Origin of the sequence: Microcella indica, assembly GCF_013414345.1 — a bacterium.
Lineage (GTDB): Bacteria > Actinomycetota > Actinomycetes > Actinomycetales > Microbacteriaceae > Microcella > Microcella indica.
Window position 1 is genome coordinate 1071511 of record NZ_CP058670.1, and the last position, 55759, is coordinate 1127269.

Consider the following 55759-nt stretch of genomic DNA (forward strand, 5'->3'; position numbering starts at 1 on the left):
TCGCCGACTTGCGGTTCGCGGCCTGGTTCTCGTGGATGACGCCCTTGCTCGCGGCCTTGTCGAGCTTCTTCGTCGCGACGACGAGTGCCTCGGAAGCGGCGGCCTTGTCGCCGGAGGCGATCGCGGTGTGCGTGCGACGGATCGCCGTCTTGAGCTCGCTCTTGATGGCGCGGTTGCGCTCCTGAGCCTTGAGGTTGGTCTTGATGCGCTTGATCTGCGACTTGATGTTCGCCATGTATCGACTTTCTGCGTAAGAGGATCGGTGTGAGTGAGCGGCCGGGGTGGGGGTTGCGCAGAGCTCGAGCGCGTGGTGCGCGCCGTGTGCTCCGTGACGAACTGTCCCAGCCGCGTTCCGTGTCGAAAGAGAGAGGGCTTTCTGACACGCAAGCCAACAGGCAACATTACCAGGGCACGACGCCGGGCGACAATCGCACGGTCTGTGAGGGGCCGTCCTGCATGGGAGAATGGCAGACAATGTCTCCTCGAGCCTCCACGTCCCTCGCCCCTGCCGCGACCGATCCGACGCTGATTCGCAATTTCTGCATCATCGCGCACATCGACCACGGCAAGTCGACGCTCGCCGACCGCATGCTCGGCATCACGGGCATCGTGAGCGACCGCCAGGCGCGCGAGCAGTACCTGGACCGCATGGACATCGAGCGCGAGCGCGGCATCACGATCAAATCGCAGGCGGTGCGGATGCCCTGGGCCCTGTCGCCCGCCGAGGGCGAGAAGCCCATCACCTACGCGCTGAACATGATCGACACTCCCGGTCACGTCGACTTCACGTACGAGGTGAGCCGCAGTCTGGCGGCCTGCGAGGGCGCGATCCTGCTCGTGGATGCCGCGCAGGGCATCGAGGCGCAGACGCTCGCGAACCTCTACCTCGCGCTCGAGAACGACCTCACGATCATCCCCGTGCTCAACAAGATCGATCTGCCCGCGGCCGACCCCGACAAGTATGCGCGCGAGCTCGCGAGCCTCATCGGCGGCTCACCAGACGACGTGCTGCGCGTGAGCGGCAAGACCGGCCAGGGCGTCGACGAGCTGCTCGACCGCGTCGTCGAGCTCATCCCGCCGCCGACGGGCGACGCCGAGGCTCCCGCGCGCGCGATGATCTTCGACTCGGTGTACGACGCGTACCGCGGCGTCATCACCTATGTGCGCATGGTCGACGGGCATCTGAGCCCTCGGGAGCGCATCCAGATGATGTCGACGCGCGCGACGCACGAGCTGCTGGAGATCGGCGTGAGCTCTCCCGAGCCGATGCCGAGCAAGGGCCTCGGCGTGGGCGAGGTCGGCTACCTCATCACGGGCGTGAAGGACGTGCGGCTGTCGAAGGTCGGCGACACGATCACGAACGCGCAGAAGCCGGCGACGCAGGCGCTGCCGGGCTACACCGACCCCAAGCCGATGGTGTTCTCGGGCCTGTACCCGATCGACGGCAGCGACTACCCCGTCTTGCGGGAGGCGCTCGACAAGCTCAAGCTCTCCGACGCGAGCCTCAACTACGAGCCGGAGACGTCGGTGGCGCTCGGCTTCGGGTTCCGCTGCGGGTTCCTCGGCCTCCTGCACTTGGAGATCATTACCGAGCGCCTCGAGCGCGAGTTCGGCATCGACCTCATCTCGACGGCGCCGAGCGTGACCTACGAGGTGGTCACGGAGGACGGCAAGGAGTACACGGTCACGAACCCGAGCGAGTTCCCGACGGGGGCGAAGATCGCGAGCGTGACCGAGCCGATGGTCGCGGCGGGCATCCTCGCGCCGAAGGACTACGTGGGCACGATCATGGAGCTGTGCCAGAGCCGCCGCGGCTCGCTCATCGGCATGGAGTTCCTCGGCGAGGACCGCGTCGAGATCAAGTACACGATGCCGCTCGGCGAGATCGTGTTCGACTTCTTCGACCACTTGAAGAGCAAGACCGCTGGCTACGCGAGCCTCGACTACGAGCCGAGCGGCGATCAGGAGGCCGACCTCGTGAAGGTCGACATCCTCCTGCAGGGCGAGGCGGTCGACGCGTTCAGCGCGATCGTGCACCGCGAGAAGGCGTACGCCTACGGCGTGCTCATGACCGAGCGTCTCAAGAAGCTCATCCCTCGCCAGCAGTTCGAGGTGCCCATCCAGGCCGCGATCGGCGCCCGCATCATCGCGCGCGAGTCGATCAGCGCGATGCGCAAGGACGTGCTCGCCAAGTGCTACGGCGGTGACATCACCCGCAAGCGCAAGCTGCTCGAGAAGCAGAAGGAGGGCAAGAAGCGCATGAAGATGGTGGGTCGCGTCGAGGTTCCCCAGGAGGCCTTCATCGCGGCGCTATCCGGCGACGTGGAGAGCAAGAAGGACAAGAAGTAGCCATGAGCTCGCGGGATGCGGCCCGGGCCGAGCAGGCGGTCACCTACGCGGCCGTCGGCGCGAGCCAGGCCCCCGACCTCCTGCGCTACCCGCCGACCGGCTACCGCCCGCTCGAGATGCGCGGCCGAGTCGGCCACGGCGACGAGCGCTGGGAGTGGGCGGTCGACGCTCTGCTCACCGGCGGGGTGTATCGCGGCGCCGGCATGGGCGTGCGCATGCGTGCGGTCGACGCGGGGGAGGCCGAGCGGGTCTACCAGCCCGTGGAGTTCGACGACAGCGGCGAGCCTGTCGAGCCTGCCGAGGTGGGAGCCGTCGAAGAGGTCTACACGGCGGACGGCACGAGGCACCTGCGCCCCGGCGACATCATCATCGTCGGCCTCGCCGTGGGGGAACGGCTGTGGCTGCCGCTGCCGGGTCGCGTCGTGCTGCTCGAGCAGCAGGAGGCCCGCGTCATGTACGCCGTCGGCACGCTGCCGGGCCACGCCTTCTCGGGTGAGGAGTCGTTCACGCTCGAACGCGAGGAGAACGGCTCGGTGTGGCTCACGGTGCGCAGCTTCGCCCGCCCGGCCGCCTGGTGGGGCTGGCCCCTGCTGCCCGGGCTCCTGCTGGCCCGCACCCTCATCGCCCGACGGTTCCTGCGTGCCCTCACGGTGCCGCTCGCCACTCAGGATCGCTGACATACTCTGAACGAGATGAGCAGTGAAACCCGTGCCGTGCAGGCTGAGCCGCGGCCCACGAGCAGCGGCGCCGGTCGCGTGCTCGTCGCCGTCTACGCCATCCTCGCCCTCGCCGCGCTCGGCCGCTCGAGCTACCAGATCGCCACCAAGTTCGGCGAGGCGCCCCTCGCGTACAGCCTCTCCGGGCTCGCCGCGGTCGTCTACGTGCTCGCCACGGTCGCCCTCATCGCCCGGGGCCGCCGCTGGTTCCTCGTCGCCGTCGTCGCGATCACCGTGGAGCTCGCCGGTGTGCTCATCGTCGGCGTCGTGAGCCTCCTCGCCCCCGAGGTCTTCCCCGACGACACCGTGTGGTCGGTCTTCGGCCGGGGCTACGCGTTCATCCCGCTCCTCCTGCCCGTGCTGGGCCTGCTCTGGCTGCGGCGCATCGCCGCCGTGCGGCGCGCCGAGGTGGCCTCGTGAGCCGCCCCGCCCAGGGACTCGTCGCGCGCGGGCTCGACGCGCTGCCCCAGCCGCCCGTGCCGTCGATCGTCACGATCGGCAAGTTCGACGGCGTGCACCGCGGGCACCGCGCCATTCTCGACAGCCTGCGGGATGCCTCTGCCGGCCGCCGCACGGTCGTCGTCACCTTCGATCGGCACCCGCTCGCCGTTCTTCGGCCCGAGTCGGCGCCGACGCCTCTGCTGAGCGTCGACCAGAAGACCGAGGCGCTGCTCGCCGCCGGTATGGATCTCGTCGTCGTCCTCGACTTCACCCCCGAGTTCGCGGCCCTCAGTCCCGAGCAGTTCGTGCAGCGCGTCCTCGTCGACGGGCTCGGCGCCACCGAGGTGCTCGTCGGCGCCGACTTCCGCTACGGCGCGCGCGGCGCGGGCACGGTCGACACTCTGCGGCAGGCGGGGGAGCGCGACGGCTTCACGGTGAGCCTCGTCGACGACGTGTGCGAGGCGGACGGCCGCCGCGTGTCGTCCACGGGCATCCGCGCCGCGCTCGAGGCCGGCCATGTCGCGGAGGCGACGGAGGCTCTGGGGCGCGCCCCGCGCATCCGGTCCCTCGTCGTGCCCGGCCATCAGCGCGGCCGCGACCTCGGCTACCCGACCGCGAACCTCGCCCCCGGAGCCGAGGGCTATATTCCGGCCGACGGCGTGTACGCGTGCTGGCTGCGCGTCGACGGAGAGCGCTACGGGGCCGCCGTCTCGGTCGGCAACAACCCGACCTTCGGCGACGTGCTCGAGAAGACGGTGGAGGCGCACGCGATCGACGCGACGCTCGACCTGTACGGCTCGATCGTCGAGCTCGAGTTCGTCGAGTACATCCGGCCCATGCGCAAGTTCGAGTCGGGTGACGCCCTCGCCGTGCAGATGGGGCTCGACGAGCTGCGCATTCGCGAGGTGCTCGGCCTCGCCACCGAACCCGCGTAGCGCCCGGCGCCGCGCGCCTGCGTGACGCCGCCTACTTGTCGGCGATGAGCGACTTCAGCGGAACCTTCGCGCCGTTCTTGATGTTGTCGATGACCTCGTCGGGAACGTCCTTCACGAGCGGCACGTCGAGGTCTTTCGCCCAGGTGCCGATCGTGTCGAGAATCTGGTCGGTGTCGAGGCCCGCGAGGGTCGGCTGAATCTGCTCCCAGAGGCCCTGCAGGGCATCCGGGTCGAAGCCCTTGCCGCTCACGAGGTCTCCGACGACCTCGCCGATGTCACCGAGGTCGAATCCGTTGTTCTGAGCCATGGCGTGTTCCTGCCTTCTCGGGAGCCCGGCGGGCTCGATGCTCATGAGCCTAAGGCTCGTCGACGCGCGGCGGAATACCTCCGCGACCGGCGAGGAAGAGCACGATCGAGGATGCCGTGGCCGGCAGAGCCGGCCCCGTGCCCACCTGCCACTCGCTGTCGACCGCGACGAGGGTGCGCGCCGAGAGGACGCTGCGGCGAGGCGTAGGCGCGCGCACGGCGAGGTCGAGGGCGACCGCGCCGCTCGCGAAGGGGTCGACGCCGAGATCCACCTCGAGCGCGGTGCCGAGGTCGAGGGCGGCGACGAGAATCTCGCCGAACTCGCGCACCGAGCATCGCGCCGTCGCGCCCGAGAGGGTCATAGCTTCCTCGCGCAGCGCGGGGGCGAGACGGTCGGCGTCGAGAGCGGCGACCTCGGGGCTGGGAACCTCGTGAGCGCCGAGGCGCGACGCGAACCGCTGCCACCCGCTCCACCGTCGCAGCGTGAGCAGCTCGCGCACGGCGTCGTCGACGCTCACGCCGGGTCGCAGCGTCTCGCGGGTGAGCGACTCGGGGCGCGTCTCGAGGAGGTTCGCGAGCGACAGCAGGAGCCCGCTCGCGGGTCGCGCCCAGTTGCGCGTGACCTCTCCGTCGTCGCCGCGCGGTCGGTTGCTCAGGGGCAGGAAGCGGCTCCAGTCGGTCACGGCACCACTGTACGGGGCCCCGTGACCGACATCGAGGTGACCGGCATCTAGGATTGTGCGGTGCCCTCCGACCCCGCAATCTCCCGTCGCGGGGCATCCCTCCTCGGCATCGCGGGCATCCTCCTCATCGCGGCGACGCTGCGACTGCCGGTCGGGGCGCTGTCGCCTCTCGCCGACCAGATCTCCGTCGACATCCCGCTCTCCGCCGCCGCGCTCGGGGTGCTCGGCATGATGCCGCCCATCGGCTTCGCGCTCTCCGGCCTCATCGCGCCCCTCGTCGCGCGCCGCGTCGGGCTCGAGACGACGCTGCTCCTCGCGGTCGTCATCATGATCCTCGGGCACGTCGCCCGCGCGCTCGCCGGCGGCTACCTCGTGCTCGTGCTCGGCAGCTTCATCGTGCTGCTCGGGGCGGGCTTCGGCAACGTGCTCATGCCGAGCGCCGTCAAGCGCTTCGCCCCCCACGCACTCGGGCCCATGACGGCTGCCTACGCCATGATCATGGCCGTCGGCTCGGCGGTGCCGCCGACCCTCGCTGTCCCGCTCGCCGAGGAGACCGACTGGCGCTTCTCGCTCGGCTCGTGGGCGATTCTCGTCACCGCGGCGCTCGTGCCGTGGGTGCTTCTCGCGGTGCGCGGCGCGCGGCGCCGAGCGCGTGATCGTGCCGCCGACCCCGATGCCGCGATCCTCGAGCCCGACCCGCACCGCTTCGCGACCCTCGCCCGCTCGCGCACCGTGTGGGGCATCACGATCCCCTTCACCATCTCGAGCATCTCTGCCTACGTGACCTTCGCGCTGCTGCCGGTGATCCTGCAGGACGTCGCGGGGGTCACGGCGACGGAGGCGGGCTCGCTCCTCGCAGTGTTCGCGATCACGGGACTGCCGCTCGCGTTCCTCGCGCCCGTGCTGACGGCCCGGCTGCGCACGCCCACGGTGATCCTCGCGGCCTCGATGGGGCTCTTCCTCGTCGGCTACGGCGGCCTCCTGCTCGCCCCGCAGCCTCTCGTGCTGCTGTGGGTCGTGCTCATCGGCCTCGGCCAGATCACCTTCCCGATGTGCCTGACCCTCATGTCGCTCCGCACGCGCTCGTCGCAGTCGGCCGCGAGTGTCAGCGGGTTCGTGCAGACCATCGGCTACGCAGTCGCCGCGGTCGCCCCGCTCGCGCTCGGCGCGCTGCACGAGATCACCGGTTCGTGGGCACCGAGCCTCACGATCCTCGTCGTGCTCGCCGCGCTCACCGTCGTCGCGATGCCGATGCTCGCGGCGCGCGGCATCGTGGAGGACGAGGTCAGGGCACGAGCTCGCTGAGGTGCACGAGGGCTGCGGCACCGACGAGCGGCCCTTCGCCGCTGAGCGATGAGGCCACGACGCGCGTTTTCGTGACGAAACCGAAGTCGCTGTGCTCGGCAACGGTGCGCCCGACGAGCGGAATGTACTGCTCGCTCACGTGACTGAAGCCCCCGCCGATCGCGACGATGTCGAGGTCGACGAGCGCGCTGGCGGAGGCGATGGCCCGGCCCACGGCCGTGGCCGACCGCTCGACCGCGGCGAGCGCGATCGGGTCATCCGTGCGCGCCGAGGCCGCGAGCTCCTCGCCCGTCGACCCGACCCAGCCCTGCTCGGTCGCCCACCGCACCGAGCGCGGGCCCGAGGCGATGCCCTCGAGGCAGCCGCGCGCGCCGCACGCGCACACGTCGTCGAACCCGCTCACGGCGACGTGCCCGATATGGCCGGCGTTGCCCGTGGGCCCCGCGATGACGCGCCCTCCGAGCATGAGCCCGCCGCCCACGCCGGTCGAAACGATCATGCCCATGACGTTCGTCTCGCCCTGCGCTGCACCCTTCCAGACCTCGGCGAGGGTGATGCAGATGCCGTCCATGCGCAGCGTCACCGGGATGCCCGGCACGAGCTGCTCGACGAGTCCGCCGAGGGGATAGTCACGCCAGGCCGGGAGGTTGAGCGGCGAGACGTCACCGCTCGTACCCGCGATCGGCCCCGCCGAGCCGATGCCCGCGCCGACGAGCGTGTCGCTCGACGAGCGAGCCGCGAGCGTCGCCGTGACGGACTCGGTCACGGCGGTGGCGAGCTGCTCGGCAGTGGACGCGGAGCCGGTCGGTCGGCGATGACGCGACCCGTCGACGATAGTGCCGTCGGCCGCGACGAGCGCGGACTCGACTTTCGTGCCGCCGAGATCGATGGCGAGGGCGAGGTCGGTCATGGTGCTGCTTTCACGAGGAGGGGGAAGGGACTTCTCAGCGTATCGAGATCACGGCGCGTGCCAGGGTCTGCTCATCTGAGCACAGACCGCAACAATTGTTGTCCATCCCCGCTGCCCGTCCTACGCTGAAGGGGTTCTTCGTGCCTCGTGCACGCCGGCACCGCGACACAGGGGGGAGGCTCCATGGCAGCCACCGACACCGTCGCCGCCAACGAGCTGCTCGCCGTGCGCGCCGCCGAGCTGTACTACGAGGAGAACAAGACGCAGGACGAGATCGGCGCGATCCTGCGTGTCACGCGCTGGAAGGTCGGCCGTCTCCTCCAGCAGGCGCGCGATCGCGGCATCATCCGCATCGAGATCGTCCACCCGCGCGCCCGGCGGCTCTCGCTCGAGCGCGAGCTCACCGCACGATTCGGCCTGCGCGACGCGATCGTCGTGCCCGGGCCGCCCGATGACCGCGAGCTGCAGGCCCGCGTGGCCGAGGCGGCCGCCGACTTCCTCGTGAGCGTCCGCCCCATCCCTCGTCTCCTCGGCGTGAGCTGGGGCCGCACGCTGCACCAGGTCGCCGAGTGCCTGCCCGAAGGCTGGTCGACGGGCGTCAACGTCGTGCAGATCAACGGCGGCGTCAGCCTCTCCAAGCGCCCCGGCACGGCGGCGTCAGCCTCTCCAAGCGCCCCGGCACGGCGGCGAGCACCGCCGTCATGATTGCCCAGAAGGCCGGCGGGGAGGCGACCCTGCTGCCGACCCCGGCCATCCTCGAACGACTCGAGACGAAGCGCGCGATCGAGGGCGACCGCACCGTGAGCGGCGTCGTGCAGCGGGCCCGCGGCGCTGCCGCGTACCTGTACAGCGCGGGAGTCGCCGACACGAGCTCGGTGCACGTCGACAGCGGGTACCTCACCCCCGACGACATGCGCAGCCTCGTCGAGAAGGGCGCCGTCGGCGACGTCATCGGCCGGTACATCACGGCGGAGGGCACGATCGCCGACCCCGAACTGGATGCTCGTACCCTCGGCCTCGGGCTCGACGAGTTGCGCGACGCGGCCATGAGCATCCTCGTCATCGGCGGTGAGGCCAAGCATCCCATCGCCCACGCCATCGTGCAGCACGGGCTCTGCTCCGTGCTCGTGACCGACGAGCACACCGCCCGCTCCCTCCTGGATGCGGCCCCCGACTCGACCACCTCTGGAGAGGACCCCTCATGACGCTCGACCACCCGGTCGCCCTCGCTCCCGCCGATCGCGCGGTGCAGCTGCTCGGCGGCGACCTCACCGAGAAGGCCCTGCGGCTGCATCTCGACGGCCTCAGCGGTGTCGACGCCGTCGGCCTCGAGCAGCGCGCCGCGAGCCTCTCGACGCGCTCCATCAAGACGAGCTCGAAGGCGTGGGCACTCGACACGATCATCCGAACGTGCGACCTCACCACGCTCGAGGGCGCCGACACTCCTGGCACGATCCGCTCGCTCGTCGCGAAGGCCGTGACGCCCGACGCGACCGACCCCGAGACGCCGCGCGTCGCCGCCGTGTGCGTCTACGGCGACATGGTGCCCTACGCGATCGAGGCGCTCGGAAGCCTGCACGCGGCAGGAGGCGAGTCGGGCATCCAGGTCGCGGCGGTCGCGACGGCATTCCCCTCGGGGCGCGCGAGCCTCGCCATCAAGCTCGCCGACACGCGTGAGGCAGTCGCGGCGGGTGCCGACGAGATCGACATGGTCATCGACCGCGGGGCCTTCCTCTCCGGGAGCTTCGGAGTCGTCTTCGACCAGATCGTCGCCGTCAAGGAGGCCTGCCGGCGCACCGACGGCACCTACGCCCACCTCAAGGTGATCCTCGAGACGGGCGAGCTGCAGACCTACGACAACGTCAAGCGCGCCTCGTGGCTCGCGATCCTCGCCGGCGCCGACTTCATCAAGACGTCGACCGGCAAGGTGAGCCCCGCTGCGACCCTGCCGGTGACACTCCTCATGCTCGAGGTCATCCGCGACTGGCACCGCCTCACGGGCGAGAAGATCGGTATGAAGCCCGCCGGCGGCATCCGCGCGTCCAAGGACGCCGTGCGCTACCTCGTGACCGTCGCCGAGACCGTCGGCGAGGACTGGCTCACCCCGCAGCTGTGGCGCTTCGGCGCCTCGAGCCTGCTCAACGACGTGCTCCTGCAGCGTCAGAAGCTCCGAACCGGTCACTACAGTGGCCCCGACTACGTGACGGTGAACTAGATCATGGGTTTCCTCGAATACGCACCCGCCCCCGAGTCGGCGGCGATCCTCAACCTCAAGGCCGAGTACGGGCTCTTCATCGACGGCGAGTTCGTCGACGGCCACGGCGAGGTCTTCGACACGATCTCGCCAGCGACCGAGAAGGTCATCGCGCGTATCGCGCAGGCCGACGAGAAGGACGTGGATCGCGCTGTCGCGGCTGCCCGCCGCTCCTACGAGAAGGTCTGGTCGCGCATGAGCGGCAGCGACCGCGGCAAGTACCTCTTCCGCATCGCGCGTCTCGTCCAGGAGCGCAGCCGCGAGCTCGCCGTCGCCGAGGCGCTCGACAACGGCAAGCCGATCCGCGAGACGCGCGACGTCGACGTGCCGCTCGTCGCCGCCTGGTTCTTCTACTACGCGGGCTGGGCCGACAAGCTCGAGTACGCCGGACTCGGGCCGAACCCGCGCGCTCTCGGCGTCGCCGCGCAGGTGATCCCGTGGAACTTCCCGCTGCTCATGCTCGCGTGGAAGATCGCGCCAGCCCTCGCCGCGGGCAACACCGTCGTCATCAAGCCGGCCGAGACGACGTCGCTCACGGCCATGCTGTTCGCCGAGATCCTCCAGCAGGCCGAGCTGCCCGCCGGTGTCGTCAACATCGTCACGGGCCCCGGCTCCACCGGTCAGGCTCTCGTCACGCACGACGACGTCAACAAGGTCGCCTTCACGGGGTCGACGGGCGTCGGGCGGATGATCGCGCGCTCGGTCGCCGGAACCGACAAGAAGCTCACGCTCGAGCTCGGCGGCAAGGCCGCCAACATCGTCTTCGACGACGCGCCCATGGACCAGGCGATCGAGGGCATCGTCAACGGCATCTTCTTCAACCAGGGCCACGTGTGCTGCGCCGGTTCGCGCCTGCTCGTGCAGGAGAACGTGCACGACGAGGTCATCGACCGGCTCAAGCAGCGCCTGTCGACGCTGCGCATGGGCGACCCGCTCGACAAGAACACCGACATCGGCGCGATCAACTCGGCCGCGCAGCTCGAGCGCATCCGCACGCTCAGCGACGTCGGCGAGGAGGAGGGCGCCGAGCGCTGGACCGCCGACTGCGTGATCCCCGACACGGGCTTCTGGTTCGCGCCGACGATCTTCACCCAGGTCTCGCCCGCGCACCGCATCGCGCGCGAAGAGATCTTCGGCCCCGTGCTCTCGGTCATCACCTTCCGCACGCCGGCGGAGGCGATCGCGAAGGCCAACAACACCCCATACGGCCTCTCGGCCGGCATCTGGACGGAGAAGGGCAGCCGCATGCTCGCCCTCGCCGACCAGCTGCGCGCTGGCGTCATCTGGGCCAACACCTTCAACCGCTTCGACCCGAGCTCGCCCTTCGGCGGCTACAAGGAGTCGGGCTACGGCCGCGAGGGAGGCCGGCACGGCCTCGCCGCGTACCTGGTCTCGACGGGGTGGGAGGCATCGGGCTCGAGCTCAGCATCCCGGCCCGTCACGAAAGACCGCAAGACGACCAAGAAGGCGGTGGCGAAGTGAGTCGGCTCACCGTGCCCAAGACGTACAAGCTCTACGTGGGCGGCAAGTTTCCGCGCAGTGAGAGCGGCCGCACCTACGAGGTGACGACGCCGAAGGGCGCGTTCCTCGCCAACGCCGCGCAGGCCTCGCGCAAGGACGCCCGCGATGCGGTCGTCGCCGCGCGCAGCGCGGTGGGCGGCTGGGCCGGAGCGACCGGGTACAACCGCGGACAGGTGCTCTACCGCATCGCCGAGCTGCTCGAGGGGCGTCACGCCCAGTTCGTCGACGAGATCGTGCAGTCGGAGGGCGTCTCGGCGGCCGCCGCGGGCGCGCAGGTCGACGCGGCGATCGATGTCTGGGTCTGGTACGCGGGCTGGGCCGACAAGTACGCGCAGGTCGCGGGCAACGCCAACCCCGTCGCCGGCCCGTACTTCAACATCTCGGTGCCCGAACCGACCGGTGTCGTCGCGATCATCGCGCCGCAGCAGGCTACGGGAGCCTCGCTCCTCGGCCTCGCCGCGGTCGTCGCTCCCGCGATCCTCACGGGCAACACGGTCGTCGTCGTCGCCCACGAGCGCGCGCCGCTCTCGGCGATCTCGCTCGGGGAGGTGCTCGCGACCTCCGACGTTCCCGGGGGAGTCGTCAACATCCTCACCGGGTCGCCTGCCGAGATCGCGCCGTGGCTCGCGGCGCACGCCGACGTCAACGCGCTCGACCTGGCCGGTGCGGGCGACCTCGAGTGGGTCGACCTGCAGATCGCCGCGGCGGAGACGCTCACGCGCGTGCTGCAGCCCGAGCCGGGCATCCCGGCGCCGTCGCTCGACCGTATCGGCGCCTTCGTCGAGATCAAGACGGTCTGGCACACGAAGGCGATGCGCTAGCTAGCCGCGCCACCCGCCTGCGCCACCCGCCCCTCACCCGGTTCGTCTCCACAATTCAGGAGTCGGCGCCGGCTGAGGGGCCGTTCGGGGTCAGGTACGGCGTGTCGGAAAGCTTCTGCCGCACGATCTCCTGAGTTGTGGAGGCGCGAGCTGCTCAAGGCAGGCGCCCGCTCCGCCGGGAGGCGGAGAAGCCGCTCCGTCGGGCGGGGGACGTCGGTCGGCGCCCCCGTCGATAGCGTGGGAGCGATACTCGAATCGACCCACCGAGAAGGATGCGCATGCTCGCCGACCTGCAGGACAACACCGCCACCGTCGCCCCGATCTGGCAGTGGCTCGTGATCATGCCCGCGGCGGCCGTGCCGTTCATCGAGTCGTACTTCGCGGCGCCGATCGGCATCCTCGCCGGTGCGTCGCCCCTCGTGGCGATCCCCGCAGCGATCCTCGGCAATGTGATCTCGATGGTGCTCGTCGTGCTGCTCGCCGGCCGAGTGCGGGGAGCGGCGGGAGCCCACGAGCAGCCGCTCTCACCGCGGCGGGAGCGTTTCAAGCGGCGCTTCGATGCGTGGGGCGTGCCCGGGGTGAGCCTGCTCGGCCAGACCCTGCTGCCGAGCCAGATCACGTCGGGCCTCATGGTCGGCTTCGGGGCGTCGCGCCAGCGCGTCATCCTGTGGCAGATCGTGTCGATCACGCTGTGGGGCCTCGGCTTCGGGCTGCTCGGACTCGGCTTCGTGGCGGCCGTCGTCGGTTGATCGCCCGCTAGTCCTGAGCCGGTGACGCGGAGAGCCGGGCGAGAACGGCGGCGGGGTCGAGGAACTCGCCCGTGCGCTCGACCTCGTGCACGAGCTCGACCATGAGCGCGTTCACGGGCGTCGCGACGCCGCCCTCGGCCCCGGCAGCCACGACGACACCGTTGAGGGCGTCGATCTCGGTGGCGCGCCCCCGACGGATGCTCTGCAACGTCGATGCCGGATTCGGCACGTCCCCCATCCTGGCGGCGAGAGCCCGCGGCACCGCCTCGCCCGCGGCAGGGTCGTCGCTCAACAGCAGCGCGACCTCGTCCGGCCCGACGGCTCCGATGCGTGCCAGGTGCAGACCCTTCGCCCGCGCGACGGTCGCCGTCTCCCGCATGCCGCGCGTGAGAACCGCGCGCAGTCCGTCGTGCGCGACGACCTCCTGCACGCTCAGCCGGGTGACCGCCGGCAGGGCGTTGACCTGGTTGACGAGCAGCTTCGTCCACTGCGCGCCCACGATGTCGTCGACCACGCTGACCTCTGCGGGGAGAGCCGAGCGCAGCGCGGGCAGCGCGACGGCGACCGCGGCAGGGTCACCACCCAGCACGAGCGGGTTCGGGCCCGTCACGTCGACGCGCCCTGGCTCGAGGAGGCTCGCGGCGAAGAGCGCCAGGCCGATCGCGACGGGGGAGTGCGGCAGAGCATCCCGCACCGCGGCCTCGCCCCCGAGGCCGTTCTGCACGACGAGCGCGGGCGTGCCGTCCAGGCGCGCCGCGGCCGCGAGAGCCGCCGTCGTGTCGTGCACCTTCGTCGTGACGACCAGGAGGTCGAGCGGGGCCGCGAGAGCCTCCACGACCCGAATACGGGCCAGGTGGTCGCCCCAGCCGCCGGTGAGCAGCAGCCCGTCGCGCGCGAGAGAGGCGCCGTGCTCGCCGCGCGCTGTCACGACCACGTCGTGCCCCGCGCGGTGGAGGAGCGCCGCGAGGGTGCCGCCGACGGCCCCGGCTCCGAGAACGGCGATGCGCATGCTCGGCATCCTACGCACTGCGCGCCGAGCGGTAGCGTGGATGCCGTGACTGCCGGGATGCTCTTCGTCGACAAGCCGCAGGGCCTCACGAGCCACGACGTCGTCGCCCGCGCGCGCCGTGCCCTCGACACGCGCAAGGTCGGGCACGCCGGCACCCTCGACCCGATGGCGACCGGTCTGCTGACGCTCGGCGTCGGCCCGGCTACGCGCCTGCTCACCTACCTCGTGGGCCTCGACAAGACGTACGAGACGACCATGAGGCTCGGGGTGGCGACGACGACCGACGACGCCGAGGGTGAGCCGATCGGTGCTGCCGACCCGGCGGCGCTCGAGGCGGTCACGCTGGAGAGGCTCGAGCAGGGCATCCGGAGCCTGACCGGCCAGATCGAGCAGGTGCCGAGCGCGGTGAGCGCCATCAAGGTCGACGGTCGGCGCGCCTACGATCGCGTGCGCGCCGGCGAGGAGGTCGAGCTCGCAGCGCGACGCGTGACGGTGAGCGCCTTCGAGGTGCTGGCCGTGCGTCGGCAGGCCGACGGCATCGAGGTGGATGCTCGCATCGACTGCTCGTCGGGCACCTACATTCGCGCGCTCGCGCGCGACCTCGGCGCCGATCTGGGTGTCGGCGGGCACCTCACGGCGCTCCGCCGCACGCGCGTGGGCCCGTTCGCCACGTCACGCGCCGTCGCGGTCGACGACATCACACCGGAGGTTCTCGTGTCGCCCGCCGAGGTGGCCGCACAGCTCTTCCCGGTCCTGACCGTGAGCGGCGACCAGGCGCGCGATCTCGGCCACGGCAAGACGCTCGCCCTGCCCGACGCGGCCGACGCCGAGCCCATGGCCGCGGTCGACGCGCGGGGGCGGCTCATCGCCCTCGTCGCCGTGCGGGCGGGCGTCGGCCGTACGCTGGTGGGATTCCCTCAGGAGGCAGCCGAATGATCGAGTGGTTCACCATCGCACAGATCGTCGTCGCGCTGCTCGTCGGGCTCGTGTGCCTCGTGCTCGGCGGCATCGGCACGCGCCCCAACGACGTCTCCGTGCTCGGCTCGGCGCTCGTCGCGGTGCTGCTGCTCGCCCAGATCGTCGTCTCCATCGTCGCGCCGTTCGCGGGCAACGCGCCCACGGGAGACCCGGTCGAGTACTGGATCTATCTCGTCACGGCGCTCCTGCTGCCGGTGCTCGCCATCATCTGGGCGCTCATCGACCGCTCCCGATGGGCGACCGTCATCCTCGGGGTCGCCGCGATCACGGTGGCGGTCATGCTCTACCGCATGCAGCAGATCTGGTTCGTGCAGATCTACACGCCCGTCGTGTAGGCGCGGCGGCGGTCGGGCGGCGTGTCAGGCGCGACCGTCAGGCGGCGTTGCGGGGCGTGGGCAGCGCGGCGATGGTGGCGAGCACCTCGTCGAGCCCGGCCACGAGATCGGGCACGACGAGAATCGCCTCGGTGCGCCGCAGCTCGTCGACCGTGAACGCCCCCGTCGCGACGGCGATGAACGGGATGCCCGCGGCCCGAGCCGCCTCGTCGTCGCGCGGGGTGTCGCCGATGATGACGAGGGTGTCGTCGGGGAGGGCCGCGCGGGCTGCCGCGGTGATCTCGCTGCGGTCGCGCGCCGTCGCGCCGAAGTACGAGCGCTCCCAGTCGAACGCCGCATCGCCGAGCGCCGCGGCGGTGAGCCCGGCGCCCTCGAGCTTGACCCGCGAGCGCGTGAGCGAGTTGCCCGTGAGGAGGGCGTTGCGCCACCCGCGGGCGGCGCACGCGCGCAGAGCATCCTCGACTCCCGGTGCGGTCTCGCGACGGTCGCCGCGCTCGGCGCGCTCCACCGAGAGCTCGTCGAGCACGGTGCGGGCGCGCTCGTGCCAGTCGTCCCCGTAGCCGAAGTGGGTGAGGATCTCGCTGAGGATGAGCCCGTCAGGCTTGCCGTGCGTGCGGGGCAGGGCCGGGCCGAGCTCGCGCTCCACGGCGCGCTCGACCGCCGAGTGGTACAGCTCACCGCCGCCGGAGTATGCGTTCAGCAGGAGGGTTCCGTCGACGTCCCAGAGGATGGTGGTGGTCACCCCTCCAGCCTGCCAGAGCGGCGCACGTGGCTCTGCACGGCCTCGGCGAGCTCGCGCGAGTCGGCGGCGATGCCGTGGATGATCGAGGAGTCGAGTCGGCGCTGCCAGGGCAGGCCGATCCAGTACAGGCCGTCGACGGGGGAGACGCCGCGGTCGTGGCGGGGTGCGCCGTGGTCGGTCAGGGCTCCGTCGACCTGCACGAAGGGGTAGTGGGCGCGGAATCCGGTGCCCCACAGCACGCCATCCACCTCGACCCGCGTGCCGTCCTGCAGCTCGAGCTCTCGACCGGCGGCGCCGACCACGCGGCTCGTGAGCAGCCGCAGGCGCCCTGCGCGGATGGCGCGCTTCGCCTGCGTGCCGAGGATGCCGTCCCCCCGCGAGTGGATGTACTCGCTGATGCGGCTGTCGGCGGGCGAGCTGAGGACGCCGAAGAGCTTCAGAGGCCAGTAGACGGTCACCCCGAGGATCCGTTCGGGAATGAACCACGGCTTCTGCGGCGCGATCATCGTCACCTCGTGCGTCGCCGACAGCTCGTCGGCGAGCTGCGCGGCCGAGTTGCCGCCGCCCACGACCGCGATGCGCCCGGGTAATAGATCCTCCGGGCCCTCGTACGCGGTCGAGTGCACCTGCACGACCTCGGGGTGCAGGCCCGCGGCGACTCGGGGCACGCGCGGGTACTGGAACGGACCCGTCGCGATGACGACAGCGCGCGCGTGCACGGTGCCGCGCGTCGTGTCGGCGACGAATCCGCCGCCGTCGCCGTCGCGCGCGATCGCCGTCACGCGAGTCTGCGCCACGACGGGCAGCGCGTTCTTCTCTGCGTACGCCTCGAGGTAGTCGGCGATCTCGTCCTTGGTGGGGTAGTAGCCCGCCGAGTCGGGCAGGGGCAGCCCCGGCAGCGCCGAGAACCGCCGCGGGGTGAAGAGCACGAGGCTGCGCCAGCGCGCCCGCCAGACATCGCCGACGCGCTCACGATCGTCGACGATCACGAAGGGCACGCCCGCCTCGCGCAGCCGGTAGCCCATACCGAGGCCGGCTTGCCCGCCGCCGACGATGAGCACGTCGGTGCTCTCGGGCAGCGCGCCGTCGTCAGGTGTCGTCGTCATGGCATGCACTCCACTCGCGTAGTTCGGCGTCGACGCCCCGACCGACGGGCGCGGCGCCTCCACAATTCAGGAGATCGGGATGCTCGCACCGCGCGACACGCCCGGCAGAGCATCCCGGCCCTCGTTCTGCAGTGTCGCCTCCTGAATTGTGGAGATGCCGCACGGCAGGCGGCGCCGCGCAGGTCGAGCGAGCGCGGGGCTGGGAGGATGGACCCGTGCCCAGTGCCCTGCCGATCGCCGACCCGGCCCCCGAGGACGGGATGCTGCCGCCGACTGTCGCGGAGGGCGCCGAGCAGCGCGACCTCGGCGTGTACCTGCACGTGCCCTACTGCCGCGTGCGGTGCGGCTACTGCGACTTCAACACGTATACGGCCGACGAGGTGCGCGGGGTGAAGCGCAGCGACTTCGCCGACCAGGCGATCGCCGAGCTGGACCTCGCCGCGCGCGTGCTCGATGCCGCCGGCCTGTCGCCGCGGCCCGCGAGCACGGTCTTCCTCGGCGGGGGGACGCCCACGATCCTGCCGCCCGCCGATCTTGCCCGCATGATCGGCGCTGTGCGCGACCGCTTCGGTCTCGCGCCCGACGCCGAGGTGACGACCGAGTCGAACCCCGACTCGATCGACGCCGCGGGCCTCGCCGCGCTCGCGGAGGCCGGCGTGACGCGCGTCTCGTTCGGCATGCAGTCGGCGGTGCCGCACGTGCTGCGCACGCTCGAGCGCACCCACGACCCCGAGAACGTGGCGCGCCGCGTCGCCGAGGCGCGCGCAGCCGGGCTCGCGGTGAGCCTCGACCTCATCTACGGCACGCCGGGCGAGTCGCCCGCCGACTGGGAGGCGAGCCTCGCGGCCGCGCTCGCCGAGCGGCCCGATCATGTCAGCGCATACGCCCTCATCGTCGAGGAAGGCACGAAGCTCGCCCGCCAGATCGCTCGAGGCGAGGTGGCTCCCGTGGACGACGACCTGCACGCGGCGGCCTACGAGGCGGCGGATGCTCGGCTCACGGCGGCCGGATACCACTGGTACGAGGTCAGCAACTGGGCGGCGTCACCCGAGCAGCGCTCGCGGCACAACCGCGCGTACTGGACGGGGCAGGACTGGTGGGGTGTGGGCCCCGGGGCGCACAGCCACGTCGGCGGGGTGCGCTGGTGGAACGTCAAGCACCCTCACGCCTACGCGCAGCGGGTCGGGGCAGGAGTGAGCCCCGCCACCGGTCGCGAGACGCTCGACGCCGAGACGCGGCGCGTCGAGCGCGTTCTGCTCGAGACGCGACTGCGCGAGGGGCTGGACCGCGAGCTGCTGACGCCTTCGGGGCGGCACGCAGTCGCGGGCCTGCTCGCCGACGAACTCATCGAGCCGGCCGCCGCCTTCGCGGGTCGCGTCGTGCTGACCCTGCGCGGGCGGCTACTGGCCGACGCTGTCGTGCGACGACTGCTGCCGGACTGAGCGAGCGGGTGAGCTAGGTGAGGAACTTGATCGCGACGGGGTAGTAGTACTCCTCGCCCCGGTTGGCCGCGATCGCGGCGATGATGCCGAACACGAGCACGAGGATGCCCACGGCGAGCAGCACGAGGAACCCGATGAAGACGAACACCGTGACGAAGCCGACGACGTAGCCGATGAGCATGGTGAGCTGGAAGTTGAGCGCCGTCGTGGAGTGCCCGCGGATGAACGGCCCGCGTTCCTTGAGCACGAGGTAGCCGATGAGGGCGGGCACGAAGCCGAAGAAGATGCCACCGACGTGGATGAGGGTCGCCCACAGCTTCTCTTCCTCGGGCCGCAGGGGAGCGGGTGCTGTGGCGTACGGGTTGACGGGCGGCTGCTGGCTCATGGGGCCATTAAACACCGAACGGGGCCCGGCGCGGTAGCGCGCGGGCCCCGTGGGCCGAAAGCGATGACCTACTTGATGAGGCGGATCGACACGGCGTAGCGGTACGCGGTGCCGTCCTTGGCCTTCGTGAAGCCCATGATCGAGAAGATCACGGCGAACACCCACACGGCGAGCGGGAAGATCCAGCCGATGAGCGCCCAGAGGCCGAGCGTCACGGCGCCGAGGATGGCGTTCAGGATGAAGATGACGACCTGCGCGATCGCCACCGTGATCTGGAAGTTCAGAGCCTCCTTGGCCTCCTGGTTCGTGAACGAACCACGGTCCTTGAAGACGAGCCAGATGATGAGAGCGGGCAGGAAGCCCAGGATTCCGCCGAGGTGGGCGAAGGAGGCCCACTGGCGGTCCTCGGTCTCGCTGAGGGGCTGGGCGGGCTGAGGAGCTGCGGGGGGCGGAGTGGACTCAGTCATGTGGGTGCTGCCTTTCAATCGTCCGAACAAGAGGGACCCGGGGTGGAGCCTGACGTGTGACTCGCATCGTTGCGGTGTACATAACTGCTCCGCGCGGTGCGAGCACATCAACACCGTAGTGCGCACCTTCGCCTGAGGCAACGATGCGCTCAGGGTGTGGCGGGGTAGAATTGGCAGTCAGTGGAATCGAGTGCCAGCGGCACGGCCACGACGACGGCCACGACATCGAGTACGACGAGGAGAGGGGTGACGATGGTTTCCGACCGCGCTCTGCACGTCTTGCGGGCCATCGTGCAGGACTACGTCGCCTCGCGCGAACCCGTCGGGTCGAAGGCCATCGTCGACCGTCACCAGTTCGGCGTCTCCGCCGCGACGATCCGCAACGACATGGCCATCCTCGAAGAGGAGGAGCTCATCTCGGCGCCCCACACCTCGTCGGGTCGGGTGCCGACCGACAAGGGCTATCGGGTCTTCGTCGACCAGCTCGCCGACCTGCGGCCGCTGAGCGCGGGTCAGCGCCAGGCGATCGCCGCCTTCCTCGATCAGTCGGTCGACCTCGACGACGTCTTCGCGCGCACCGTGCGCCTCCTCTCCTCGCTCACCAACCAGGTCGCGCTCGTGCAGTACCCGACGCTGGGCAACGCCCGGGTGCGGCACATCGAGCTCGTGCCCATGAGCCCTACGCGCCTCATGACGGTGTTCATCACCGACGGCGGTCGTGTCGACCAGCGCATGATCGAGCTGCCGGTCGAGGCCGACGAGGTCTTCGTGGGGGAGCTGAGGGCGAAGCTCAACGCCGCGCTCTCCGGCCGCGCACTCGCCGAGGTCGGCACCGTCGCCGGCACGCTCGACGGCCAGTTCGCCCCCGACCGGCGGGAAGCCGTGCGCGTCGTCGCGGATGCCCTGCTCGGGCACGTCGACGAGCACCGCTCCGACCGGCTCGTCATGGCGGGCGCCGCGAACCTCGTGCGCACCGAGCAGGACTTCGCCGGCAGCGTCTACCCCGTCCTCGAGGCGATCGAGGAGCAGGTGACGCTCCTGAAGCTGTTCAGCGAGATGCAGCTCGACAGCCAGGGGGTGTCGGCCCGCATCGGCCGCGAGAACGATGCGGCGCTGCACGAGGCCGCCGTCGTCACGAGCGCGTACAGCATGGGCCGCGACTCGAGCGCGAAACTCGGGGTGCTCGGCCCCACCCGTATGGACTACTCGAACAACATGGCAGCGGTCCGCGCCGTGGCGCGCTACGTGTCGCGACTGCTCGGTGAGGAATAAGTGGCAGACCACTACGAAGTGCTCGGAATCGATCGCGGTGCGAGCGCCGATGAGGTGAAGAAGGCGTACCGACGCTTGGCGCGCGAGCTGCACCCCGACGTCAACCCGAGCGGGGAGGCGGCTGAGCGGTTCAAGCAGGTCACGCACGCCTACGACGTGCTGAGCGACCCGCAGCAGCGCCAGCAGTACGACATGGGCGGCAGCGGCGGCATGGGCGGAGCATCCGGATTCGGAGGCTTCGGCGACATCTTCGAGACGTTCTTCGGCGGCGGCCAGTCGCAGCGCGGCCCCCGGTCGCGCCGCGAGCGCGGCCAGGATGCCCTCCTGCGCGTCGAGGTCGAGCTCGACGAGATCATCTTCGGCACCCACCGCGAGATCGAGGTCGACACGGCCGTGCTCTGCGAGACCTGCAACGGCTCCTGCTGCTCGCCCGGCACCGAGCCTGCCACGTGCGACATCTGCCGCGGCTCCGGCCAGATTCAGCGCACCGTGCGCAGCCTCCTCGGCAACGTGCTCACCTCGTCGCCGTGCGGCACCTGCCGCGGCTACGGCACCGTGATTCCGAGCCCGTGCCCCACGTGCGCCGGCCAGGGCCGCGTGCGCGCGCGCCGCACGGTCGCCGTCGACATTCCCGCGGGAGTCGATACGGGCCTGCGCATCCAGCTGCCCGGCCAGGGCGAGGTCGGCCCGGCCGGTGGCCCCAACGGCGACCTGTACCTCGAGATGAAGGTCAAGACGCACGAGACGTTCAGCCGCAACGGCGACGACCTGCTCGCGACCGTCGAGGTGCAGATGGCCGACGCGATCCTCGGCACGACGGTGACGCTCCCGGGTCTCGACGGCGATGTGAGCGTCGAGCTCAAGGCCGGCACGCAGAGCGCCGAGATCATCACGATCAAGGATCGGGGCATCACGCGACTGCGCGGCTCCGGCCGCGGTGATCTCAAGATCGGCGTGCAGGTCGTCACCCCGGCCCGTCTCAACAGCAAGGAGACCGAGCTCATCAAGCAGTTCGCCGCGAGCCGTCGGCCCGTGCCGCCGCAGTTCGCGACGTTCCAGCAGGGGCTCTTCTCCAAGCTGCGCGACCGGTTCCTCAACCTGTAGCCGAGCGCATGGCGCACTTCTACCTCGACGAGAGCCTCGCAGCGCAGCTGAGTGCGGCGGGCGAGGAGACCGGGGCGGTCGTCGCGCTGCAGGGCGCGGATGCCCGGCACGCCGTCACCGTCGCACGCGTGCGCTCCGGCGAGAGCCTGCGGCTCGGCGACGGCGCCGGACTCGTGCTGCACGGCACGGTGACCGAGGCGGACCCGGCCGCCGTCGCACTGCGGGTCGAGCGCGTCGAGCGCCACGAGCGGCCTGCGCCGCGCATCCTGCTCGCGCAGGCGCTCGCCAAAGGCGACCGGGACGAGCTCGCCGTGCAGGCCGCGACAGAGCTGGGCGTCGGCGGTGTCATCCCCTGGCAGGCCGCGCGCAGCGTGTCGCGGTGGGAGGGGCCCAAGGTCGCGAAGGGCGTCGCGCGCTGGCAGTCGATCGTGCGCGAGGCGAGCAAGCAGTCGTTGCGGCCGTGGCTGCCCGAGGTCGAGCAGCTCGCCTCGACTCGGGAGCTTGCGGCGCGAGCATCCGGTGCCGTCATGTTCGTGCTCGACACCGCGGGCGAGCGCCCGCTCACCGCCCTGACCGCGGCCGACCTGGGGGAGCGCGACCTCGTGCTCGTCGTCGGGCCGGAGGGAGGCATCACCGACGCCGAGCTCGCCGAGCTGGAGGCGGCGGGGGCCCACCGTGTGCGGCTCGGGGACACCGTGCTGCGCACGTCGACCGCGGGGCCTGCGGCGATCGCGCTGCTCAACGCCGCGCTCGGCCGCTGGTGACGGCGGCGGCGCGGCTTCTGCCCCTCGGCCGCCTCTCCGGCACCTGTCGGCTCCGCGCTCTAGACTGGACACCATGACGACGAGCGAGCCGACGATATTCGAGCGCATCATCGCGCGCGAGATTCCCGCCGACATCGTGCACGAGACCGACACGGTCATCGCCTTCCGCGACATCGCTCCGAAGGCGCCCGTGCATCTCCTCGTCGTGCCCAAGACCGCGCAGTACCGCACCGTCGCCGAGCTCGCCGCGGGAGACCCCGGCCTGCTCGCCGAGGTCGTCGCCGTCGCACAGGAACTCGCGCAGGAGCACGCCGACGGAGAGTTTCGCCTCGTGTTCAACACCGGCCCGAACGCGGGCCAGACCGTCTTCCACGTTCACGCCCACGTCCTGGCGGGCGGCCTAGCCGAAGGAACCCTTGCCGACTGACGATCTCGCGGCGAACAACTCCTCCGCCGCTGACGCGCCCAGCGCCCCTGCGACTCCTGCCCCCGCGACCGCGCGGCGATCTCTCGAGGTCGACGGTGTCGCGATGGTGCGGCTGCTCGGCCCGCAGGACCGCCTGCTCACCACGCTAGAAGCCCAGTACCCGCTCGTCGACGTGCACGTGCGCGGCAACCAGGTGACGCTCGACGGCGACGCCGACCAGGTCGACGCCGCCTATCGTCTCGTCGACGAGCTCATCACGATGGTGCGGCAGGGCCAGGAGCTCGGGCCGGCCGAGGTGACCTCGTCGAAGCGCATCCTCGATGCCGGCGCTGGCAGCCCCGCAGAGGTGCTGAGCCAGGCGATCCTCACGAGCCGCGGCAAGAGCATCCGCCCCAAGACTCTCGGCCAGAAGGCCTACGTCGACGCGATCGATCTCAACACGATCGTCTTCGGCATCGGCCCCGCCGGTACCGGCAAGACGTACCTCGCCATGGCGAAGGCCGTGCAGGCGCTGCAGCGCAAGGAGGTCGAGCGCATCATCCTGACCCGCCCGGCCGTCGAGGCTGGTGAGAGGCTCGGGTTCCTGCCCGGCACGCTCACCGACAAGATCGACCCATACCTGCGGCCGCTCTACGACGCGCTCAACGAGATGATGGACCCGGAGCTCGTGCCCAAGCTGCTCACGACGGGCGTCGTCGAGGTGGCACCTCTCGCGTACATGCGCGGGCGCACGCTCAACAACTCGTTCATCGTCCTCGATGAGGCGCAGAACACGAGCCCCGAGCAGATGAAGATGTTCCTCACGCGGCTCGGCTTCGGCTCGAAGATGGTCGTGACCGGCGACATCACGCAGGTCGACCTGCCTGTCGGTGCCAGCGGGCTGCAGCTCGTGACGCGCGTGCTCGGTGAGATCGACGACATCCACTTCGCCCGCCTGACCTCCGACGATGTCGTGCGCCACTCGCTCGTCGGCCGCATCGTCGACGCCTACACGAAGTACGACGCGCAGAAGCAGGCGCAGCAGTACGAGCGCGAGCACGGCCGTGGTGCCGACGGTGGCGCGGATGCTCCCGGCGGCAACCGCGCAGAGCGTCGCGCCGGGCTCGGCGGCGCCCGAGGCGGCGGCGCGCAGCCCCGCGACCGGTTCCCCCGCCGGCCGCGACCCGAGACCGGAGGGCGCTGACGTGTCGATCGAGATCAACAACGAGTCGGGCTTCGACGTCGACGAGTCTGCCCTGCAGCGCCTCGTGCTGCACGCCTTCGACGCGTTGAGAGTGCACCGCGACGCCGAGCTCGCGATTCAGCTCGTCGACGAGGGCGCCATGGAGCGCCTGCACATCGAGTGGATGGACGAGCCTGGCCCGACCGACGTGCTGAGCTTCCCCATGGACGAGCTGCGCCCCGGCAGCGATGAGGAGCCCACGCCGCCCGGCCTGCTCGGCGACATCGTGCTGTGCCCGCAGGTCGCGGTCGGGCAGGCCGAGGCCGCGGGCCACTCGACGCTCGACGAGCTTCTGCTGCTGACCACGCACGGGCTGCTGCACCTGCTCGGATTCGACCACGCGGAACCCGAGGAGGAGCGCGAGATGTTCGGGCTGCAGCGCGACATCCTCGTGAGCTTCGCCCTCGACGAGCGGAAGCGCCGGCCGTGACCCTCGCGGTCGTCTTCTTCATCGTCGCCTTCGGGCTCGTCGCCTTCGGCGGTCTGCTCGCCGCGATCGACGCAGCCCTGAGCGTCGTGAGCCGCAACGACCTGCTCGACCTTGCGCCGGCGCGTCCGCGCCCGAAGCGGCTCTACGCCGTGGCGGGCGATATCGGCGCGCACGTCAACGCGCTCAACTTCCTCCGCATCGTCGCCGAGACATTCGCCGCGGTGCTCGTGACCCTCGCGCTCGCCTCCCTCTTCGAGGAGTGGTGGACAGCCCTCGCGCTGAGTGCCGCGATCATGATCATCGTCTCGTTCATCCTCGTCGGCTCGAGCCCGCGCAGCGTCGGCCGCGCGAACCCTCGCGGGATGCTCCGCTACACCGATTGGCTCATCCGAGGCGTCCGGCTCATCACGGGGCCCATCGCGGACGCCCTCGTCGCGGTCGGCAACCGTGTGACGCCTGGCCGCCCGAAGAGTGCCACCTTCTCGAGCGAGGAGCAGCTGCTGAGCATGGTCGACGAGGCCACCGACCTCGACGTGCTCGACGCCGACGACCGCGACCTCATCCGCTCCATCTTCGACTTCAACGAGACGATCGTGCGCGAGACGATGCTGCCGCGCACCGACATGGTGACGATCGAGCAGGGGTCGACCGTGACCGACGCCATGGCGCTCTTCCTCGCGAAAGGCGTGTCGCGCATCCCCGTCATCGGGGAGAGCAGCGATGACGTGCTCGGCATCATCTACCTGCGCGACGCCGCGCGGCTCGCCTACGAGCAGCCCGCAGCGTGCGCGACGACGAGCGTCGAGGAGCTCGCCAAGCCGGCCCTGTTCATCCCCGAATCCAAGAAGGCCGACGACGCCCTGCGCGAGATGCAGCTCGCCTCCAACCACATGGCGCTCGTCGTCGACGAGTACGGCGGCATCGCCGGCCTCGTCACGATGGAGGATCTCATCGAGGAGCTCGTCGGCGAGATCAGCGACGAGTACGACCGCGACGTCGCCATGTCTGAGCAGCTGAGCGACAACGAGTTCCGCGTGAGCGCGCGCATGCCCGTCGACGAACTCGGCGACCTGTTCGGCATCGAGCTCGACGACGACGAGGTCGACACGGTCGGCGGCCTCCTCGCGAAGCATGTCGGCCGCCTTCCCGTCGTGGGGTCGACGACCGAGGTCGACGGCCTGCACCTCACGGCCGAGCGCACCGAGGGTCGACGCAAGCGCGTGGTCACGGTGCTCGTCTCGGCCGACCAGGCCCTCATCGACGCGAAGCTCGCCTTCGCGAACTCGGCCGACACCGGGTCGACCCCGAACCAGGATGCTCGGCTCGAGCAGCACGGCAGCCCCTCGTGACCGCTCCAGGGCAGGAGGGCGCCGGCGAGCACCGCGCCGGCTTCGTGACCTTCGTCGGCCGCCCCAACGTCGGCAAGTCGACCCTCACGAACGCGCTCGTCGGCGAGAAGGTCGCCATCACGAGCTCGAAGCCGCAGACCACGCGGCGGGCGATCCGGGGGATCGTGCACCGGGCATCCGGCCAGTTGATCGTCGTCGACACGCCCGGCATGCACCGCCCGCGCACGCTCCTCGGCGAGCGGCTCAACGCCGTCGTGCAGGACACTCTCGGCGACGTCGACGTCATCGGGTTCTGCGTGCCGGCGGGGGAACCGATCGGGCCAGGCGACCGGTTCATCAACGAGCAGCTCGACAGCTTCGCGCGCACGCGCAAGATCGCGATCGTGACGAAGACCGACGACGCGTCGCGCGCGCGGGTCGCCGAGCAGCTGCTCGCCGTGTCGCAGCTGCGCGAGTGGGACGCGGTGATCCCGCTCTCGGCCGTTACGGGCGACCAGGTCGACCTGCTCGCCGACGAGCTCATCGCCCTCATGCCCGTCTCGCCGCCCCTGTACGAGGCGGATGCCGTGACCGAGGAGACCGCGATCGACCGGGTCGCCGAGCTCATCCGCGAGGCCGCGCTCGAGGGCGTGAGCGACGAGCTGCCCCACTCGCTCGCCGTGACCGTCGACGAGATGACCGAGCGCTCGGGCTCGGCCGTGCTCGACATCTTCGCCAACGTCTGGGTCGAGCGCGACAGCCAGAAGGGCATCATCATCGGGCACCGCGGTGCGCGCCTCACCGAGGTCGGCACGCGCGCCCGCCACTCGATCGAGGCGCTGCTCGGCCGCCGCGTGTACCTCAAGCTGCACGTCAAGGTCGCCAAGGAGTGGCAGCGCGACCCCAAGCAGCTCGGCAAGCTCGGCTTCTAGGGTCGCGCGGGTGCGCCCCGCTCCCGAGTGCGGCAGATTCGCCTCGAAAGTGGCGAACCTCGTTGGTCAAGCGCCCATTCGCGCCAGATCTGGCCCAGAATGCGGGATGCTGCGCTCGGGCTCAGCGGCGTGGCAGCAGGCCGTGGTCGTGCGCGTAGAGCACGACCTGCACGCGGTCGCGCAGCCCGAGCTTGGCGAGGATGCGCCCCACGTGCGACTTCACGGTCGCCTCGGAGACGAACTCGCGCGCGGCGATCTCGGCATTGCTCAGCCCCTGTGCGACGGCCGCGAAGATCTCGCGCTCCCGCTTGCTGAGGGCGCCGAGCTCGCGCTCGTGGGCCGCGGCGACTGCGGTGGCGTCGGGCCGCGGTCGAGCATCCACGTGGGCGAGCAAATCGCCGATCGCCCCGGGGGCGACGACCGCGTGACCGCCGTGCACGGCGCGGATGGCGGCGAGCAGGAACTCGGGCTCGGCATCCTTGAGCAGGAACCCGCTCGCGCCCGCGCGGATCGCCCGCAGCGCCGCATCGTCGAGGTCGAAGGTCGTGAGCACGATGACGCGCGGCGGGGTGCGGCCCGACTCCTCGGCACTGCGCAGAATGCCCGCCGTGCCGGCGATGCCGTCGGCCCGGGGCATCCGGATGTCGATAAGCACGACGTCGGGGCGCTGCTCGGTGGCGACGACCACTGCCTCCGCGCCGTCACCGGCCTCGCCCACCACGGTCAAGTCGGGCTGCGAGTCGATGAGCATGCGCACCCCGCGCCGGAACAGCGGCTGGTCGTCGACGAGCAAGACGCGGATGGGGGTGCTCACGAGCGCAGGCTCCACGGCAGGGCCGTCGCGAGGTCGGTAGTGCGGGGGATCGAGACGAAGGTGAGCTGCACGACGATGGGCGCGGGAGGAGGCGGGGTCGTCACGCGCTCACCTCCGCCGACTCGCTGACGTGGGCCGACCGAGTGACCTCTCCCGGCTCCGCAGGCTCAGGGCTCGGCTCGAGGGGCAGGCGCAGCCGCACGCGAAACGTCTCGCCCTCGTGCACGCTCAGCACGCCGCCGGCGAGGGTCGCGCGCTCGCGCATCCCGTCGATGCCGTGGCCGCGGTGCGGCGGCTCGGCAGACTCGGTGTGCTCGGCGGCTGCGCTGGCCGGTGCGGCGTTCGTCACGACGAGGTCGACGGCGTCGGCGCCCCACTCGAGCTCGACGACGGTCGGCTCGTCGCGCGCGCCGTGCCGCAGCGCGTTCGTGAGCGCCTCCTGCAGGATGCGGTAGAGCGCGAGCGCACGAGCCTCGGTCAGGTGGCCGCGGTCGCCGAACTCTCGCTCGGCGAGGGTCAAGCCTGCCTCGCGCATCGAGTCGAGCAGGGCGCCGAGGTCGTCGACTCCCGGTTGCGGGCCGTCTTCCTGCGTGTGGCGCAGGCCCGTGAGCAGCACGCGCACGTCGGCGAGGGCATCCCGTGCCGTCTGCGCGATCGTCTCGAAGGCATCGGCGGCCTGCTCGTCACGCTGCGCCGTCGCATATCGGGCGCCGTCGGCCTGCGCGATCACGACGGTGAGGGAGTGCGCCACGACATCGTGCACATCGCGCGCCACGCGTGTTCGCTCGGCTTCGAGGTCGGCGCGGGTGAGGGCGGCGTCGCGCTGGGTGGCGGTCTGCTCCACCTCGGTCGTCAGGGTCCGGCGTGCTCGTGCGCTGCGCAGCAGCTCGCCCCCGAACCAGGCGAGCGCTGGCATGAGCAGGACGAGGAGACTCAGCGGGCCGAGACCATAGCCGACGTACCCGATACCGCCTGCGATGAACGCGACGGTCAGCGCGAGGGCGAAAGAGCGCCCCAGCCAGCGGACCTGATCGGAACCGTAGGCGACGGCACCGAAGACGGCGATGTAGATCGGGAACCATAGGGCTCCGTTGGGCGTGCCTCCTGACCACCCGGCGAGGGAGACGACCACGATGGGGGCCGCTGAGATGAGGAGGCCCCACAACGGGCGGATGCGATGCAGGGCGACTCCGGCGCCGAGTGGAAGGAGGAGTACGCCGACGAGGTAGTTGCCGGTGACGCTCGTCGCGTAGTACGCGGCCGTGAACGAGAACAGCACTCCCACCGAGATCTCTGAGATGAGTCGCAGTCGAGTGGCGTGGCGAGAGAGGCGGTCGAGCACTGAGTCGATCATGTCCGCCACGCTAGGGCCCGCGCGGCTCGCGGTCGCCCGAAACGCGCGCCGGTCACCCCTGCGGGGGAGCAGTTTCATCCGAAAGGCTGAGGTCGAGCATCCCGTCGCCGCCATGTGGCGCGTCAGAGGCCCAGATTTGCCCCAAAAGGGGTGATCGCGCGTCGGTGAGCGCCCATGTGCGCCAGATCTGGCACGAAAGGGCGGCGCGACGCGGCGTTGGCGGGCTCGCGGGGCGCGGGTGTACCCTGGAGGCGTGTTCGGCCAGCTCCTTCTTCGCTGCCGCGACGAGGCTTAGTCCACCAGCCTCCCTCGTCGCGGAGTTTGTCGTCGGCTGAAACCCCGACCCGCGCAGAGCGGTACAGACGAGACCAGCAGGAGCACATCATGGAGAACCGCCAGCAGCCCTCCGGCATGCCGACCCAGAAGTACACGCCGTACCACGAGCAGATCCGGGTCGAGCTACCCGACCGCACGTGGCCGACGAAGCGCATCACGCACGCACCGCGCTGGTGCGCCGTCGACCTGCGCGACGGCAACCAGGCCCTCATCGACCCGATGAGCCCCGAGCGCAAGCGGGTCATGTTTGACCTGCTCGTGCGCATGGGGTTCAAGGAGATTGAGGTTGGGTTCCCGAGCGCGAGCCAGACCGACTTCGACTTCGTGCGCACGCTCATCGAGGATGACCTCATCCCCGATGACGTGACCATCCAGGTGCTCACGCAGTGCCGTGAGCACCTCATCCAGCGCACCTACGAGTCCATCAAGGGCGCGAAGCGCGCGATCGTGCACTTCTACAACTCGACGAGCGTGCTGCAGCGCGAGGTCGTGTTCCGCAGCGACCGCGAGGGCATCAAGCAGATCGCGCTCGAGGGCGCGCGCCTGTGCCGCTCGTTCGAGTCGATGGTGCCGGGCACCGAGGTGTTCTACGAGTACAGCCCCGAGAGCTACACGGGCACCGAGCTCGAGTACGCCGTCGAGGTGTGCAACGCCGTGCTCGACGTGCTCGAGCCGACCTCTGAGCGCAAGGTCATCATCAATCTGCCCGCGACGGTCGAGATGGCGACGCCGAACGTCTACGCCGACTCCATCGAGTGGATGAACAGGCACCTCGCCCACCGCGAGAACGTGATCCTGAGCCTGCACCCGCACAACGACCGGGGCACCGCCGTGGCCGCCGCCGAGCTCGGCTACCTCGCGGGGGCCGACCGCATCGAGGGCTGCCTGTTCGGCAACGGCGAGCGCACGGGCAACGTCGACCTCGTCGCGCTCGGCATCAACCTCTTCACGCAGGGCATCGACCCGCAGCTCGACTTCAGCGACCTCGACGAGATCAAGCGCACCGCCGAGTACTGCAACCAGCTCAAGGTGCACGAGCGCTCGCCCTGGGCGGGCGACCTCGTCTACACGGCCTTCAGCGGCTCGCACCAGGACGCCATCAAGAAGGGCTTCGAGGCGATGGATGCTCGGGCCGCCGCCGCGGGAGTGACGAGTGACGACATTCCGTGGGGCGTGCCCTACCTGCCCGTCGACCCCAAGGATCTGGGGCGCTCGTACGAGGCGGTCATCCGCGTCAACTCGCAGTCCGGCAAGGGCGGCGTCGCCTACCTGCTCAAGACCGACCACAAGCTCGACCTGCCGCGCAAGCTGCAGATCGAGTTCAGCCACGTCGTGCAGGCCAAGACGGATGCCGACGGCGGCGAGGTCACGAGCGACCAGATCTGGGAGATCTTCCAGGACGAGTACCTGCCCGCCCCCGACGCCGACGCCAAGTGGGGGCGCTTCGAGCTGCTCTCGACGCGCACTGCCTCCGACATGACGGGCGAGGTCACGCTCAACGCGACCCTGCGCGACGGAGAGGAGATCGCCGCGACCGAGGCGACCGGCAACGGTCCCGTCGCGGCGTTCCTCAGAATGATGGAGCACCAGGGCATCAGCATCCGCCTGTTCGACTACGTCGAGCACGCGCTGAGCGCCGGCGGGGATGCTCTGGCCGCGAGCTACGTCGAGCTCGAGGTCGACGGCCGCACGCTGTGGGGCGTGGGCATCGACGCCGACATCTCGACGGCGTCGCTCAAGGCCGTCGTCTCGGCGGTCAACCGTGCCATCAGGCTCGACGCCTCCGACCGTGAGGGCGAGCTCGTCGGCGCCTAGTGCGGGCGCCGCTCGGCGGCGGCCCGGTGACGGGCTGCCGCCGCATCCCGCCGCCCCGATCTCCACAATTCAGGAGTCGGTGACACGGCGCGGCCGTCGACACGCCGTGAGAGCGCGGCCACGCGCGAGCGTGCGGCGCCGTCTCCTGAATTGTGGAGACGAACGGGGTGCTGGAACGTCCGTCGGCGGGTGGTCGCGGCCCAGTCGGCGAAGCGGATGCCCGGCCCGGGCACCCCGGTGGTGTGCAGCCCGGCGCGGTAGGCGGCGACGAGCGTGCCGGGCGCGCGCCATTCGACGACCCGGCGTGGGGCCGCCTCTGCCGACGCGCCGTGCGCGACGAGCCACTGCTGGGCGAGCTCGGCCATCGGCAGCACTTCGGGGCCGCCGAGGTCGTCGACACGCTCGTTCACTGGCTCCGCGGCCGCGAGCGATACGAGCCGGTCGGCGACCGCCGCGGTGCTGATGGGCTGGAACGGCGTGTCGAGCGCGTTCACGCGCGGCAGGAGTCGCTGGGCGCGGAAGAACCCCGCCACGAAGTCGTGGAACTGCGTCGCCCGCAGAATCGTGAACGGCACGCCGGAGCCGGCGACGAGTTCCTCGTACGCGAGCTTCGCGCGGTAGTAGCCGAACGGCACGGTGTCGACGCCTACGATCGACAGGTACACGAGGTGCTGCACCCCCGCGGAACGAGCGGCGTCGACGAGGTGCTGGGTCGCACGAGCATCCGACCGTCGGTTCGTGGCGAGGTGAAGCACCGTGTCGACGCCGTCGAGTGCCTCCCGCAGGCCGACTCCCGACTGCAGGTCGGCGACGACGTGCGCGTCGCCGAGACGGCGGCTCAGGATGCGCGGCTCGACGCCGGCTGCGCGCAGAGCTTCGACGGTGGGGCGGCCGAGGGTTCCGATGCCGCCGGTGATGAGCAGGGCCACACTCGAATTCTGTCGCAGTCGAGCGGCTACCCGTGCGGCCGGCTCGCCCCGGGGATGGGGGAGCGACGCCGCACGCGGGCCGCGGAGCTGACGACCGGGATCGACGAGGTCGTCGGGTGCAGGTGGATCACGCCGGTGGATGTCGTGACCGTGCGGCTGCCGTCGTCCGGCGCAGGGTCGTCGTCGCGCCTTCCGCGCCGGGGGATGGAGGGCAGCCTGGGCAGGCGCGTGATCGCGCGCTGCTCGGGCAGGCTCCAGCCGAACAGCACCGACGCCATGCGCACCCCGAAGGTGATCGCGACGCCGGCCGCGCCCGCCACGAAGACGTCGACGTCGAACGCCAGGAGAACGGCGATGGTGCCCGAACCGGCCGCGGCAGCGACCGCGTAGAGCGAGCCGACGTGCATGAGCGCGATGGGCAGGTTCAGTAGCAGGTCGCGCAGAATCGAGCCGCCGACCGCCGCGAGAACTCCGACGAAGATGGCGGCGACCTCGGGCAGCCCGAGAGCGAGCGCCTTGGTCGTGCCGATGGCGCCGAAGAGGCCGATCGTGAGCGCGTCGAGCGCGGTGATGAGCGGGTTGACCCGTGCGAGCACGCGCTCGAGCAGCATGCCGAGGAGCGCCGCGCCGGTCGCGACGACGACGTACCAGTTGGTCTGCAGGGTCGCGAGCGGAACGTTGAGCAGCAGGTCGCGCAGCAGACCGCCACCGAAGCCGACGACGAGGCCGATGATGGCGACCCCGAGCCAGTCGAGCCTGCGGTCGCGGAACTGCGCCGCGAACAGCGCCCCCTGCAGTGCCCCGATGCCGACGGCGAGCAGGTCGGCCCACAGCGGGATCACGAAGAGGTCGTCCACGTGACCATTCTGTCGCTCTGCGCTGACTGCGCACCGCCCGCGAGCATGCTGACCACGTGCCGGGAAGGGCTCACGCGTGTTCGTGTGTCTCTGACCTGAACTGGTAGACTCTGTTCTAGTCACAGTGACTCTAAGTAGGATCACGGGCCGCGAACGAGAGGGGAATCAGGATGTCCGCCACCGCATCCGACATCGCCCTCGCGGTGTCGACCGTCATCTTCGCGCTCCGCCCCGACGATCAGGGCGGCGACGAGAGCCCCGCGCCCGGAGTGTGGCTGCCGCTCGTGCGGCGCATCCGCGAACCGCACCTGGGTCGGTGGGCGCTGCCCGGCGGATCCGTCGTCGTCGACGAGAGCCTCGAAGCCGCGGCGCGGCGCACTCTCGCCGAGACCACGCAGCTCGAGCCCACCTACCTCGAGCAGCTGTACGCCTTCGGTGACGTCGACCGTTCGCCCGACCGGCGCATGGTCTCGATCGTGTACTGGGCGCTCGTGCGGCCCGACGAGGCCGAGAAGGTCAGCCTGGGGGAGAACGTGCGGTGGTTCGCCGCCGACGACCTGCCCGAGCTCGCCTTCGACCACAACCTCATCGTCGACTACGCCCTGTGGCGCCTGCGCACGAAGATGGAGTACTCGCGCATCGCGCACGCCTTCCTCGGCCCCATGTTCACGCTCGCCGAGCTGCGCAGCGTGCACGAGGCCGTGCTGCAGAGGCCGCTCGACTCCGCGAACTTCCGACGCCAGATGGAGTCGTCGGGCGCGATCGTCCCCACCGACCAGGTCGTCACGGGAGGCCGCCACCGGCCCCCGAGGCTGTACCGCTACAACTCCGACATCGAGCTCGTCGATGTCGGGCCGCTCACCCTCAGGAGCCCGCAGTGACCACCACTCTCGACACGACCATCCGCGCGATCACGAACGGCCAGGCGCCGGGCGAGACGTGCACTCCCGAGCTCGCGAAGGGGCCGTGGGAGTTCGACGCGACCCCAGGCTACGGCCCCGGCTCGTCGATGTTCGACGTGATCCCGACGGGGTCGCCACGGCAGGGGGCGCTGCCGGCCGCCTACCAGGACGCGTCGCCGGGGGACCTGCACCGGCGCATCCACGAGGCGAAGGATGCTCTCGGCGACCGCCTCGTCATCCTCGGGCACTTCTACCAGCGCGATGAGGTCGTGCAGCACGCCGACTTCCTCGGCGACTCCTTCCAGCTCGCCAACGCCGCCCTCACGAAGCCCGACGCCGAGTACATCGTGTTCTGCGGTGTGCACTTCATGGCCGAGACGGCCGACATCCTCGCCCGGCCCGACCAGACGGTGATCCTGCCGAATCTCGCCGCCGGCTGCTCGATGGCCGACATGGCCGACGAGGACTCGGTCGAGGCGGCGTGGGAGGAGCTGCTCTCGGTGTACGGCGACGAGCCCGACGCCGACGGTCGCGTGCCCGTCATCCCCGTGACCTACATGAACTCGTCGGCCGCGCTCAAGGCGTTCTGCGGCAAGCACGGCGGCATCGTCTGCACGTCGTCGAACGCGGCCACCGTGCTCGAGTGGGCGTTCGAGCGCGGGCAGCGCGTGCTGTTCTTTCCCGACCAGCACCTCGGGCGCAACACGGCGAAGGCCATGGGCGTGCCGCTGGAGCAGATGCCGATGTGGAACCCGCGCAAGCCGTTCGGCGGTTCGACGCGCGATGAGCTGCTCGACGCCCGCGTGATCCTGTGGCACGGCTTCTGCAGCGTGCACAAGCGCTTCACGGTCGACCAGGTGGCGGCGGCGCGCGAGTCGCACCCGGGGGTGCGCGTGATCGTGCATCCCGAATGCCCCATGCCCGTCGTGGACGCGGCCGACGAAGCCGGCTCGACCGACTACATTCGGCGCGCCGTCGCCGACGCGACCGAGCCCACGACGTTCGCGATCGGCACCGAGATCAACATGGTCAACCGGCTCGCGGCCGAGTACCCGCAGCACACGATTTTCTGCCTCGACCCCGTCATCTGCCCGTGCTCGACCATGTACCGCATTCACCCCGGGTACCTCGCGTGGGTGCTCGAGGAGCTCGTGGCCGGACGCGTCGTGAACGAGATCGCGGTCGCGTCCACAATTCAGGACGACGCGCGCGTCGCGCTCGAGCGGATGCTCGCCGCCAAGCCGCGGAGCTGACCCCGCCATGGCGCACATCCTCGTCATCGGCAGCGGCATGGCCGGTCTCATCACGGCGATCCGGGCCGCGCGGCACCACGATGTGACGATCGTCACGAAAGACGTGCTGACCGCGGGTTCGACGTCGTGGGCGCAGGGCGGCATCGCCGCCGCCGTGTTCGGCGACGATAGCCCTGCGCTGCACGCGCGCGACACGCTCGACGCCGGCGCGGGGCTGTGCGACCCCGAGGCCGTGCGGGTGCTCACGCAGGAGGGGCCAGGGCGCATCCTCGACCTCGTCTCGCTCGGCGTGGCCTTCGACGCGGCGGACGGAGCCGTGCCGCCGCTCGAGCCCGTGCGTGATTGGGCGCGCGGCCTGGAGGCGGCGCACTCGGTCGCGCGCATCCTGCACGCCGGCGGAGACGCGACCGGTCGCCTCATCGAGGCCGCTCTCGCCGACGCGGTGGGCACCGGGCGCATCCGGGCGCGGGAGTTCGCGCGCGCAACCAGGCTCATCGTCGAGGGCGGGGCCGTGACGGGCGCGGTTGTCGAGTCGCACGCCGCTGGGGTGCGCGGTGCGCGCCCAACCGAGCACGGCGCCGTCAGCGAGACGATCTCGGCCGACGCTGTCGTGCTCGCCACCGGTGGTAGCGGGCGCCTCTACCGGCACACGACGAACCCGCCGGTGTCGACGGGCGACGGCGTCGTGCTCGCCTACGAGGCCGGTGCCGCCCTCGCGGATCTCGAGTTCGTGCAGTTCCACCCCACTGTGCTCGCGGGGGGAGGGCTCGTCTCGGAGGCAGTGCGCGGCGAGGGCGCGACGCTGCTCGACGCTTCCGGGCGTCGCTTCATGCTCGACATTGACCCCCGCGGAGAGCTCGCGCCGCGCGACATCGTGGCGCGCGCGATCGCCCGGCAGATGCGCCTGCAGGATGGCCGGCCGGTGCTGCTCGACGCCACGATGCTCGGCGCCTCGGTGCTGCGCGAGCGATTCCCGACGATCGACGCGCTCGTGCGCGCGACGGGGGTCGACTGGACGCGCACGCCCGTACCGGTGACCCCTGCGGCGCACTACGCCATGGGCGGCGTGCTCACCGACATGGATGGTCGCACGACGCTCCCGGGCCTGTTCGCTGTGGGCGAAACCTCGTCGACGGGCGTGCACGGGGCCAACCGCCTCGCGTCCAACTCGCTGCTCGAGGCCATCGTCGTCGGCTGGCGCGCGGGCGACGCCGTCTCGGCACCGCACGAGCCGCCCGCGCTCGCGCTGGCAACCTCCACCATTCAGGAGTCGCGGGGCGCCGCTACCGTCTCCACAATTCAGGAGTCGGCGTCGAACGGCATCACCTCCGGCGCCGTGCCACTCGAGCTCGCGATCGCGCCCGACGCCCTGCGAAACGGGGGGCGCGCGTGGACGGCCTCGGACATCCGCGACCGCGCCTGGCAGTCGCTCGGGCTCGAGCGCGACGGTGCATCTTTGGCCGTGCTGGCCCAGGAACTCGCGGATGCCCGGCCCGCCGACGACGAAGCGCACAGTCTTCTGCCGCTCGCGCGCCTGACCTGCGCGGCCGCTGCCGCTCGCACCGAATCGCGCGGCGCGCACGCCCGCACCGACTACCCGCAGCTCGACCCTGCGCAGCGCGTGCGGCGTGTCGTCGTGCGCCCCACGACAGAATCTCCTGAATTGTGGAGATCTGCCGCGCGAGTCGCGGCACCCGCGCCCTCGGAGGTTCACGCATGAGCGGACACGACGACTCTCGCCAGCGGGCCGCCGGCACGGCCGTCGATCCGCCTCGGGCCGCCGTGCTCGCGGTCATCGACGCGGCCCTCGCCGAGGACGCTCCCTGGGGCGATGCGACGAGCGAGGCGGCCATCCCGGCCGAGGCACGGGCCACGGCGACGGTGGTGAGCCGCGTCGACGGCGTGTTCGCGGGCGGTCTCGCACTCGAGCTCGCCTTCCTGCATGCCGACGCGAGCATCGAGGTCGTGCGGCACCTCGACGACGGCGCCGCACTCGAGCCCGGCGCGCTCGTCGCGACGGTGCGCGGCTCGGCCCGGGGCATCCTTCTCGGGGAGCGAGTCGCGCTCAACCTCGCCCAGCGTCTCAGCGGCATCGCCACGCTCACGCGGCGGTATGTCGATGCCGTCACCGGCACGGGCGCCCGCGTCGCCGACACCCGCAAGACCACGCCGGGGCTCCGGATACTCGAAAAGGCCGCCGTGCGCGCCGGCGGCGCCCACAATCATCGGTTCTCGCTCTCGGACGCAGTGATGCTGAAGGACAACCATCTCGCCGTCCTGGCGGCGCAGGGGCTCGATCTGACGGAGGCGATCCGCACCGTGCGCGCGCGCATCCCGCACACGTCGCATCTCGAGGTGGAGGTCGACCGGCTCGACCAGCTGCCCGCCGTGCTCGCCGCCGAGCCCGACACGATCATGCTCGACAATTTCAGCCTCGCCGACCTGCGCGACGGTGTTGCGCTCATCGCCGGCCGCGCGATCGTCGAGGCGAGCGGCGGGGTGACGCTCGAGACCGTGCGCGCGATCGCCGAGACGGGCGTCGACGTCATCTCGGTCGGCGCGCTCACGCACAGTGCCCCCGCCCTGGACCTGGGCCTCGACATCGCGATCGACACCGACACCGCCCGAACGCCGTGAGCCTCATCGACCTCGACCAGGCCGCGACGGGCGCCGTGCGCCGCGAGGTGCTCGAGGCGATGTGGCCGTACCTCACCGGCGACTACGGCAACCCGTCGAGCACGCACTCTCTGGGGCGCAGCGCGGCGGAAGGTCTCGACCGAGCTCGCGCACTGATCGCTCGTGCGACCGGCGTGCGCCCACCCCAGGTCGTGCTCACCGGCGGCGGCACCGAGGCCGACAACCTCGCCGTGATCGGCTTGACCCTGGGCGCGATCGCGAGCGGCCGAGGTCGACATGTGATTGTGAGCGCCGTCGAGCACGAGGCGGTGCTCGCCGCGGCCGACTACCTGGAGCGCTGGCACGACGTCGAGGTCACGCGCCTGCCCGTCGACAATGCAGGACGAACGGATGCCGCGCTCCTGCGCACCGCCCTCCGAGACGACACCGCCCTCGTGAGCGTGCAGCACGCCAACAACGAGGTCGGCACGGTGCAACCCGTGCGGGCGCTGGGCGAGGAGGCTCATGCGCGTGGCGCGCTCTTCCACGTCGACGCCGTGCAGACCGCGGGGTGGATGTCGCTCGACCTGGCAGAGAGTCCTGAGCTGTCGACGGGAGCGCTCGCGCAGGCTGGCCTGTCGAGCGCTGACGCCGTGAGCATCTCGGCCCACAAGCTCGGCGGGCCCAAGGGCGTCGGCGCGCTCATCCTGCACAGCCGCGCGCGGCTCGAGCCGATCATCCACGGCGGTGGTCAGGAGGGCGACCGTCGCAGCGGCACCGAGAACGTGGCGGGGGCCGTGGGGCTCGCCGTCGCGCTGCAGCTCGCGGGGGAGGAGCGCGAGGCGCATCCCGACCGGTGGAGTGCGGAAGCGCAGCGACGCGACGCGCTCATCGCCGCCGTCGTCGAGGCGGTGCCCGGCGCCCAGCTCACCGGCCACGCGGTCGAGCGGCTGCCCGCACACGCGTCGTTCGTCGTGCCGGGGCTCGGCGGCGAGCCGCTGCTGCAGGCTCTCGACGACCGCGGCATCCTCGCCTCGAGCGGCTCGGCGTGCGCCGCCGGGCGCGACGACCCCTCGCCCGTGCTGCTCGCGATGGGCTACGACCCCGACACGGCGCGCACGGCGATCCGCTTCACCTGGGGCGCCTCCACAAATCAGGAGTCGCTCGACGCCGCCGTGCGCACTCTCGCGGAATCAGCGGCGATTCTGCGCGGCGAACGCTGACGAGCAGCGCGATCTCCTGAATTGTTGAGGCGCGGGCGGGGGAGCGCCCACGGCGCAGGCGCACGCGCGATACTGGGGCGGTGCCGACCTACCGAGATGAAGCCGTCGTGCTGCGCACCCACAAGCTGGGCGAAGCCGACCGCATCATCACGATGCTCGGCCGGCAGCACGGCAAGATCCGCGCGGTCGCGAAGGGCGTGCGCCGCACGGCGAGCCGCTTCGGCAGCCGCCTCGAGCCGTTCATGGTCGCCGACCTGCAGCTGTACCGCGGCCGCAGCCTCGACATCATCCAGCAGGCGGTGAGCCTCGGCTCGTACGGCGACGAGATCAGCGCCGACTACGCCCGATACACGGCCGCGAGCGCGATGGTCGAGACGGCCGACAAGGTCACGGGCGACGACGGCGGCGGCCCCCAGCAGTACCTCCTCCTCGTGGGAGCCCTGCGCTCTCTCTCGCGCGGCGAGCACCACGCGAGCCTCACGCTCGACTCGTACCTGCTGCGCGCGCTGTCGATCGCGGGCTGGGCGCCGACCTTCGCCGACTGCGCGGTGACGGGCGCGCCAGGCCCGCACAGCGCGTTCGTCGTGCAACTGGGCGGCATGGTGGCGGATGGCGTGGCGCCTCCCGGCGCCCCGCGCCTGAGCCCGGCCACGCTCGAGCTGCTCGGCGCCCTCCTGACCGGCGACTGGCCGACCGCGGACGCCGCCGACGAGCGCACCCGTGCGCAGGCGAGCGGGCTCATCGCCGCCTACACGCAGTTCCACCTCGAGCGCGGGCTGCGCTCGCTGCCCCATGTCGACCGCACCCTGCACGTCGAGCCCGCGCTGCACCTCGCCGCCGAGGAACGCCCTCGCCCCGCGCCGGTGACCTCCACAACTCAGGAGTTTGCGTGAGCAGAGCATCCCGACACGCCGAACCGCTGCGCCCTCTCGACTGGACGGGCGAGCATCCTCCTGAATTGCGGAGAGAAGTCGTGCCGCAGCACGTCGCCATCGTCATGGACGGCAACGGCCGCTGGGCCAACCGCCAGGGCCTCACGCGCGTCGAGGGCCACCGCGCGGGCGAGGCGAGCCTGCTCGATGTCGTCGCGGGCGCCGTGCAGATCGGCGTGAAGCACTTGAGCGTCTACGCGTTCAGCACCGAGAACTGGAACCGCAGCCCCGACGAGGTGCGCTTCCTCATGGGCTTCAACCGGGAGGTGCTGCGCCGCCGTCGCGACCAGCTCGACGCCTGGAACGTGCGCATCCGCTGGGCGGGGCGTCGCCCTCGACTGTGGCGCAGCGTCATCAGCGAGCTCGAGGAGGCGCAGGCCCGCACGGCCGGGAACACGGGCCTCACGCTGACGATGTGCGTCAACTACGGCGGCCGCGTCGAGATCGTGGATGCTGTGCGCGCGATCGGCGAGGAGGTCGCCGCCGGGCGGCTCACGCCGAGCCGCATCACCGAGCGCACGATCGCCCGCCACCTCTACGAGCCCGACCAGCCCGACGTCGACCTGTTCGTGCGCTCGAGCGGCGAGCAGCGCACGAGCAACTTCCTGCCGTGGCAGAGCGCCTACGCCGAGATGGTGTTCCTCGACACTCTGTGGCCCGACTTCCGGCGCCGCCACCTGTGGGATGCGATCGCCGACTACGCCTCGCGCGACCGCCGCTTCGGTGGCGCGGTCGACGCGCCCGCCGGCCAGTAGCGCGCAGCGAGGCGACACCCGCATCGCGCCGACATGAGCATCTGAGCAGTCGAGGATGCTCGACTCGCGCCCCTCGCGGGTGAATGCTGTCGGCATGACCATCAGTCTGAACGACGCCCGCGAGCGCTTCGGCGACACGAGCGGGTACCTCGCCGTCGCCTCGATGGGGCTGCCCACAAGGCAGACCGTCGACGCGATCACGCACGACCTCGACCGGTGGTTCGCCGCCGATCGCGACCCGCAAGGGTACGACCGCCATGTCGAGGCGACGCGCATCCACTACGCCCGCATCGTCGGCGTCGACCCTGCCCGCGTCGCGATCGGCGCTCAGACGAGCGTCATGGTGAGCTTGCTCGCCGCCGACCTGGCGCCCGGCGCGGAGGTGCTCGGCGTCGAAGGTGATTTCAGCTCCGTGCTGTTCCCGTTCTTGACGCGTGGCGACCTGAGTGTGCGCACGGTGCCGCTCGAGGCTCTGGCTGACAGTGTGCAGCCGACGACGACGCTCGTGGTGTTCTCGCTCATCCAGTCGGCGCGCGGGCAGGTCGCGGATGCCGCGGCCGTCGTCGAGGCGGCCCGCGCCGTGGGTGCGCGCACGCTGTGCGACGTCACGCAGGCTGCGGGCGTGCATCCGGTCGATGCGTCACTGTTCGACGCCACCGTGTGTCACGCATACAAGTGGTTGTGCTCTCCCCGCGGCGTCGCGTTCATGACCGTCAGCGAGCCGTGGGGCCGCACGCTGCGGCCCCTGCAGGCCGGGTGGTACGCGGGCGAGGACGTCTGGACGTCGGTCTACGGGCCCGCGATGACGCTCGCTCAGGATGCCCGACGCTTCGACGTCTCGCCCGCCTGGCAGGCCTGGATCGGCGCCGAGCCGGCGATCGAGCTATTCGCCGGCCTCGATATCACCGAGGTATGGGCGCACGACGCCGGCCTCGGCGCGCAGCTCACGGCCGAGCTCGGGCTGCCCGAGCAGCGGCAGGCGATCGTCTCGATTCCGGATGCCTCGGGCGCGCTCGTGGCGGCGGCGATGGGGGCGGGCATCCGGGTCAGTGGGCGCGCCGGGCGCCTGCGCGCGTCGTTCCACCTCTGGAACACTGACGAGGATGTCGCGGCTCTCGTGCGGGTGATCCGCGAGGTCGGCGTGCCCGAGCGGGGCTGACGGGTCGGGCGGCCGCGCGCGGCTCACTAGGCGGCTCACTAGACTAGGCCCTCGTGCCGCGCACCCAGCTCGGCAGAAGAGGGAGACCTACGTGGCATCCACCAGTCGACTCGATGCGGTCATCGCGCTCGCCAAGCGGCGCGGTTTCGTGTTCCAGGCGGGCGAGATCTACGGGGGTTCTCGGTCTGCGTGGGACTACGGGCCCCTCGGCGTCGAGCTCAAGGAGAACATCAAGCGCCAGTGGTGGCGCTCGATGGTCACGCGCCGCGACGACGTCGTCGGGCTCGACTCGAGCGTCATCCTGCCGCGCAAGGTGTGGGAGGCGTCCGGCCACGTCGACGTCTTCAGTGACCCCCTCGTCGAGTGCCTGAACTGCCACAAGCGGTACCGCGCCGACCACCTCGAGGAGGAGTTCGAGGAGAAGAAGGGCCGCGCGCCCGAGGGCGGGCTCGCCGAGGTCGTGTGCGTCAACTGCGGCACGCGCGGGCAGTGGACCGAGCCGAAGGAGTTCTCGGGCCTGCTCAAGACCTACCTGGGCCCCGTCGAGGAGGAGTCGGGCCTGCACTACCTGCGCCCCGAGACCGCGCAGGGCATCTTCGTGAACTTCGTCAACGTGCTCAACGCCGCGCGCGTCAAGCCGCCGTTCGGCATCGGGCAGATCGGCAAGTCGTTCCGCAACGAGATCACTCCCGGAAACTTCATCTTCCGCACGCGCGAGTTCGAGCAGATGGAGATGGAGTTCTTCGTCGAGCCGGGCAGTGACGAGGAGTGGCACCAGTACTGGATCGACGCGCGCATGGCGTGGTACACCGATCTCGGCATCAACCCCGAGAACCTGCGGCTGTACGAGCACCCGGCCGAGAAGCTCTCGCACTACTCCAAGCGCACGGTCGACATCGAGTACCGCTTCGGCTTCTCCGGCTCGGAGTTCGGCGAGCTCGAGGGCGTCGCCAACCGCACCGACTTCGACCTCTCGACGCACGCTGCGGCCTCTGGAGTCGACCTGTCGTACTTCGACCAGGGCAAGAACGAGCGCTGGACGCCATACGTCATCGAGCCCGCGGCTGGCCTTACGCGCTCGCTCATGGCGTTCCTCGTGGACGCCTACGCCGAGGACGAGGCGCCCAACACGAAGGGCGGCGTCGACGTGCGGACCGTGCTGCGCCTCGACCGCAGGCTGGCCCCCGTCAAGGCCGCGGTGCTGCCGCTGTCGCGCAACGAGAAGCTGTCTCCCGTCGCGCGCGAGCTCGCCGACACGCTGCGCCAGCACTGGAACGTCGACTTCGACGACGCGGGCGCGATCGGTCGTCGCTACCGCCGTCAGGACGAGATCGGCACGCCGTTCGCCATCACGGTCGACTTCGACACCCTCGACGACCAGGCCGTGACGGTGCGCGAGCGCGACACCATGCAGCAGGAGCGCATCCCGCTGGCCAAGCTCGAGGGGTACCTCGCGGCAGAGCTGCTCGGCGCGTAGCCGCGCCCCCGCGGCGCGAGCCCGCGCGGCCTCCCGTACCGAGCGACGCGTGCCGCCGAGCACGCCCCCGCGAGTTCGGTCTCCACAATTCAGGAGTCGCGGCGTGAGACAGGGCATCCTGGGGCCATTGTCGGCGTGTCGCGCGCGGGCGGCGACGCGAACTCCTGAGTTGTGGAGGCGCGTGGTGCGCGACGAGTCCTCCCCAGCGAGCACGGGTGGCGTGACATTCCGACATCGTGCGGAGCGCCGGTCACCGGCTGTGGGGGCGGGCATCCTGCCGCCATGGATGCCCGAGCTCTCGTCGTCGCGCACGGCGGCGCACTCGACCGGCGTCGGTTGGTCGAGCTGGGCGCGACGGATCACGATCTGCGCGTTGCGCTGAAGCAAGGCGGGCTCAACCGGCCTCGGCGCGGCTGGCACTCGAGCTGGGCCGAAGACGACCCGCGGTTCCGGGCGATGCGCGTGGGCGGGCGGCTCACCGGACTGAGCGCGATCGCCGCACTGGGCGGCTGGGTGCTCGGCACGCATCCGCTCCACGTCGCGGTGCCGACCAACGCGGCGCGATTGCGCAGTCAGTGGCGGCGTGAGGTTCCCTGGGCGGATGCCCGGCCCGACGGCGTCGTCGTGCACTGGGTCGCGGCATCCCACGATCGGGGTGAGTCGACCGGTGTCGTGCCGCTCCTCGAGGCGCTCGAACTCGTGTGCAGGGTCGAGCCGCTCGAGGAGGCATTAGCGGTGATCGACTGGGCGCTCACCTCGGGCCGGATCGACCGCATTGATGGTGCCGTGCTGGCCGAACGGCTGGGGCCGCTCAGCGCGCTCGTGGAGCTCGCTGACGAGCGCTGCGAGTCATTGCCCGAGAGTCTCGCCCGCACTCGATTGCGCGCCGCGGGACTGCAGGTGACCTCGCAGGTGCACTGGAGGGGAGGGCTTGAGCGCATCGACCTGGTGGTCGAGGGAGTCGTCGCGCTCGAGGTCGATGGCGAGGAGTTTCACCTGCACACGTTCGAGAAAGACCGGTGGCGCGACCTCGAACTGACCGATGCGGGGTACCACGCGCTGCGTCCGAGCGCCCGGCAGGTGTTCGGCCAGTGGCCCGTGGTGCAGGCTGCGGTGGAGCGCGCGCTGCAGGCGCGCGGCATCCATGTGCATCTCCACAATTCAGGAGTCGAGGCCCTCCAGCACCCCGCGACACGCCGGTGGGCGGCCCAGCACGCCGCTCCACCTGTACCCGACTCCTGAATTGTGGAGGTGACCGAAGGGAATACGCCCGCGGCGGTCGCGTTGACTCCAGCATGAGCGAGCCGCTGAGTGTGCAGATATGGTCGGACGTGCAGTGCCCCTGGTGCTACATCGGCAAGCGCAAGTTCGAGGCCGCGCTGGCCGAGCTCGCGGCCGACCCCGAGGCCCCGCAGGTCGAGGTCGTGTACCGCTCCTTCGAGCTCGCACCCGACACGCCCGTCGACTTCGAGGGGACCCCCGTCGACTACCTCAGCCAGCGCAAGGGCATCGCCCCCGAGCAGGCGCACGCGATGATCGACCGCGTCACGGGCATCGCCGAGTCGGTCGGGCTCGAGTACCGCTACGACGACATCCACCAGACCAACACGGTGCTCGCGCACGAGCTGCTGCACTTCGCGAAGGCGCACGGCAAGCAGCTCGAGCTCAAGGAGCGCCTGCTGCGCGCCTACTTCACCGAAGGTCGTCACATCGGCCGCGCTAATGACCTCGCCGAGCTCGCCGCCGAGGTGGGGCTCGACCACGACGAGGCGCAGGCCGCACTCACCGAGCACACCTATCTGGCCGACGTGAAGGCCGACATGGCGCAGGCGGTGGCGTACGGCATCCAGGGCGTGCCGTTCTTTGTGATCGATGACCGATACGGCATATCGGGAGCCCAGGAGACCGCCCATTTCGTCGCCGCCCTGAAGCAGGCGGCGGCGGAGCGCACCGAGGCGCCAGCATGAACGAGGATGCTCGGCCGCAGCCCCTCACCCTCCTGACCTCCACGGCTCCGGGCGCCGAGCTCGCCGCCTGCGAGGGCGATTCCTGCCTCGTCCCGTCGAGCATCGCCGCGAACCTGCCCCTCCCGGCAGGCGGCCGTCTCCACAACTCAGGAGATCGCGCACGCTGAGCCGTGCGACACGCCGACATCGCCCCGCGGATGCTCTGCCTCGGGCCGTGACTCCTGAATTGTGGAGGTGCGGGCACCGGTGGGGAGGCTGCTCGGGCTCGGGCTCGGGCTCGGGCTCGGGCTCGGGTCGCGGCGCTACAGCGCCGGCAGCGGCTCGGTGATGTCGGCGACGGTCGCCGACATCGAGGTGAGCAGCTCATCCGCCGCGACGAAGAGCGACGCGCCGTGCGACCCCGCGCCGAGCGACACCCGCCGACCTTGCAGCGACACGTCGGCATAGACGGGCCACGCGGTCGTCGAGCCCAGCGGCGTGATGGTGCCGCGCTCGAACCCGGTGGCCGCGAGCGCCTCCGCGGCGTCGGGCAGCCGCAGCTTGTTGACCCCGACGAGGGCCCGCAGCTTGGGCCACGCGAGCTGCCGGTCGCCGGGCACGAGCGCGAAGAGGAAGTTGCCGTCGCTGCGCGCGACGACGAGCGTCTTGACGATCGACGACGGGGCGATGCCGAGCAGCTCGGCGGCCTCCTCGAGCGAGCGGGCGCGCATCCTCTCGACGAACTCGATGTCGAGTCCGCGCGCGGCGGCGTCAGCGGCGACCCTGTCGCGGCCGGCTGCTGCATCGGTCATGGCGCTCCTTCCGCGCTCTAGGCTGAGTCCATGAGCAACGGCGCACCGATCAGAACCGGCATCATCGGCTTCGGACTCGCGGGTCGAGTCTTTCACGCCCCTTTCCTCGCGACGAATCCCGCGTTCACGATCGCGGCGATCGCGACGAGCAGCGAGGAGAGGGCCGCGCAGGCTACCGCGGCTCACCCGGGTGCGCAGATCATGTCGACGGATGCCCTGCTCGCGCTCGCATCGGCCGGCGACCTCGACCTCGTGGTGCTGGCCTCCCCTCCGCACGTGCATCGCGAGCAGGCGATCACCGCGCTCGAGGGCGGGGCCGCGGTCGTCATCGACAAGCCGTTCGCGCCGAGTGTCGCCGACGCCGAGGCGATCATCGCCGCGGCCGACGCCGCGCAACGCCCTCTCACGGTCTTCCAGAACCGACGCTGGGACGGCGACTACCTCACGGTCGCACGCCTGCTGGAGCGCGGCGCCCTCGGCACGGTGCACCGCTTCGTGTCGACGTTCGAGCGCTTCGGGGCTCCGAAGCGCGACCAGTGGCAGGGGCAGATCACGCCAGCGCAGGGCGGCGGCATCCTCTTCGACCTCGGCAGCCATCTCGTCGATCAGGCGCTCACGCTGTTCGGTCCGGCGACGCTCGAGGTCGCCGAGCTGCGTGCCGTGCGCGAGGGGCTCGGCAGCGAGGACGACGCGTTCCTCTCGCTGCGGCACGAGAGCGGCGTGCGCAGCCACCTCACGATGAGCCGGGTGGCGGCGCAGAGCGGCCCGCGGTTCCGCGTGCTGGGCGACGAGAGCGGGTACAGCGTGTACGGCCTCGACGGGCAGGAGCCGGCACTCAAGGTTGGCCGCTGGCCGGGCAGCGAGGGATACGGCGAGACGCCCTCGGCCCAGTGGGGCCTGCTCGGCGTCGACAACGGCGAGCAGCCGCTTGTGCCGGTTCCGACGGAGGCGGGCGCCTACCCGCGGTTCTACGAGCAGGTCGCGGCGAGCATCCTCGACGGCGCCTCGGTGCCCGTCGACCCGCGCAGCGCCCTCGAGACCGTGCGCATCATCGAGCAGGCGCACGCGCAGAGCGCCTCCTGACCGCGGGCACGGCGAGCGCGGATCGCGCGGCCGGGGTGACCTGGGAGAATGGACCGGTCATGTCTCTTCCGTCCACTCCCTCTGCGCCTGCCGTGACGCTCCCTGCGCCCGCAGCGCCCGCACTCAGTATCGGCCCGATCCCGCTGAGCGTGCCGGTCGTGCTCGCGCCGATGGCCGGCATCACGAACACGGCGTTCCGCCGCCTGTGCCGCGAGTACGGGGCCGGCCTGTACGTGAGCGAGATGATCACGAGTCGGGCGCTCGTCGAGCGCACGCCCGAGAGCATGCGCCTGATCACGCATCACGAGTCAGAGACCCCGCGCAGCATCCAGCTCTACAGCGTCGACCCGGCGACGGCGGCCGAGGCGACGCGGTTCCTCGTCGGCGAGGGGCTCACCGACCACATCGACATGAATTTCGGATGCCCCGTGCCGAAGGTCACGCGCAAGGGCGGCGGTGCTGCCCTGCCGTGGAAGCTCGAGCTGTTCCGCTCGATCGTGGAGGCGACCGTGCGAGCGGCCGGGCCGATCCCGGTGACGGTGAAGATGCGCAAGGGCATCGACGCCGACCACCTCACCTACCTGGAGGCGGCCAAGGCCGCCGAGGGTGCGGGTGTCGCGGCGGTCGCCCTGCACGCGCGCACGGCCGCCGACTTCTACAGCGGCAACGCCGACTGGGACGCGATCGGGACGCTCAAGGAGACGATCAGCTCCGTGCCGGTCTTGGGCAACGGCGACATTTGGTCAGCCGAGGATGCCCTGCGCATGGTCGAGCAGTCGGGCTGCGACGGCATCGTGGTCGGGCGCGGGTGTCTGGGCCGGCCGTGGTTGTTCGGCGACCTCGCGGCGGCGTTCCGCGCTCGCGCGGACAGTGAGAACGAGTCAGAGCGCCACGTCCGCATCCAACCGAATCTCGGCGAGGTCGCCGACGCGTTCCGCCGCCACGCCGAGCTGCTCGTCGAGTTCTTCGACGACGAGGTGAAGGCGTGCCGCGACATCCGCAAGCACGTCGCCTGGTACTTCAAGGGGTACCCCGTGGGCGGTGAGCTGCGCGCACGCCTGGCGGCCGTCGAGAGTCTGCAGCACATGGACGACCTGCTGGGCGAGCTCGACCGTGACGTTCCCTACCCGGGCGCAGAGGCTGAGGGGCCGCGCGGCCGTGCGGGCTCGCCGAAGAGGCCTGCACTGCCCGAGAACTGGCTCGCCGACCGCGAGCTGACCGACGCCCACCGGGCCGCGATCTCCGCCGCCGAGTTGCACCACAGCGGCGGCTGACGCGTGCCCCACTCTCTCGGTAGCGTGGACGGTGTGACCAGCCCCGATTCTCGGTACTCCGAGCACGACGCCGCGCGGCGTCACCCCGAGCAGCACACGACGAATCGCGGCCATTTCGCGCGGGATCGCGCTCGCGTGCTGCACTCGAGCGCCCTGCGCCGCCTGTCGGCGAAGACGCAGGTGCTGAGCCCGACGGCGGGGGTCGACTTCGCGCGCAACCGCCTGACGCACTCACTCGAGGTGGCCCAGGTTGGTCGCGAGCTCGCGGTCGCACTCGGACTCGACCCGGACGTCGTCGACACCGCCTGCCTCTCGCACGACCTCGGGCACCCGCCGTTCGGGCACAACGGCGAGGGCGCCCTCAACGCCTGGGCTGCCGACATCGGCGGTTTCGAGGGCAACGCCCAGACTCTGCGGTTGCTGAGCAAGCTCGAGCCGAAGGTCATGGGCGCGGACGGCGCGAGCTACGGCCTCAACCTGACCCGCGCGAGCCTCGACGCCGCGTGCAAGTATCCGTGGCCGCTGGCCTTGGGCGTCGACGACCCGGGCGGCCGCCGCAAGTTCGGCGTGTACGCCGACGACGTGCCCGCTTTCGAGTGGATGCGCGAGGGAGCGCCCGACCGCGTGCCCAGCATCGAGGCTCAGGTCATGGACCTCAGTGACGACATCGCCTACTCGGTGCACGACTTCGAGGACGCGATCGTGGGCGGCGTCGTCGACGCGGGCATTCTCGCGAGCCGCGACCATCACGAAGATCTCGTGCGCGGCGTGCTGCGCTGGATGGGCGATGAGCTCACCGAGGACGAGGTGCGAGCAGCCTTCGAGAGGCTGCAGGGCATCGAGACGTGGGTCACCGAATGGTCGGGCACGCGCGCGAACCTCGCGAGGCTCAAGAACCTCACGAGCCGCCTCATCGGGCGTTTCGCCCACGAGGCCGTGCACGCCACCCGTGCCGCGCATCCGCAGGCCTCGCTCGCCCGCTACTCGGCGGCGGTCGTCGTGCCCGTGGAGACGCGGGCCGAGATCGGCGTGCTCAAGGGCGTCGTCGGCACTCTCGTCATGGCGCACGACGAGCGGCAGCCGCTGTACGCGCACCAGCGACGGCTGCTCACCGAGCTCGCTGACGCGGTGTGGGCCGCGGGACCCCAGGCGCTGCGCCGCATCTTCCGCGCCGACTTCGAGGAGGCGGCGGACGACACGGCTCGGCGCCGCGTCGTCGTCGATCAGATCGCCTCTCTCACCGACCAGTCGGCGACGACCTGGCACGAACGCTGGGTGGAGGGGCGCGGCCTCGTCTGACTCGTCTGGGCTGCGACAACTAGGATCACCCCTGTGGCAGGCCTGATTCGACGCAGCGACATCGACGAGGTTCGGTCACGCACGAATCTGGCCGACATCGTCGGCGACTACGTGACGCTCAAGAGCGCGGGTGTCGGCTCGATGAAGGGCCTGTGCCCCTTCCACGACGAGCGCAGCCCGAGCTTCCACGTGCGCCCGCAGGTGGGCTTCTACCACTGCTTCGGGTGCGGCGAGGGCGGCGACGTCTTCACGTTCCTGCAGAAGATGGATCACGTGACGTTCGCCGAGGCGGTCGAGCGGCTCGCGGGTCGGCTCGGCTACGCCCTGCACTACGAGGAGGGCGGTCAGGTCGCCGACCAGGGCAACCGCAGCCGCATCCTCGCCGCGAACTCCGCCGCTGAGGAGTTCTTCCGCGAGCAGCTCAGCACCCCCGAGGCCGAGCCGGCGCGCTCCTTCCTGGGCTCCCGCGGGTTCGACCCGGCAGCGGCGGAGCGCTTCTCCGTGGGCTTCGCACCGGCGAGCTTCGACGCTCTCGGCACGCACCTGCGCGGCCGGGGGTTCACGCAGGAGGAGCTGCTCGCGAGCGGACTGCTGGGGCAGGGAGAGCGCAACACCTACGACCGGTTCCGCGGGCGCCTGGTGTGGCCGATCAAGGACACGACGGGGCAGACGCTCGGCTTCGGGGCGCGCAAGCTGCTGGAGACCGATCAGGGGCCCAAGTACCTCAACACTCCCGAGACGCCCGTCTACCACAAGTCGCAGGTTCTGTACGGGCTCGATCTTGCGAAGCGGGAGATCGCGCGTGAGAAGCGCGTCGTCGTCGTCGAGGGGTACACCGACGTCATGGCGTGCCACCTCGCGGGTGTCACGACGGCCGTCGCGACGTGCGGCACGGCGTTCGGTGGCGACCACATCAAGGTCATCCGCCGCATCATGGGCGACACGGCGAACGCCGACACGACGCAGCTCGGCGAGGTCGTCTTCACGTTCGATCCCGACGAGGCGGGGCAGAAGGCCGCGAGCCGGGCGTTCATCGAGGAGCAGCGGTTCGCGGCGCAGACCTACGTCGCCGTCGCGCCCGAGGGTCTCGACCCGTGCGATCTGCGGCTCGAGCGCGGCGATGACGCGGTGCGTCACCTCGTGTCGTCCCGCAAGCCCATGTACGAGTTCATGGTGCGCCGCCAGCTCGACCGTTTCGACCTCGAGACGGTCGAGGGCCGAGTCTCGGCGTTGCGTGCGGCCGCCCCGATCGTGGCCGACATCCGCGATCAGGCGCTCTCGATCGGCTATGAGCGCTCCGTGGCGGGGTGGATCGGCATCGAGCCGCGCGAGGTGGGTCGCGCCGTGCAGGCCGCCCGTCAGCAGGCGGCGCGCACGCCGCGCGAGTCGGCACCCGTGCGCTCGAGCGGCGGAGAGGGCCCCGGCGGTATCGCGGCGGGCGACGCGACCGCGGCACGCGGCGAGTCGGAGGCGCCGACGATCGGCATCGCCCAGCTGCCGACCGACCCGGTGACGCGGCTCGAGCAGGAGCTCCTCATGGCGCTCCTGCAGCACCCGGGCGAGGTGCCGATCGACACGGCGCGCACGGCTCTGCAGACGACGTTCAGTCAGCCCGCTCTCGCCACGGTACGGGATGCCCTGCTCGTGGCTCTTGAGCACTACGGCACCCCCGACTGGGTGCGGACGGTCTCCGACGAGGCTCCGACCGCGTTCGGCCCGCTCGTGACCCAGCTCGCGATCGCACCTCTGCCGATCCGCGACGGGCACGTCGCCACCTACTGCCGCGGCGTCACGGTGTCGCTCATCGAGCGCGACCTGCTGCGGCGCAAGACCGAGCTGCTCGGCGCCCTGCAGCGCATGGACTCCGCGCAGGATCCCGATCGGTATCGTGCACTGCAGCAGCAGATGGTCGACATCGAGACGGAGCGCCGGCGGGTGCGCGGCGACTGATGCTCACGCGCTCTCGCTAGTCTGGAGCTTCACCGGCCTGTGCGAGGGGAGACGCCGTGCTCGAGGAGTCCACCGCGACGATCGTCGAGGGCGCTCCGCGCCCCGAGGCGGTGGAGAGCCCGGCGGTCATCGCCGATGACCTGAGCCTGCGATACCCGGGCGGCATCCGTCACGGGGTCGAGGCCGTCACGGGGGTGAGCCTGCAGATCGCGGCGGGGGAGACGCTGGCGATGATCGGGGAGTCGGGCAGCGGCAAGAGCTCGCTCGCGCGCGCGATCGCGGGGCTCACCTCGCGCACGATCGAGCGCGGGCCCGTGATCGCGGGCGGATCGCTCGAGGTGCTCGGCATCGACGTGCGGCGCCTGCGCCGCAAGGACGACGCCGAGCTGGCCCTGCGCGTCGGCTATGTGCCGCAGGATGCCGGCGCGGTTCTCGACCCGCACCTCACGGTCGGCGAGAACGTCTCCCTGCCGCTCTTCGAGCGCGATGACGACCTCGACCGGAAGGTCGCCGGCGGCATCGTCGCCGAGGCCATCGACGCCATGCACCTGACGCTCGCGACGATTCCGAAGTACCCGCACGAGCTCAGCCGCGGGCAGCGGCAGCGCGTCGCGATCGCGCGCGCTCTCGTGCTCGACCCCGAGCTGCTGGTGGCCGACGAGGCCACCGCGGGTGTCGATGCGACCGTGCGCGCGACGATCCTCGGGCATCTGGCAGAGGTGCAGCGGCACCGCGGCTTCGCGGCGTTCGTCGTGAGCAGCGAGATCGGCGAGGTGCGGCGCCTGTCGACGCGCTTGGCCGTCCTGCACCGAGGCGAGCTCGTCGGCATGGGGCCCATCGACTCCGTGCTCGAGGAGGGCACCCACCCCTACGTGCGACGGCTCGCCGAGCTCGCCCGCGATCGCTCACGAGGAACGTCGTCATGAGACATCAGCACCGCGACCCGCTCTCCGGCAGCGGCGCGATCCCGAGCACGCGTCCCGAGCCTGGGCCGATCGCCGTGCTGCCCACCGTTCCGGCCGCCTTCGTCGACGCCGTGGCGGCGGGGGGCGGCGAGGTGGCTGAGCTCGACGCCCGCACTCGCGGGCTCGTGTGGTTGAGCGAGAAGCGCGCTGACGAGCTGGCGGAGCTGCTGGAGGCGCATCCCGCCATCGGATGGGTGCAGCTGCCGTGGGCGGGAGTGGACGCGTTCGCGGATCTCTTCGCGAGTCTCCCCGGCGGTCGAGGGCCGGTCTTCACGAGTGCGAAGGGTGCATACTCCGAGCCCGTCGCCGAGCACGCCGTGGCGCTCGCCCAGGCGGTGCTGCGCGAGCTCGCGCCCAAGGCGCGGCACGCCCGGTGGGCTGAGGCGCGCACGGGAACCTCGCTCTACGGCCGGCACGTGGTCCTCGTCGGCGCCGGGGGCATCGCGCGCGAGATCCTGCGCCTGCTCGAGCCCTACCGCGTCACGGTCACGGTCGTGCGGCGCACGGCGCAGCCTCTCGAGGGAGCGAACGAGACGGTCGCGGTGGATGCCCTGCACGACGTCCTCCCGCGCGCCGAAGTGCTCATCCTCGCCGCGGCAGCCACGTCGGCGAGCCGTCACCTGATCGGCGCGCGCGAGCTCGCGCTGCTGCCGGAGGGGGCCGCGCTCGTCAACATCGCGCGCGGCGCGCTCGTCGACACGGCGGCGCTCGGCGAGGCCCTCGCGCAGGGTCGGCTCGTCGGTGCGGGTCTCGACGTCACCGAGCCGGAGCCGCTGCCGGCCGACCACCCGTTGTGGGGCGAGCCGCGCTGCCTCATCACCTCGCACTCGGCAGACACCCCGGAGATGACGGCGCCGCTCCTCGCTCAGCGCATCACCGAGAACGTGCGCGGCTTCCTCGGCGATGGGCGATTCGTGGGGCTCGTCGACCCGGAGGCGGGGTACTGAGCGTGCAGCGGCACCGGTGTGGTCTGATACCGTAGTCCTCGCTGTTCCACACGATCCTCGATAGCTCAATTGGCAGAGCAGCCGGCTGTTAACCGGCAGGTTGTTGGTTCGAGTCCAACTCGGGGAGCCACCCTCTCCCTCTCGTGATCGCTCACGGCCGCGTGCCGGACCGCGGGCGGGGTGCGGGAGCGGAGTCCGCCGCGATAGCGTGGCACCAGCCGCGTCGTCGAGGCGGATTCAGCGTCAGTGCCTCGCGCGGGCCCGAGCGTCAGGAGCGCATCATGGATGAGTGGATCTCGGCGAACGCGATGTTCCTCGTTCTCGTCCTCGGACCCTCGGCGGTTCTGCTTCTGCTCTTCACGGTCGTGCTGCTCGTCGCCTGGGTGCGCGCCCGATCCCGCGCTCGCCGCACGGCGTTCGACCGCACGGCGGCGGAGCGCGAGCGCATCGACCTCGAGCTGTCGCTCGCCGAACAGACGGGCCGGCTGCGCGTGATCCGCGAGCTGCACGAGCTGTCGGTGCACGCCATCTCGACGGTCATCTCGCGGGCCGACGGCATCCGCTACACGGCTGAGCGCGACCCCGCGGCGGCCGCTCGCGTGGCCGAGGCGATGGCGGAGACTGCGCGGGCGACGCAGGCCGATCTGCGCCGGGTCATGAGCGTCGTGCGCGAGGGGGAGGCGAGCGTCGAGCCGCACCCCCAGCTGCGCTCGACGCGCGAGCTGTTCTCTCTCATGCGCGATTCGGGTCTCGACGTGGTCTTCGAGGAGCATGGCAAGCCGGTCGACCTCATGCAGGGCGTCGAGCTCACCATCTACCGCATCCTGCAGGAGGCCCTCGCGAACGCTCTGACGTACGGCGGCGGGGGCACGCAGGCGCGTGTCTCCTTCACGTGGTCGGCCGACGGTCTTCAGATCAAGGTGGAGGACGACGGTGCGCGAGCGGCGGCCCGGCGCGAGGGCGTCGACCCGAACGACGCCAAGGCGCGCGCCTACAGTCTGGACGACGACCTGCGAGCGCTGACCGACGAGGTCACGGGGCAGGGCATCCGTGAGATGCGATCGCGCGCGGAGCTGTACGGGGGCATCCTGACCGCATCCCCTGTCCCCGGTGTGGGCTTCTCGCTCGCGGTCGTGTTCCCCTCGCTCCGCTCGACGATGACGGCCCCGCACACTCCGTCCCCGGGGTCAGCATGAGCACGGTCGAGCCCGTCTCGGCGCTCCTCGTCGACGACTCGTCGCAGCAGCGGCTCGGCTGGCGCATGATCCTCGAGGCGCACCCGGACATCGAGGTGGTCGCGGAGGCTCCCGACGGGGCGCGTGCCCTCGCTCTTGCGCGTCGCATGCCTCTCGACGTCGTCGTCATGGACGTGCGCATGCCTCGCGTCGGCGGACTCACCGCGGCCGAGCGCATCCGCGCAGATGCGCAGGTGCGCGAGCAGGGCGACCCTCCCGGCATCGTGCTCATGACCGCGCTCGACCTGGAGGACTTCGTCGGCCCTTCCGCCGACGCGGGCGCCGACGCCCTGCTCTACAAGGACGTCGAGCCCGACACGCTGCTCACGGCGGTGCGCGCCGCCGCGACCGCCCGCCGAGCGCGCGCGTGAGCGATGTCACCTCGCGCCGGGATGCCCGGCGCGCGTCGCTCGCGGTCGGCCTCGCGGTCTCGGCGTACGGGGTGTCGTTCGGCGCGCTCGCGGTGACGGCGGGCCTCGATGTCTGGCAGACCTGCGTGCTGAGTCTCGTCATGTTCTCGGGCGGCTCGCAGTTCGCGGTCATCGGCGTGCTCGCCTCGGGCGGCACGGCAGCGGGTCCGGCAGCGGTCGCGGGAGCCACGCTCCTGGGGCTGCGCAACACTCTGTACGCGGTGCGGGTCTCGCCGATCGTGGGCCCGGGCTGGGTGAAGCGGATCGCCGCCGGCCACCTCACGATCGACGAGTCCACGGCGGTCGCGACCGCCCAGCCGACGCCGGAGGGTCAGCGGGTGGGCTTCTGGATGACCGGCCTCGTCATCTACGTCGGCTGGAACCTCATGACGCTCGCCGGGGCGCTCCTCGGCGACCTGCTCGGAGACGTGAGCCGGTTCGGCCTCGACGCCGCCGCGGCAGCGGCGTTCCTGGGCCTCGTGT

The 55759-nt window shown here is 71.1% G+C and carries 56 protein-coding genes, 1 tRNA gene and 1 pseudogene (2 of these 58 running past the window's edge); 44 read left to right on the forward strand and 14 right to left on the reverse strand.

Annotated elements, in window-relative coordinates; translation table 11 throughout:
* Window positions 1-235, reverse strand: the 5' portion of a protein-coding gene (rpsT, locus tag HUJ41_RS05235) for a 30S ribosomal protein S20 (protein ID WP_179873630.1). Its footprint begins 26 nt before the window's first position; only the first 235 of its 261 coding nucleotides appear in the window; the start codon lies at window positions 233-235; the stop codon falls past the left edge of the window.
* 239 nt (window positions 236-474) lie between these two features.
* On the opposite strand from rpsT, the gene lepA reads away from it, so the two are divergent.
* The 4 genes from lepA to HUJ41_RS05255 are packed head-to-tail and all read left to right on the forward strand — an operon-like array spanning window position 475 to window position 4441.
* Window positions 475-2349, forward strand: coding sequence for a translation elongation factor 4 (lepA, locus tag HUJ41_RS05240; RefSeq protein ID WP_179873631.1), 1875 nt, complete (start codon window positions 475-477; stop codon window positions 2347-2349).
* Between the two features lie 2 nt (window positions 2350-2351).
* Window positions 2352-3026, forward strand: a complete 675-nt coding sequence (locus HUJ41_RS05245) for a DUF1990 domain-containing protein (RefSeq protein WP_179873632.1) — start codon at window positions 2352-2354, stop codon at window positions 3024-3026.
* A 15-nt stretch (window positions 3027-3041) separates the two neighbouring features.
* Window positions 3042-3485 (forward strand): hypothetical protein, encoded by a 444-nt coding sequence (locus HUJ41_RS05250; RefSeq protein WP_179873633.1) that lies wholly within the window; start codon window positions 3042-3044, stop codon window positions 3483-3485.
* Window positions 3482-4441, forward strand: a complete 960-nt coding sequence (locus tag HUJ41_RS05255; RefSeq protein WP_246299333.1) for a bifunctional riboflavin kinase/FAD synthetase — start codon at window positions 3482-3484, stop codon at window positions 4439-4441. Before HUJ41_RS05250 ends, HUJ41_RS05255 begins: the two co-directional genes overlap by 4 nt.
* Before the next feature lie 31 nt (window positions 4442-4472).
* On the opposite strand, the gene HUJ41_RS05260 is transcribed toward HUJ41_RS05255, so the two are convergent.
* Both HUJ41_RS05260 and HUJ41_RS05265 read right to left on the reverse strand, forming a co-directional pair.
* Window positions 4473-4748 carry a hypothetical protein gene (locus tag HUJ41_RS05260; RefSeq protein WP_179873634.1) on the reverse strand — a complete coding sequence of 92 codons (276 nt, stop codon included), beginning with the start codon at window positions 4746-4748 and terminating at the stop codon, window positions 4473-4475.
* A gap of 49 nt (window positions 4749-4797) precedes the next feature.
* On the reverse strand, window positions 4798-5430 hold the full coding sequence (locus tag HUJ41_RS05265; RefSeq protein ID WP_179873635.1) for a hypothetical protein: 633 nt from the start codon (window positions 5428-5430) through the stop codon (window positions 4798-4800).
* 60 nt (window positions 5431-5490) lie between these two features.
* Here HUJ41_RS05265 and HUJ41_RS05270 point away from each other — a divergent pair, with 60 nt between their 5' ends.
* Complete coding sequence (locus HUJ41_RS05270; protein ID WP_179873636.1) at window positions 5491-6735, forward strand: MFS transporter; 1245 nt, start codon at window positions 5491-5493, stop codon at window positions 6733-6735.
* Here the strand turns inward: HUJ41_RS05270 and HUJ41_RS05275 are convergent.
* Window positions 6716-7645, reverse strand: a complete 930-nt coding sequence (locus HUJ41_RS05275) for an ROK family protein (RefSeq protein ID WP_179873637.1) — start codon at window positions 7643-7645, stop codon at window positions 6716-6718. The two genes, HUJ41_RS05270 and HUJ41_RS05275, sit on opposite strands and share 20 nt — an antisense overlap.
* A gap of 183 nt (window positions 7646-7828) precedes the next feature.
* Here HUJ41_RS05275 and HUJ41_RS12850 point away from each other — a divergent pair, with 183 nt between their 5' ends.
* The 6 genes from HUJ41_RS12850 to HUJ41_RS05300 all read left to right on the forward strand — a co-directional run bounded on the left by HUJ41_RS12850 (window position 7829) and on the right by HUJ41_RS05300 (window position 12990).
* On the forward strand, window positions 7829-8350 hold the full coding sequence (locus HUJ41_RS12850) for a sugar-binding domain-containing protein (protein ID WP_281363118.1): 522 nt from the start codon (window positions 7829-7831) through the stop codon (window positions 8348-8350).
* The gene (locus HUJ41_RS12855; RefSeq protein ID WP_281363119.1) at window positions 8347-8850 is read left to right on the forward strand and encodes a sugar-binding domain-containing protein; all 504 of its coding nucleotides are present in this window, start codon (window positions 8347-8349) and stop codon (window positions 8848-8850) included. Before HUJ41_RS12850 ends, HUJ41_RS12855 begins: the two co-directional genes overlap by 4 nt.
* Window positions 8847-9860 carry a deoxyribose-phosphate aldolase gene (deoC, locus tag HUJ41_RS05285; RefSeq protein WP_179873638.1) on the forward strand — a complete coding sequence of 338 codons (1014 nt, stop codon included), beginning with the start codon at window positions 8847-8849 and terminating at the stop codon, window positions 9858-9860. The genes HUJ41_RS12855 and deoC overlap by 4 nt, the downstream gene beginning before the upstream one ends.
* A gap of 3 nt (window positions 9861-9863) precedes the next feature.
* Complete coding sequence (locus tag HUJ41_RS05290; protein WP_179873639.1) at window positions 9864-11381, forward strand: aldehyde dehydrogenase family protein; 1518 nt, start codon at window positions 9864-9866, stop codon at window positions 11379-11381.
* A complete protein-coding gene (locus HUJ41_RS05295; protein ID WP_179873640.1) occupies window positions 11378-12241 on the forward strand; it encodes an aldehyde dehydrogenase family protein in 864 nt (287 codons plus the stop codon). The genes HUJ41_RS05290 and HUJ41_RS05295 overlap by 4 nt, the downstream gene beginning before the upstream one ends.
* 278 nt (window positions 12242-12519) lie before the next feature.
* On the forward strand, window positions 12520-12990 hold the full coding sequence (locus tag HUJ41_RS05300) for a small multi-drug export protein (RefSeq protein WP_179873641.1): 471 nt from the start codon (window positions 12520-12522) through the stop codon (window positions 12988-12990).
* A 7-nt stretch (window positions 12991-12997) separates the two neighbouring features.
* Here the strand turns inward: HUJ41_RS05300 and HUJ41_RS05305 are convergent, their stop codons facing one another.
* A complete protein-coding gene (locus tag HUJ41_RS05305) occupies window positions 12998-13999 on the reverse strand; it encodes a ketopantoate reductase family protein (RefSeq protein WP_179873642.1) in 1002 nt (333 codons plus the stop codon).
* Window positions 14000-14056: 57 nt separating this feature from the next.
* Between HUJ41_RS05305 and truB the strand changes: the two genes are divergently transcribed.
* Complete coding sequence (gene truB / locus HUJ41_RS05310; RefSeq protein ID WP_179873884.1) at window positions 14057-14935, forward strand: tRNA pseudouridine(55) synthase TruB; 879 nt, start codon at window positions 14057-14059, stop codon at window positions 14933-14935.
* On the forward strand, window positions 14932-15312 hold the full coding sequence (locus HUJ41_RS05315; protein WP_179873643.1) for a hypothetical protein: 381 nt from the start codon (window positions 14932-14934) through the stop codon (window positions 15310-15312). The genes truB and HUJ41_RS05315 overlap by 4 nt, the downstream gene beginning before the upstream one ends.
* Window positions 15313-15349: 37 nt before the next feature.
* Here the strand turns inward: HUJ41_RS05315 and HUJ41_RS05320 are convergent, their stop codons facing one another.
* Both HUJ41_RS05320 and HUJ41_RS05325 read right to left on the reverse strand, forming a co-directional pair.
* Window positions 15350-16054, reverse strand: a complete 705-nt coding sequence (locus HUJ41_RS05320; protein WP_179873644.1) for an HAD family hydrolase — start codon at window positions 16052-16054, stop codon at window positions 15350-15352.
* Window positions 16051-17160: a flavin-containing monooxygenase gene (locus HUJ41_RS05325; RefSeq protein ID WP_179873645.1), complete on the reverse strand. Its 1110-nt coding sequence runs from the start codon at window positions 17158-17160 to the stop codon at window positions 16051-16053. Before HUJ41_RS05325 ends, HUJ41_RS05320 begins: the two co-directional genes overlap by 4 nt.
* A gap of 215 nt (window positions 17161-17375) precedes the next feature.
* Here HUJ41_RS05325 and hemW point away from each other — a divergent pair, with 215 nt between their 5' ends.
* Window positions 17376-18602 carry a radical SAM family heme chaperone HemW gene (gene hemW, locus HUJ41_RS05330; protein ID WP_179873646.1) on the forward strand — a complete coding sequence of 409 codons (1227 nt, stop codon included), beginning with the start codon at window positions 17376-17378 and terminating at the stop codon, window positions 18600-18602.
* 13 nt (window positions 18603-18615) lie between these two features.
* Here the strand turns inward: hemW and HUJ41_RS05335 are convergent, their stop codons facing one another.
* Together HUJ41_RS05335 and HUJ41_RS05340 are read right to left on the reverse strand one after the other, a co-directional pair.
* On the reverse strand, window positions 18616-18987 hold the full coding sequence (locus HUJ41_RS05335) for a DUF4870 domain-containing protein (protein WP_179873647.1): 372 nt from the start codon (window positions 18985-18987) through the stop codon (window positions 18616-18618).
* A 68-nt stretch (window positions 18988-19055) separates the two neighbouring features.
* Complete coding sequence (locus HUJ41_RS05340) at window positions 19056-19454, reverse strand: DUF4870 domain-containing protein (RefSeq protein WP_152583044.1); 399 nt, start codon at window positions 19452-19454, stop codon at window positions 19056-19058.
* A 252-nt stretch (window positions 19455-19706) separates the two neighbouring features.
* On the opposite strand from HUJ41_RS05340, the gene hrcA reads away from it, so the two are divergent.
* From hrcA to era, 8 genes are all read left to right on the forward strand, one after another.
* Window positions 19707-20726, forward strand: coding sequence for a heat-inducible transcriptional repressor HrcA (gene hrcA, locus HUJ41_RS05345; RefSeq protein ID WP_179873648.1), 1020 nt, complete (start codon window positions 19707-19709; stop codon window positions 20724-20726).
* Window positions 20727-21830, forward strand: a complete 1104-nt coding sequence (gene dnaJ / locus HUJ41_RS05350; RefSeq protein ID WP_152583042.1) for a molecular chaperone DnaJ — start codon at window positions 20727-20729, stop codon at window positions 21828-21830.
* 8 nt (window positions 21831-21838) lie between these two features.
* Window positions 21839-22594 (forward strand): 16S rRNA (uracil(1498)-N(3))-methyltransferase, encoded by a 756-nt coding sequence (locus HUJ41_RS05355; protein WP_179873649.1) that lies wholly within the window; start codon window positions 21839-21841, stop codon window positions 22592-22594.
* A 73-nt stretch (window positions 22595-22667) separates the two neighbouring features.
* Window positions 22668-23021: a histidine triad nucleotide-binding protein gene (locus HUJ41_RS05360; protein WP_179873650.1), complete on the forward strand. Its 354-nt coding sequence runs from the start codon at window positions 22668-22670 to the stop codon at window positions 23019-23021.
* Window positions 23022-23124: 103 nt separating this feature from the next.
* Window positions 23125-24204, forward strand: coding sequence for a PhoH family protein (locus HUJ41_RS05365; RefSeq protein ID WP_179873885.1), 1080 nt, complete (start codon window positions 23125-23127; stop codon window positions 24202-24204).
* 1 nt (window position 24205) lies between these two features.
* Entirely contained in the window at window positions 24206-24673 is a 468-nt protein-coding gene (gene ybeY, locus HUJ41_RS05370; protein WP_179873651.1) for an rRNA maturation RNase YbeY, read from the forward strand.
* Window positions 24670-26022, forward strand: a complete 1353-nt coding sequence (locus tag HUJ41_RS05375) for a hemolysin family protein (RefSeq protein ID WP_179873652.1) — start codon at window positions 24670-24672, stop codon at window positions 26020-26022. The genes ybeY and HUJ41_RS05375 overlap by 4 nt, the downstream gene beginning before the upstream one ends.
* The gene (gene era, locus HUJ41_RS05380) at window positions 26019-26933 is read left to right on the forward strand and encodes a GTPase Era (RefSeq protein ID WP_179873653.1); all 915 of its coding nucleotides are present in this window, start codon (window positions 26019-26021) and stop codon (window positions 26931-26933) included. The genes HUJ41_RS05375 and era overlap by 4 nt, the downstream gene beginning before the upstream one ends.
* Window positions 26934-27054: 121 nt before the next feature.
* Here era and HUJ41_RS05385 read toward each other — a convergent pair whose 3' ends face one another.
* Together HUJ41_RS05385 and HUJ41_RS05390 are read right to left on the reverse strand one after the other, a co-directional pair.
* Window positions 27055-27747: a response regulator gene (locus tag HUJ41_RS05385; protein WP_179873654.1), complete on the reverse strand. Its 693-nt coding sequence runs from the start codon at window positions 27745-27747 to the stop codon at window positions 27055-27057.
* A gap of 100 nt (window positions 27748-27847) precedes the next feature.
* Complete coding sequence (locus HUJ41_RS05390) at window positions 27848-29101, reverse strand: sensor histidine kinase (protein ID WP_179873655.1); 1254 nt, start codon at window positions 29099-29101, stop codon at window positions 27848-27850.
* A gap of 384 nt (window positions 29102-29485) precedes the next feature.
* On the opposite strand from HUJ41_RS05390, the gene leuA reads away from it, so the two are divergent.
* Window positions 29486-31252 (forward strand): 2-isopropylmalate synthase, encoded by a 1767-nt coding sequence (gene leuA, locus HUJ41_RS05395; RefSeq protein WP_179873656.1) that lies wholly within the window; start codon window positions 29486-29488, stop codon window positions 31250-31252.
* Here the strand turns inward: leuA and HUJ41_RS05400 are convergent.
* Together HUJ41_RS05400 and HUJ41_RS05405 are read right to left on the reverse strand one after the other, a co-directional pair.
* Window positions 31249-32181 (reverse strand): SDR family oxidoreductase, encoded by a 933-nt coding sequence (locus HUJ41_RS05400; RefSeq protein ID WP_179873657.1) that lies wholly within the window; start codon window positions 32179-32181, stop codon window positions 31249-31251. The genes leuA and HUJ41_RS05400 overlap by 4 nt on opposite strands.
* A 221-nt stretch (window positions 32182-32402) precedes the next feature.
* Window positions 32403-33038, reverse strand: a pseudogene (locus tag HUJ41_RS05405) (trimeric intracellular cation channel family protein); the annotation flags it as partial.
* A 170-nt stretch (window positions 33039-33208) separates the two neighbouring features.
* On the opposite strand from HUJ41_RS05405, the gene HUJ41_RS05410 reads away from it, so the two are divergent.
* The 11 genes from HUJ41_RS05410 (at window position 33209) to HUJ41_RS05460 (ending at window position 45322) form a co-directional block, all read left to right on the forward strand.
* Window positions 33209-33919, forward strand: a complete 711-nt coding sequence (locus HUJ41_RS05410) for an NUDIX hydrolase (RefSeq protein ID WP_179873659.1) — start codon at window positions 33209-33211, stop codon at window positions 33917-33919.
* Complete coding sequence (nadA, locus tag HUJ41_RS05415) at window positions 33916-35193, forward strand: quinolinate synthase NadA (protein WP_179873660.1); 1278 nt, start codon at window positions 33916-33918, stop codon at window positions 35191-35193. The genes HUJ41_RS05410 and nadA overlap by 4 nt, the downstream gene beginning before the upstream one ends.
* A 7-nt stretch (window positions 35194-35200) precedes the next feature.
* Window positions 35201-36913 (forward strand): L-aspartate oxidase, encoded by a 1713-nt coding sequence (gene nadB / locus HUJ41_RS05420; protein WP_179873661.1) that lies wholly within the window; start codon window positions 35201-35203, stop codon window positions 36911-36913.
* Entirely contained in the window at window positions 36910-37830 is a 921-nt protein-coding gene (gene nadC, locus HUJ41_RS05425; RefSeq protein ID WP_179873662.1) for a carboxylating nicotinate-nucleotide diphosphorylase, read from the forward strand. Before nadB ends, nadC begins: the two co-directional genes overlap by 4 nt.
* Complete coding sequence (locus tag HUJ41_RS05430; protein ID WP_179873663.1) at window positions 37827-39032, forward strand: cysteine desulfurase family protein; 1206 nt, start codon at window positions 37827-37829, stop codon at window positions 39030-39032. Before nadC ends, HUJ41_RS05430 begins: the two co-directional genes overlap by 4 nt.
* An 80-nt stretch (window positions 39033-39112) precedes the next feature.
* A complete protein-coding gene (recO, locus tag HUJ41_RS05435; RefSeq protein WP_179873664.1) occupies window positions 39113-39925 on the forward strand; it encodes a DNA repair protein RecO in 813 nt (270 codons plus the stop codon).
* Window positions 39922-40719: an isoprenyl transferase gene (locus HUJ41_RS05440; RefSeq protein WP_179873665.1), complete on the forward strand. Its 798-nt coding sequence runs from the start codon at window positions 39922-39924 to the stop codon at window positions 40717-40719. The genes recO and HUJ41_RS05440 overlap by 4 nt, the downstream gene beginning before the upstream one ends.
* A 94-nt stretch (window positions 40720-40813) precedes the next feature.
* Window positions 40814-41878: an aminotransferase class V-fold PLP-dependent enzyme gene (locus tag HUJ41_RS05445; protein ID WP_179873666.1), complete on the forward strand. Its 1065-nt coding sequence runs from the start codon at window positions 40814-40816 to the stop codon at window positions 41876-41878.
* A gap of 91 nt (window positions 41879-41969) precedes the next feature.
* Complete coding sequence (locus tag HUJ41_RS05450) at window positions 41970-43355, forward strand: glycine--tRNA ligase (RefSeq protein ID WP_179873667.1); 1386 nt, start codon at window positions 41970-41972, stop codon at window positions 43353-43355.
* Between the two features lie 282 nt (window positions 43356-43637).
* Window positions 43638-44597, forward strand: coding sequence for a glycyl-tRNA synthetase (locus HUJ41_RS05455; RefSeq protein WP_179873668.1), 960 nt, complete (start codon window positions 43638-43640; stop codon window positions 44595-44597).
* 53 nt (window positions 44598-44650) lie between these two features.
* The gene (locus tag HUJ41_RS05460; protein WP_179873669.1) at window positions 44651-45322 is read left to right on the forward strand and encodes a DsbA family oxidoreductase; all 672 of its coding nucleotides are present in this window, start codon (window positions 44651-44653) and stop codon (window positions 45320-45322) included.
* Window positions 45323-45624: 302 nt separating this feature from the next.
* Here HUJ41_RS05460 and HUJ41_RS05465 read toward each other — a convergent pair whose 3' ends face one another.
* Complete coding sequence (locus tag HUJ41_RS05465; RefSeq protein WP_179873670.1) at window positions 45625-46113, reverse strand: aminoacyl-tRNA deacylase; 489 nt, start codon at window positions 46111-46113, stop codon at window positions 45625-45627.
* Window positions 46114-46143: 30 nt separating this feature from the next.
* Between HUJ41_RS05465 and HUJ41_RS05470 the strand changes: the two genes are divergently transcribed.
* From HUJ41_RS05470 to HUJ41_RS05515, 10 genes are all read left to right on the forward strand, one after another.
* Window positions 46144-47196 carry a Gfo/Idh/MocA family protein gene (locus HUJ41_RS05470; RefSeq protein ID WP_179873671.1) on the forward strand — a complete coding sequence of 351 codons (1053 nt, stop codon included), beginning with the start codon at window positions 46144-46146 and terminating at the stop codon, window positions 47194-47196.
* 59 nt (window positions 47197-47255) lie between these two features.
* Window positions 47256-48470: a tRNA dihydrouridine synthase DusB gene (gene dusB / locus HUJ41_RS05475; protein ID WP_179873672.1), complete on the forward strand. Its 1215-nt coding sequence runs from the start codon at window positions 47256-47258 to the stop codon at window positions 48468-48470.
* 24 nt (window positions 48471-48494) lie between these two features.
* The gene (locus HUJ41_RS05480) at window positions 48495-49769 is read left to right on the forward strand and encodes a deoxyguanosinetriphosphate triphosphohydrolase (protein ID WP_431356477.1); all 1275 of its coding nucleotides are present in this window, start codon (window positions 48495-48497) and stop codon (window positions 49767-49769) included.
* 33 nt (window positions 49770-49802) lie between these two features.
* Window positions 49803-51719, forward strand: a complete 1917-nt coding sequence (gene dnaG, locus HUJ41_RS05485; protein WP_179873674.1) for a DNA primase — start codon at window positions 49803-49805, stop codon at window positions 51717-51719.
* Between the two features lie 56 nt (window positions 51720-51775).
* Window positions 51776-52645, forward strand: coding sequence for an ATP-binding cassette domain-containing protein (locus HUJ41_RS05490; RefSeq protein ID WP_224744593.1), 870 nt, complete (start codon window positions 51776-51778; stop codon window positions 52643-52645).
* On the forward strand, window positions 52642-53631 hold the full coding sequence (locus HUJ41_RS05495) for an NAD(P)-dependent oxidoreductase (protein WP_179873675.1): 990 nt from the start codon (window positions 52642-52644) through the stop codon (window positions 53629-53631). The genes HUJ41_RS05490 and HUJ41_RS05495 overlap by 4 nt, the downstream gene beginning before the upstream one ends.
* Before the next feature lie 54 nt (window positions 53632-53685).
* A tRNA-Asn gene (locus tag HUJ41_RS05500) sits at window positions 53686-53761 on the forward strand.
* Window positions 53762-53912: 151 nt separating this feature from the next.
* Window positions 53913-54827 carry a sensor histidine kinase gene (locus tag HUJ41_RS05505; protein WP_179873676.1) on the forward strand — a complete coding sequence of 305 codons (915 nt, stop codon included), beginning with the start codon at window positions 53913-53915 and terminating at the stop codon, window positions 54825-54827.
* Window positions 54824-55237, forward strand: a complete 414-nt coding sequence (locus tag HUJ41_RS05510; protein ID WP_179873677.1) for a response regulator — start codon at window positions 54824-54826, stop codon at window positions 55235-55237. Before HUJ41_RS05505 ends, HUJ41_RS05510 begins: the two co-directional genes overlap by 4 nt.
* Window positions 55234-55759 carry the 5' portion of an AzlC family ABC transporter permease gene (locus HUJ41_RS05515; RefSeq protein WP_179873678.1) on the forward strand. It continues 242 nt past the right edge of the window, so 526 of the gene's 768 nt are visible here — the first part of the coding sequence; its start codon is at window positions 55234-55236; its stop codon lies beyond the right edge, outside the window. Before HUJ41_RS05510 ends, HUJ41_RS05515 begins: the two co-directional genes overlap by 4 nt.

Coding starts and splice junctions, on each gene's coding strand:
- lepA (WP_179873631.1), top strand. CDS start 475: ATGTCTCCTCGAGCCTCCACGTCCCTCGCCCCTGCCGCGACCGATCCG.
- HUJ41_RS05245 (WP_179873632.1), top strand. CDS start 2,352: ATGAGCTCGCGGGATGCGGCCCGGGCCGAGCAGGCGGTCACCTACGCG.
- HUJ41_RS05250 (WP_179873633.1), top strand. CDS start 3,042: ATGAGCAGTGAAACCCGTGCCGTGCAGGCTGAGCCGCGGCCCACGAGC.
- HUJ41_RS05260 (WP_179873634.1), bottom strand. CDS start 4,748: ATGGCTCAGAACAACGGATTCGACCTCGGTGACATCGGCGAGGTCGTC.
- HUJ41_RS05275 (WP_179873637.1), bottom strand. CDS start 7,645: ATGACCGACCTCGCCCTCGCCATCGATCTCGGCGGCACGAAAGTCGAG.
- HUJ41_RS12850 (WP_281363118.1), top strand. CDS start 7,829: ATGGCAGCCACCGACACCGTCGCCGCCAACGAGCTGCTCGCCGTGCGC.
- HUJ41_RS12855 (WP_281363119.1), top strand. CDS start 8,347: ATGATTGCCCAGAAGGCCGGCGGGGAGGCGACCCTGCTGCCGACCCCG.
- deoC (WP_179873638.1), top strand. CDS start 8,847: ATGACGCTCGACCACCCGGTCGCCCTCGCTCCCGCCGATCGCGCGGTG.
- HUJ41_RS05290 (WP_179873639.1), top strand. CDS start 9,864: ATGGGTTTCCTCGAATACGCACCCGCCCCCGAGTCGGCGGCGATCCTC.
- HUJ41_RS05300 (WP_179873641.1), top strand. CDS start 12,520: ATGCTCGCCGACCTGCAGGACAACACCGCCACCGTCGCCCCGATCTGG.
- HUJ41_RS05305 (WP_179873642.1), bottom strand. CDS start 13,999: ATGCGCATCGCCGTTCTCGGAGCCGGGGCCGTCGGCGGCACCCTCGCG.
- truB (WP_179873884.1), top strand. CDS start 14,057: ATGCTCTTCGTCGACAAGCCGCAGGGCCTCACGAGCCACGACGTCGTC.
- HUJ41_RS05315 (WP_179873643.1), top strand. CDS start 14,932: ATGATCGAGTGGTTCACCATCGCACAGATCGTCGTCGCGCTGCTCGTC.
- HUJ41_RS05325 (WP_179873645.1), bottom strand. CDS start 17,160: ATGACGACGACACCTGACGACGGCGCGCTGCCCGAGAGCACCGACGTG.
- HUJ41_RS05335 (WP_179873647.1), bottom strand. CDS start 18,987: ATGAGCCAGCAGCCGCCCGTCAACCCGTACGCCACAGCACCCGCTCCC.
- HUJ41_RS05340 (WP_152583044.1), bottom strand. CDS start 19,454: ATGACTGAGTCCACTCCGCCCCCCGCAGCTCCTCAGCCCGCCCAGCCC.
- hrcA (WP_179873648.1), top strand. CDS start 19,707: ATGGTTTCCGACCGCGCTCTGCACGTCTTGCGGGCCATCGTGCAGGAC.
- HUJ41_RS05355 (WP_179873649.1), top strand. CDS start 21,839: ATGGCGCACTTCTACCTCGACGAGAGCCTCGCAGCGCAGCTGAGTGCG.
- HUJ41_RS05360 (WP_179873650.1), top strand. CDS start 22,668: ATGACGACGAGCGAGCCGACGATATTCGAGCGCATCATCGCGCGCGAG.
- HUJ41_RS05365 (WP_179873885.1), top strand. CDS start 23,125: ATGGTGCGGCTGCTCGGCCCGCAGGACCGCCTGCTCACCACGCTAGAA.
- HUJ41_RS05390 (WP_179873655.1), bottom strand. CDS start 29,101: ATGATCGACTCAGTGCTCGACCGCCTCTCTCGCCACGCCACTCGACTG.
- leuA (WP_179873656.1), top strand. CDS start 29,486: ATGGAGAACCGCCAGCAGCCCTCCGGCATGCCGACCCAGAAGTACACG.
- HUJ41_RS05410 (WP_179873659.1), top strand. CDS start 33,209: ATGTCCGCCACCGCATCCGACATCGCCCTCGCGGTGTCGACCGTCATC.
- nadB (WP_179873661.1), top strand. CDS start 35,201: ATGGCGCACATCCTCGTCATCGGCAGCGGCATGGCCGGTCTCATCACG.
- nadC (WP_179873662.1), top strand. CDS start 36,910: ATGAGCGGACACGACGACTCTCGCCAGCGGGCCGCCGGCACGGCCGTC.
- HUJ41_RS05445 (WP_179873666.1), top strand. CDS start 40,814: ATGACCATCAGTCTGAACGACGCCCGCGAGCGCTTCGGCGACACGAGC.
- HUJ41_RS05455 (WP_179873668.1), top strand. CDS start 43,638: ATGGATGCCCGAGCTCTCGTCGTCGCGCACGGCGGCGCACTCGACCGG.
- HUJ41_RS05460 (WP_179873669.1), top strand. CDS start 44,651: ATGAGCGAGCCGCTGAGTGTGCAGATATGGTCGGACGTGCAGTGCCCC.
- HUJ41_RS05465 (WP_179873670.1), bottom strand. CDS start 46,113: ATGACCGATGCAGCAGCCGGCCGCGACAGGGTCGCCGCTGACGCCGCC.
- HUJ41_RS05470 (WP_179873671.1), top strand. CDS start 46,144: ATGAGCAACGGCGCACCGATCAGAACCGGCATCATCGGCTTCGGACTC.
- dusB (WP_179873672.1), top strand. CDS start 47,256: ATGTCTCTTCCGTCCACTCCCTCTGCGCCTGCCGTGACGCTCCCTGCG.
- HUJ41_RS05495 (WP_179873675.1), top strand. CDS start 52,642: ATGAGACATCAGCACCGCGACCCGCTCTCCGGCAGCGGCGCGATCCCG.
- HUJ41_RS05505 (WP_179873676.1), top strand. CDS start 53,913: ATGGATGAGTGGATCTCGGCGAACGCGATGTTCCTCGTTCTCGTCCTC.
- HUJ41_RS05510 (WP_179873677.1), top strand. CDS start 54,824: ATGAGCACGGTCGAGCCCGTCTCGGCGCTCCTCGTCGACGACTCGTCG.